Origin of the sequence: Paenibacillus artemisiicola (assembly GCF_017652985.1) — a bacterium.
Taxonomy (GTDB): domain Bacteria; phylum Bacillota; class Bacilli; order Paenibacillales; family Paenibacillaceae; genus Paenibacillus_Z; species Paenibacillus_Z artemisiicola.
In genome coordinates, this window is the sequence record NZ_JAGGDJ010000007.1 from 1 (window position 1) to 57,671 (window position 57,671).

Annotated in this window: 38 protein-coding genes and 3 pseudogenes (1 of these 41 running past the window's edge); 13 read left to right on the forward strand and 28 right to left on the reverse strand. The window is 62.4% G+C overall.

The features are described from left to right. A pseudogene (locus I8J29_RS33785) lies at nucleotides 1-431 on the forward strand (hypothetical protein); the annotation flags it as partial. A gap of 209 nt (nucleotides 432-640) precedes the next feature. On the opposite strand, the pseudogene I8J29_RS34625 reads toward I8J29_RS33785, so the two are convergent. After that, nucleotides 641-1,162: pseudogene (locus tag I8J29_RS34625) on the reverse strand (response regulator); the annotation flags it as partial. Between I8J29_RS34625 and I8J29_RS12500 the strand changes: the two are divergent. The 4 genes from I8J29_RS12500 to I8J29_RS12515 all read left to right on the forward strand — a co-directional run bounded on the left by I8J29_RS12500 (nucleotide 1,161) and on the right by I8J29_RS12515 (nucleotide 5,742). Then, the gene (locus I8J29_RS12500; RefSeq protein ID WP_208847934.1) at nucleotides 1,161-2,129 is read left to right on the forward strand and encodes an ABC transporter permease; all 969 of its coding nucleotides are present in this window, start codon (nucleotides 1,161-1,163) and stop codon (nucleotides 2,127-2,129) included. The pseudogene I8J29_RS34625 and the gene I8J29_RS12500 sit on opposite strands and share 2 nt — an antisense overlap. Before the next feature lie 14 nt (nucleotides 2,130-2,143). Then, entirely contained in the window at nucleotides 2,144-3,037 is an 894-nt protein-coding gene (locus I8J29_RS12505) for a carbohydrate ABC transporter permease (protein ID WP_090648490.1), read from the forward strand. Nucleotides 3,038-3,867: 830 nt separating this feature from the next. Beyond that, nucleotides 3,868-4,671 carry an SDR family oxidoreductase gene (locus tag I8J29_RS12510; RefSeq protein ID WP_208847935.1) on the forward strand — a complete coding sequence of 268 codons (804 nt, stop codon included), beginning with the start codon at nucleotides 3,868-3,870 and terminating at the stop codon, nucleotides 4,669-4,671. A 447-nt stretch (nucleotides 4,672-5,118) separates the two neighbouring features. Further along, the gene (locus I8J29_RS12515; protein ID WP_208847936.1) at nucleotides 5,119-5,742 is read left to right on the forward strand and encodes a TetR/AcrR family transcriptional regulator; all 624 of its coding nucleotides are present in this window, start codon (nucleotides 5,119-5,121) and stop codon (nucleotides 5,740-5,742) included. A gap of 142 nt (nucleotides 5,743-5,884) precedes the next feature. On the opposite strand, the gene I8J29_RS34630 is transcribed toward I8J29_RS12515, so the two are convergent. The 5 genes and pseudogenes from I8J29_RS34630 to I8J29_RS12535 form a co-directional block, all read right to left on the reverse strand. Further along, nucleotides 5,885-7,207 (reverse strand): ATP-binding protein, encoded by a 1,323-nt coding sequence (locus I8J29_RS34630; RefSeq protein WP_420831120.1) that lies wholly within the window; start codon nucleotides 7,205-7,207, stop codon nucleotides 5,885-5,887. A 3-nt stretch (nucleotides 7,208-7,210) separates the two neighbouring features. Then, nucleotides 7,211-8,104 (reverse strand): annotated as a pseudogene (locus tag I8J29_RS34635) (response regulator); the annotation flags it as partial. 116 nt (nucleotides 8,105-8,220) lie between these two features. Next, nucleotides 8,221-9,069, reverse strand: a complete 849-nt coding sequence (locus tag I8J29_RS12525) for a CheR family methyltransferase (protein ID WP_208847937.1) — start codon at nucleotides 9,067-9,069, stop codon at nucleotides 8,221-8,223. Between the two features lie 22 nt (nucleotides 9,070-9,091). Continuing rightward, complete coding sequence (locus tag I8J29_RS12530) at nucleotides 9,092-12,811, reverse strand: response regulator (protein ID WP_208847938.1); 3,720 nt, start codon at nucleotides 12,809-12,811, stop codon at nucleotides 9,092-9,094. A gap of 159 nt (nucleotides 12,812-12,970) precedes the next feature. After that, nucleotides 12,971-13,306 (reverse strand): YflT domain-containing protein, encoded by a 336-nt coding sequence (locus I8J29_RS12535; RefSeq protein ID WP_240546135.1) that lies wholly within the window; start codon nucleotides 13,304-13,306, stop codon nucleotides 12,971-12,973. Between the two features lie 287 nt (nucleotides 13,307-13,593). On the opposite strand from I8J29_RS12535, the gene I8J29_RS12540 reads away from it, so the two are divergent. Next, nucleotides 13,594-15,339 carry an alpha-glycosidase gene (locus tag I8J29_RS12540; RefSeq protein WP_208847939.1) on the forward strand — a complete coding sequence of 582 codons (1,746 nt, stop codon included), beginning with the start codon at nucleotides 13,594-13,596 and terminating at the stop codon, nucleotides 15,337-15,339. A gap of 363 nt (nucleotides 15,340-15,702) precedes the next feature. Here I8J29_RS12540 and I8J29_RS12545 read toward each other — a convergent pair whose 3' ends face one another. Beyond that, on the reverse strand, nucleotides 15,703-16,443 hold the full coding sequence (locus I8J29_RS12545; protein ID WP_208847940.1) for an SDR family NAD(P)-dependent oxidoreductase: 741 nt from the start codon (nucleotides 16,441-16,443) through the stop codon (nucleotides 15,703-15,705). Between the two features lie 117 nt (nucleotides 16,444-16,560). Here I8J29_RS12545 and I8J29_RS12550 point away from each other — a divergent pair, with 117 nt between their 5' ends. Next, a complete protein-coding gene (locus tag I8J29_RS12550) occupies nucleotides 16,561-17,112 on the forward strand; it encodes a TetR/AcrR family transcriptional regulator (protein WP_208847941.1) in 552 nt (183 codons plus the stop codon). A 684-nt stretch (nucleotides 17,113-17,796) separates the two neighbouring features. Here the strand turns inward: I8J29_RS12550 and I8J29_RS12555 are convergent. Further along, nucleotides 17,797-22,470: a X2-like carbohydrate binding domain-containing protein gene (locus I8J29_RS12555; RefSeq protein ID WP_240546136.1), complete on the reverse strand. Its 4,674-nt coding sequence runs from the start codon at nucleotides 22,468-22,470 to the stop codon at nucleotides 17,797-17,799. A gap of 1,977 nt (nucleotides 22,471-24,447) precedes the next feature. On the opposite strand from I8J29_RS12555, the gene I8J29_RS12560 reads away from it, so the two are divergent. Then, nucleotides 24,448-25,647 carry a sugar phosphate nucleotidyltransferase gene (locus I8J29_RS12560; protein ID WP_276316281.1) on the forward strand — a complete coding sequence of 400 codons (1,200 nt, stop codon included), beginning with the start codon at nucleotides 24,448-24,450 and terminating at the stop codon, nucleotides 25,645-25,647. Between the two features lie 402 nt (nucleotides 25,648-26,049). Here the strand turns inward: I8J29_RS12560 and I8J29_RS12565 are convergent, their stop codons facing one another. The 3 genes from I8J29_RS12565 to I8J29_RS12575 all read right to left on the reverse strand — a co-directional run bounded on the left by I8J29_RS12565 (nucleotide 26,050) and on the right by I8J29_RS12575 (nucleotide 30,151). After that, on the reverse strand, nucleotides 26,050-27,087 hold the full coding sequence (locus I8J29_RS12565) for a Gfo/Idh/MocA family protein (RefSeq protein ID WP_208847944.1): 1,038 nt from the start codon (nucleotides 27,085-27,087) through the stop codon (nucleotides 26,050-26,052). A 206-nt stretch (nucleotides 27,088-27,293) separates the two neighbouring features. Further along, nucleotides 27,294-27,596 carry a hypothetical protein gene (locus tag I8J29_RS12570; RefSeq protein WP_208847945.1) on the reverse strand — a complete coding sequence of 101 codons (303 nt, stop codon included), beginning with the start codon at nucleotides 27,594-27,596 and terminating at the stop codon, nucleotides 27,294-27,296. 146 nt (nucleotides 27,597-27,742) lie between these two features. Next, nucleotides 27,743-30,151, reverse strand: a complete 2,409-nt coding sequence (locus I8J29_RS12575; RefSeq protein WP_208847946.1) for an EAL domain-containing protein — start codon at nucleotides 30,149-30,151, stop codon at nucleotides 27,743-27,745. 354 nt (nucleotides 30,152-30,505) lie between these two features. Here I8J29_RS12575 and I8J29_RS12580 point away from each other — a divergent pair, with 354 nt between their 5' ends. Beyond that, nucleotides 30,506-31,042 carry a hypothetical protein gene (locus I8J29_RS12580; RefSeq protein ID WP_208847947.1) on the forward strand — a complete coding sequence of 179 codons (537 nt, stop codon included), beginning with the start codon at nucleotides 30,506-30,508 and terminating at the stop codon, nucleotides 31,040-31,042. A 183-nt stretch (nucleotides 31,043-31,225) separates the two neighbouring features. Here I8J29_RS12580 and I8J29_RS12585 read toward each other — a convergent pair whose 3' ends face one another. From I8J29_RS12585 to I8J29_RS12595, 3 genes are all read right to left on the reverse strand, one after another. Continuing rightward, nucleotides 31,226-32,041 carry an AAC(3) family N-acetyltransferase gene (locus tag I8J29_RS12585; protein WP_208847948.1) on the reverse strand — a complete coding sequence of 272 codons (816 nt, stop codon included), beginning with the start codon at nucleotides 32,039-32,041 and terminating at the stop codon, nucleotides 31,226-31,228. A 174-nt stretch (nucleotides 32,042-32,215) separates the two neighbouring features. Further along, nucleotides 32,216-32,965, reverse strand: coding sequence for an alpha/beta hydrolase (locus tag I8J29_RS12590; RefSeq protein ID WP_208847949.1), 750 nt, complete (start codon nucleotides 32,963-32,965; stop codon nucleotides 32,216-32,218). A gap of 945 nt (nucleotides 32,966-33,910) precedes the next feature. Next, a complete protein-coding gene (locus tag I8J29_RS12595) occupies nucleotides 33,911-35,521 on the reverse strand; it encodes a gamma-glutamyltransferase family protein (protein ID WP_208847950.1) in 1,611 nt (536 codons plus the stop codon). A 379-nt stretch (nucleotides 35,522-35,900) separates the two neighbouring features. Here I8J29_RS12595 and I8J29_RS12600 point away from each other — a divergent pair, with 379 nt between their 5' ends. Then, nucleotides 35,901-36,590 (forward strand): formylglycine-generating enzyme family protein, encoded by a 690-nt coding sequence (locus I8J29_RS12600; RefSeq protein WP_240546137.1) that lies wholly within the window; start codon nucleotides 35,901-35,903, stop codon nucleotides 36,588-36,590. Nucleotides 36,591-36,654: 64 nt separating this feature from the next. Here the strand turns inward: I8J29_RS12600 and I8J29_RS12605 are convergent, their stop codons facing one another. After that, nucleotides 36,655-37,113, reverse strand: coding sequence for a cupin domain-containing protein (locus I8J29_RS12605; RefSeq protein WP_208847951.1), 459 nt, complete (start codon nucleotides 37,111-37,113; stop codon nucleotides 36,655-36,657). A gap of 173 nt (nucleotides 37,114-37,286) precedes the next feature. Here I8J29_RS12605 and I8J29_RS12610 point away from each other — a divergent pair, with 173 nt between their 5' ends. Beyond that, complete coding sequence (locus tag I8J29_RS12610) at nucleotides 37,287-38,156, forward strand: LysR family transcriptional regulator (protein ID WP_208847952.1); 870 nt, start codon at nucleotides 37,287-37,289, stop codon at nucleotides 38,154-38,156. Between the two features lie 225 nt (nucleotides 38,157-38,381). On the opposite strand, the gene I8J29_RS12615 is transcribed toward I8J29_RS12610, so the two are convergent. The 4 genes from I8J29_RS12615 to I8J29_RS12630 are packed head-to-tail and all read right to left on the reverse strand — an operon-like array spanning nucleotide 38,382 to nucleotide 41,805. Then, nucleotides 38,382-38,708 (reverse strand): lipid-A-disaccharide synthase N-terminal domain-containing protein, encoded by a 327-nt coding sequence (locus I8J29_RS12615; protein WP_208847953.1) that lies wholly within the window; start codon nucleotides 38,706-38,708, stop codon nucleotides 38,382-38,384. A 1-nt stretch (nucleotide 38,709) separates the two neighbouring features. Continuing rightward, nucleotides 38,710-39,417 carry a glycosyltransferase family 2 protein gene (locus tag I8J29_RS12620; RefSeq protein ID WP_208847954.1) on the reverse strand — a complete coding sequence of 236 codons (708 nt, stop codon included), beginning with the start codon at nucleotides 39,415-39,417 and terminating at the stop codon, nucleotides 38,710-38,712. After that, nucleotides 39,383-40,444: a GDP-mannose 4,6-dehydratase gene (locus I8J29_RS12625; protein ID WP_208847955.1), complete on the reverse strand. Its 1,062-nt coding sequence runs from the start codon at nucleotides 40,442-40,444 to the stop codon at nucleotides 39,383-39,385. Before I8J29_RS12625 ends, I8J29_RS12620 begins: the two co-directional genes overlap by 35 nt. Continuing rightward, nucleotides 40,441-41,805, reverse strand: a complete 1,365-nt coding sequence (locus I8J29_RS12630) for a UDP-glucose dehydrogenase family protein (RefSeq protein WP_208847956.1) — start codon at nucleotides 41,803-41,805, stop codon at nucleotides 40,441-40,443. The genes I8J29_RS12625 and I8J29_RS12630 overlap by 4 nt, the downstream gene beginning before the upstream one ends. A gap of 220 nt (nucleotides 41,806-42,025) precedes the next feature. Between I8J29_RS12630 and I8J29_RS12635 the strand changes: the two genes are divergently transcribed. After that, nucleotides 42,026-42,481 carry a MarR family winged helix-turn-helix transcriptional regulator gene (locus I8J29_RS12635; protein ID WP_208847957.1) on the forward strand — a complete coding sequence of 152 codons (456 nt, stop codon included), beginning with the start codon at nucleotides 42,026-42,028 and terminating at the stop codon, nucleotides 42,479-42,481. A 191-nt stretch (nucleotides 42,482-42,672) separates the two neighbouring features. On the opposite strand, the gene I8J29_RS12640 is transcribed toward I8J29_RS12635, so the two are convergent. The 4 genes from I8J29_RS12640 to I8J29_RS12655 all read right to left on the reverse strand — a co-directional run bounded on the left by I8J29_RS12640 (nucleotide 42,673) and on the right by I8J29_RS12655 (nucleotide 49,211). Beyond that, nucleotides 42,673-43,857: a HupE/UreJ family protein gene (locus I8J29_RS12640; protein ID WP_208847958.1), complete on the reverse strand. Its 1,185-nt coding sequence runs from the start codon at nucleotides 43,855-43,857 to the stop codon at nucleotides 42,673-42,675. Nucleotides 43,858-43,868: 11 nt separating this feature from the next. Further along, nucleotides 43,869-44,963, reverse strand: coding sequence for a HupE/UreJ family protein (locus tag I8J29_RS12645; RefSeq protein ID WP_208847959.1), 1,095 nt, complete (start codon nucleotides 44,961-44,963; stop codon nucleotides 43,869-43,871). Nucleotides 44,964-45,120: 157 nt separating this feature from the next. After that, a complete protein-coding gene (locus tag I8J29_RS12650; RefSeq protein WP_208847960.1) occupies nucleotides 45,121-46,791 on the reverse strand; it encodes an S-layer homology domain-containing protein in 1,671 nt (556 codons plus the stop codon). A 74-nt stretch (nucleotides 46,792-46,865) separates the two neighbouring features. Beyond that, complete coding sequence (locus I8J29_RS12655) at nucleotides 46,866-49,211, reverse strand: metallophosphoesterase (protein ID WP_208847961.1); 2,346 nt, start codon at nucleotides 49,209-49,211, stop codon at nucleotides 46,866-46,868. Nucleotides 49,212-49,543: 332 nt separating this feature from the next. On the opposite strand from I8J29_RS12655, the gene I8J29_RS12660 reads away from it, so the two are divergent. Continuing rightward, nucleotides 49,544-50,743, forward strand: a complete 1,200-nt coding sequence (locus I8J29_RS12660) for a YibE/F family protein (RefSeq protein WP_208847962.1) — start codon at nucleotides 49,544-49,546, stop codon at nucleotides 50,741-50,743. Between the two features lie 223 nt (nucleotides 50,744-50,966). Here the strand turns inward: I8J29_RS12660 and I8J29_RS12665 are convergent, their stop codons facing one another. From I8J29_RS12665 to I8J29_RS12685, 5 genes are all read right to left on the reverse strand, one after another. Continuing rightward, nucleotides 50,967-51,902, reverse strand: coding sequence for a cupredoxin domain-containing protein (locus tag I8J29_RS12665; RefSeq protein WP_208847963.1), 936 nt, complete (start codon nucleotides 51,900-51,902; stop codon nucleotides 50,967-50,969). A 126-nt stretch (nucleotides 51,903-52,028) separates the two neighbouring features. Continuing rightward, a complete protein-coding gene (locus I8J29_RS12670; RefSeq protein ID WP_208847964.1) occupies nucleotides 52,029-52,967 on the reverse strand; it encodes a TIGR03943 family putative permease subunit in 939 nt (312 codons plus the stop codon). Between the two features lie 14 nt (nucleotides 52,968-52,981). After that, nucleotides 52,982-54,097: a permease gene (locus I8J29_RS12675; protein ID WP_208847965.1), complete on the reverse strand. Its 1,116-nt coding sequence runs from the start codon at nucleotides 54,095-54,097 to the stop codon at nucleotides 52,982-52,984. Between the two features lie 14 nt (nucleotides 54,098-54,111). After that, entirely contained in the window at nucleotides 54,112-55,344 is a 1,233-nt protein-coding gene (locus I8J29_RS12680; RefSeq protein WP_208847966.1) for a HupE/UreJ family protein, read from the reverse strand. Between the two features lie 109 nt (nucleotides 55,345-55,453). Further along, on the reverse strand, nucleotides 55,454-57,671 hold the end of the coding sequence (locus I8J29_RS12685; RefSeq protein WP_208847967.1) for an Ig-like domain-containing protein. The gene runs 5,036 nt beyond the window's last position; 2,218 of the gene's 7,254 nt are visible here — the last part of the coding sequence; the start codon falls outside the window, past its right edge; the stop codon is at nucleotides 55,454-55,456.

Here is a 57,671-nt window from a genome sequence, read left to right on the forward strand (position 1 = left end):
CCCCCCCCCCCCCCCCCCCCCCCCCCCCCCCCCCCCCCCCCCCCCCCCCCCCCCCCCCCCCCCCCCCCCCCCCCCCTTCTCCGGCAGGAGGCGGGTCCCCGACCTGTCCCGGCGCCGGGCCTCGGGCCCCCCCCCCCCCCGCCCGGGCCCGCCCCCGCCCGGCCTCGGCCGGCGCCCCCCCCCGCCGCCCCCCCCCCCGCCGGACCCCGGACCGGACCGACTCCGCCGCCTCCGCCCAGAAGCCGCCGGCCTCCGCGTCCGCCACCGCGCCCGCGCCGCCTTCGGCGGGCAGCGCGACCAGCCACTCGTGCCCGCTTAAGCGGATCGCGCTTCCGTCCGGCCGGCGGGCGTCCAGCAGCTCGCGGAGCAGGCTCCCCGTCCGGGGCACCTCCCGGGCCCGTTCGGGGTCCGCCGCCAGCAGCGCCTCGTAGCCGTCGACGGCGATTAAAGCGGTTACATACGTCCGCTCCGCAAAGCCCGGATCCAGCGCGATCAGCTCGCGCCAGGCATGCTCCCGCGCGGGACCGTCCCGATCCGCGAACAGCCGCGCCATGTGGCTCTCGGCCAGGACGTCCCGCGAGCGCCGGAGCAGCTTCGCCTTCTCGGCCTCGGCCTTCGCCTTGGCCATGACCGCGGCCAGCTCGGTCCGGTCGATCGGCTTCAGCAGGTAGCCGACCGCGCCCGATTCCAGCGCGGACTTCACGTACGCGAACTCGTCGTGCCCGCTCAGGAACACGACCTTGATCCACTCGCAATGTTCCTGGATCAGCGCGGCCAGCTGCAGACCGTCCATGAACGGCATGCGCACGTCGGTCAGCACGACGTCCGGCCGCAGCGCCCGGATCTGCTCCCACGCCTTCCGGCCGTTCCTCGCCCCGCCCAGGACCTTGATGCCCATGGCCGTCCAATCGATATGGTTCATCATCAGATTCAGCTCGATGGCTTCGTCTTCCACCAGAAATACCGTCAGCATGCGCGAACCCCCGTTTCCTCGAAGTGCAGCCCTAATTATACTACTTGGCCCGATCCGCGAAGAAGGCCAAAAAGACCGATTGCGGCATGTAAGACGTTTTCCCGCACGATTCTTCACATTGTTGTATTGCTGGCCGAAATCGCGGGCCCGTATAATTTGGCCAATATGACCGAAAGAGGTGCGCTCCATGGAAACGGCGGCTACGACGATTCGCGCCAACGAAAAACGGGCCAAACGGCCCTTCCGGCAGCGGCTGCTGGAGCAGCGCTACCTGCTGCTGATGCTGCTCCCCGCGTTCATCTGGGCGGTGCTGTTCGCCTATTTGCCGATGGCCGGGCTGTACATGGCCTTCATCAACTATCAGCCGATGCTCGGCAGCTTCTGGACCAACCTGTTCCACGGCGAGTTCGTCGGCTTCAAGTGGTTCGATTATTTCTTCAGCAACGGCGACTTCCTGATCATCATGCGCAACACGCTGGCTTCGACGCTGCTCTCCCTGGTCGTGTCCTTCCCCGTGCCGATCCTGATCGCGATCGCGGTGAACGAGATCAAGGGCGCCGTTTTCAAGAAAACGGTGCAGACCGTCTCGTACCTGCCGCACTTCATCTCCTGGGTCATCGCGGCGAACATCATCGTCACCGTGCTGTCGTCGGACGGCATCGTGAACAACGTGCTGAAGTGGCTGCACCTGACGCAGGACAGCATCCTGTTCCTGCAGGAGGGCAAGTACTTCTGGTGGATCGTCGCGATCGGCAACACGTGGAAGGAGATGGGCTATAACTCGATTATTTATTTGGCCGCGATCTCCTCGATCAACCTCGACCTGTACGAGGCTGCCAAGGTCGACGGCGCCGGACGGTTCAAGCAGATCGTGTACGTCACGCTTCCGCATCTGAAGCCGACGATCGTCATCCTGCTCATCTTCTCGCTCGGCGGCGTGCTGAACGCGGGCTTCGACCAGCATTTCCTGCTCGGCAACGGGCTGAACCAGGATTATTCCGACGTGCTTTCGACCTATTCGTTCCGGTACGGCTTGCAAAATTCCATGTTCTCCTACGCGAGCGCCGTCGGGCTGTTCAACTCCGTCGTCGCGTTCATCATCATCGTCATCGTCAATTCCGCGTCCAAGAAGATCAACAACCAATCGCTGTTCTAAGGAGGGAGCGCACCATGCCCGGAAAAAGCACGCTGGCGGATAAATCGTTCGACGTTCTGATGTACGCGTTCCTGTGCCTCGTCTTCGTCGTCACCTTCTATCCGTTCTGGAACATTCTCGTCGTCTCGCTGAACGACGCCACCGACGCCGTGCGCGGCGGACTCTACCTCTGGCCGCGGGAGTTCACGCTCGAGAGCTACCGGTCGATCCTGCGCAACTCGGAGCTGATCGGCTCGGTGAAGGTCACCGTCCTGCGGACCGTCGTCGGCACGCCGCTGTCCGTGCTCGCCATCGCCCTGATGGCGTACGCGCTCAGTAAGCGCGAGCTGATCGCGTGGCGGTTCTTCACGCTCTTCTTCATCTTCACGATGTACTTCGGCGGCGGCCTCATCCCGACGTACATGATCATCAAGTCGCTGCAGCTGATCGATTCGTTCTGGGTGTTCGTCTTCCCGGGGCTGATCGGCGTCTTCCTGATGATTCTCGTGCGGACGTATATCGAACAGCTGCCGCCGGAGCTGGAGGAATCGGCCAAAATCGACGGGGCGAACGACCTGCAGATCTTCGCGAGCGTCGTCCTGCCGCTCTGCGTGCCGGTGCTCGCGACCATCGCGCTGTTCATCGGCATCGGGCACTGGAACTCGTGGTACGATTCGTACATCTACACGTACAAGCCGGAGCTGAAGACGCTGCAGGCCGTGCTGGTCAAGATCCTGAACCAGTATCAAACGGGCGCCATGGTGTCCGAGGCGGAAGCGCTGGCCAAGTCGTCGAAGCGCATCCCGGTGTCCGGCGAGAGCATCCGCATGGCCGTCACGATGGTGTCGACGGTGCCGATCATGCTCGTGTATCCGTTCATCCAGCGCTTCTTCGTGAAGGGGATCATGATGGGCGCGATCAAGAGCTGAGGCGGTCGGCGGGCGAGGCGGTTGGCGGGCGAGGCGGTCGGCGGGCGAGGCGTTGGGGCGCTACGAGGCGCGCTGGGTCGGCGGCGCTCAACACCTGCCGTCACGGCCGACTTTCACGCCAATTGCGGCTCCTGCGGCCGCGAAAAGCCGACCAGAAGAGCCTCCGAGACCGCAGCCGCGGAGCCGGGGGCTTTTCCGTGCAGCGGCAGGCGCCATCGCCAACCCGCTATCCCCATCGGACTCACGTTCCGTTATTTCGCCTTTTTCAAGCGTTTCTCTAATTTCGCGGCCACACGATCCGCTATTAGGCGGGAAACCTGCCGTCATGGCCGTCATTCACGCCAATAGCGGCTCCTGTGGCCGCGAAAAGCCGAAACCGCTTGAAATCCGCGAAATAGCGGATTTCCTGGCCGCTTAACTCGTCCCCGCGCAGTCCGCGCGAAGACGGGGCCGTCGCCGAGCGGCACGCACCCGGCCCCGAAATCCGACCATAAAGCCTCCGAAACCGCAGCCGCGGAGCCGGGCTTTTCCGCCTAGCGGCATGCACCCGCCATCGCCAATAGACAAACGATGATGCCTTCGATTCCGTGACTGCGCGTGCGGAGATGTCGGCATCTTTTTTATGGAGCGCTCGAGGCGCTGCTTCTCCCGCCCCTGCAGGCCGGCCGATCTAATCAGGCGCTTCACCCGGCCAAGCCCGCAGGGCAACGGCCGATGCTTCGCGCAATACGCGTATATTTGGTTGCTTTTAGGCAAAAACGGGTATGAGAGGATGCGGACGATCACCATCGGACCACCATCCACCGAATCGAAAGGGAGGACTCCCCGATATGACCACAACAAGCGGCAAAGGACGCATGGACGGCAAAGTAGCCGTCATTACGGGCGCGGGCTCCGGCATCGGCCGGGCGGCGGCGCTTCGGCTGGCGGAGGAAGGCGCGCGGATCGCGCTCGTGGACGTAAAGGAAGAACGCGTCGCGGACGTCAAGCGGCGGATCGAGGAAGCGGGCGGCGAGGCGATCGCCATCGAGGCGGACATCTCGCAGGCCGAGGACATCGAAAGCGCGATCCGGGAAGCGGCGAACCGCTGGGACCGCCTCGACGCCGTGTTCGCCAATGCGGGCATCAACGGCACGCTGGCGCCGATCGAGACGTTGACGCCGGAGGACTGGAGTACGACGCTCGACATCAACCTCAAGGGCACCTTCCTGACGGTCAAATACGCCGTGCCGTTCCTGAAGCAAAACGGCGGCAGCATCGTCATCACGAGCTCCATCAACGGCAACCGGGTGTTCTCCAACTTCGGCATGAGCGCCTACAGCACGTCGAAGGCGGGACAAGTGGCGTTCATGCAAATGGCCGCGCTGGAGCTGGCCCAGTTCGGCATCCGGGTCAACGCGATCTGCCCCGGCGCCATCAAGACGCACATCGGCCAAAACACGCATCCGACGCCGGAGGTGGAGGAGATCAAAATCCCGGTCGAGTTTCCCGAAGGCGACCAGCCGCTCGAAAACGCGCCCGGGCGGGCGTCCCAGGTCGGAGACCTCGTCCTGTTCCTCGCCTCCGACGCGTCGAGCCATATTACGGGCACGCCGATCTACATCGACGGCGCGGAGTCGCTGCTTCGCGGCTAGTCGCGCGCTCGGGCGTGCGCTCGCCGGTGCCGCGCGCGAATCGCGCCCCGAGCGCAAGAGCGGGTGCAAGATCCCCGGGGGCCGCTGCTCCGCAGAAGCCGACTCGCGGCTCGCGAACGAAACCGGCCGCCCCCATTGCTCGCGGCAAGGGGGGCGGCCGGTTTCGCCTGTTCACGGCAGCCGTTCGCTTGCGGCTGCCGTGCGTTTGCGGCTGCCGTTGACATGCTGCAGCGTGCGTTGGCAACAGCCGTTCGCTTGTAGCTGCCATACGCTGGCAGCAGCCGTGCATTGGCAGCCGCGAACGCGATGCGCTCATCCGGTATTCCGCCGCTGCCAGCAAGCACGCTCCGTTCGCTTCGCCCACCCCGGTTGCGGCGCAAGCCGCCCATGCCTCGCTTTGACTTCCCGAAAACGGATGCCGTATAGTGGGTTCAGGGGGGACGAACGATGAAGACCACGGAAACGAAACGGCTGCAAAAGGGAAAGGCGACCAAGAAGCGGATCTTCGCCGTCGCGAAGGAGCTCATCTTGGCCAAGGGCTACAACCACGTGACGGTCGACGAAATTTGCGAGCGGTGCGGCCTCTCCAAGGGCGCCTTCTATATTCACTACAAGTCGAAAGAGGACATCGTCCGCAAGCTGTACCGCGACGATATGTCCGAATACATGGACGAGCACTTCGCGGCTTACGCGCAAGCGCATCCGGACGCTTCGCCGATCGACAAGCTGAGGACGTACCTCGCCCTCGCGTTCGGTTTTCCGGCCGTCGTCGGGGAAGAGCTCACGAAGCTGACCTTCGTCGTCTATCTCGCCGCCAAATCGCCGGAGGTGCCTTCGTTCTTCGCGAATTGCCTGGAGCCCGAGCTGCTGCACGGCATCGTGGACGACGGCATCGCCCGCTCCCTGTTCCGGGAGGAGCTGTCGCGGGACGACATCGTGAACAACCTGTATATCTTCATCACGGGCGCGACGATGACGTGGTGCCTGTCGGATGCCGCTTACGACCTGGCCGCCGCGAGCGTGAAATCGGCGGACGTGCTGCTGCGCGGCCTGCAGCGGAATCCCGGCTGAACGGCAAAACCAAACAACCTCCGGCAGGCCGCGATCGGCCAGCCGGAGGTTATTTGATTTCGGAACGCTATGTATCCGCGAAGCGCGAACCGTGCGCCTTCGCCGCAAGCCACGCGAATGACGCGCAAGGCGGGAGCTGCGCCTAGAGCGACGTCTGCTTCCGTTCCGGCTCGATGCCGTACCGCTTCAGCACCCGCTTCACGGCGTCGAACTGGATCGGCTTCGCCAGGAAATCCGCCATGCCCGCCTCCAGGCAGCGCTCCCGGTCGCTCGGCAGCACGTTCGCCGTCATCGCCACCACGACCGGCGCCTGCCCGGCCGGCGCGGAAGCGAGCACGCGCCGCGTCGCTTCGAGCCCATCCATGACGGGCATGCGCATATCCATCAGAATGAGGTCGTACGCCCGCCGGCCGGCCCGTTCGACGGCCTCGCTCCCGTTGCTCGCGACATCGGCGGCGATGCCGAGCTTATGCAGGAGCGTAAGCGTCAGCTTCTGGTTGATCTCGTTGTCGTCGGCAACGAGCACGGCAGCGGCGGCGCCGCCGCGCAGGTCCGCCCGCGCGTCCGCGAGGCCGGCTTCCGCGAAGCCGGAAAGGCTCGCCGCGGCGGCATCCTCCTCCGCCGCCGCGGCGAAGCTGCCGGGCGGAGGCGACGCCGGCCGGTCCCCGTCCGTCGAATCGGCCGCGGCTTCCCCGTGCGGCGTCAGCCACGTCGTCATCGGCACGGTGAACCGGAACGTCGTGCCCTCGCCCACGACGGACGAGACGCCGATGGTGCCGCCCATCAGTTCGACGAGGTTCTTGCAGATGGCGAGGCCGAGGCCCGTGCCCTCGTACTGCCGCGCGAGCGACGTGTCGACCTGGGAGAACGGCTGGAACAGCAGCGGCAGCTTATCCGCCGGAATGCCGACGCCGGTATCCGTCACGACGAATTCGATCCGCACCGTCTGCCCGGCCATGCCGAGCAGACGCGAGGATACGGAGATGGTTCCTTCGGTCGTGAACTTGAAGGCGTTGCCGATCAGGTTGATGAGCACCTGGCGCAGCTTGATCTCGTCGCCCACCAGCAGCTCCGGCAGCGCCGGGTCCGCCTCGTAGGACAGCGACAGACGGCTCTGCATCGATTTGGCCGTGAAGATGTCGAACGTCTCGGCGATGAGCAGCGGCAGCTTGAACGGCAGCTGCTCCACCTCGAGCTTGCCGGACTCGATCTTGGCGTAATCGAGAATGTCGTTGATAACCGACAAGAGCGCTTCGCCGCTCTTCCGGATGATCTCGCCGTATTCCCGCTGCGATTCGTCGAGCTCCGTGTCGAGCAGCAGCCCGGTCATGCCGAGCACCCCGTTCATCGGCGTGCGGATCTCGTGGCTCACCGTCGCGAGGAAATTCGTCTTCGCGCGGGCCGCCACCTCCGCCGTCTCCTTGGCGGCCATCAGCTCGCGCTCGAACCGTCTTCGTTCGGTCATGTCGCTGACCGTGCAGGCATAGATCCGCTCCTCGTCGATGGTCGCGATGCCGATCTGAATCTCCGCCGGGAACCGGCTGCCGTCCTTGCGCACCGGATGCAGCTGCATCCGCTCGCCCGCCGGCGCGCCGAAGCCCGCCGCATCCGATTCGTCCGATGCGCCGCCGGCCGTGCAGCCCGCCTCTCCGGCTGCGCCCGCAGCCGGCACTTCCATGCCGCCGAGCCGGTACGCGCCGCCTTCGAAGCTGGGGATGAGCATCGTGACGGGATGGCCGAGCACCTCGTCCTCGCGGTAACCGAACATCGCGGCGACCGCCGGGTTGACCGTCAGGATGACGCCGTTCTCGTCGAAGGTCATCATCGTGTCCGTGCTCGTCTCCTGAATGGCGCGGGTCAGCGCCTGCGTCTTGGTCAGCTGGTACGTCGTCTGCATCAGCTCGAGGTTGCCCCGCTCCAGCTCGGCCGTCTGCCGCTGGAGCAGCTCCGCCTGCAGCTGCAGCGTCTTGCTGCCGACGTAGAGCCGCACGAAGCCTTCGATCTTGGCGCGCAGAATCTGCGGCACGAACGGCTTCAGCATGTAGTCGATCGCGCCGGCCTCGTAACCGGTGAAGAAGTGCTCCGCTTCCTTGCTCGTCGCCGAGATGAAGATGATCGGCGTCTCCTGCGTCTTTTTCCGCGACTTGATCAGCCGCGCCGTCTCGAAGCCGTCCATTTCCGGCATCTGCACGTCGAGCAGAATGACCGCGAATTCGTCCTTGAGCAGACAGCGCAAGGCTTCCGCGCCGGAGAGGCATTTGACCAGGTTGCAGTTCAGGTCCCCCAGCACCGCCTCCAGCGCCAGCAGATTATCCGGGTGGTCGTCCACCAGCAGGATGTTGACCGGTCCGTCGTAAGCGATCATCATTGCGTCTTCACCTTCCCCTTGCCATGGTACGGCAACGGCTTCGGCGGGTCTCCCAAGCCCTCGCTTCCGCGGCATCCGCGGAAAGCCCGAAGCGTCGTCGGCCGTCCCTCCTACGATTTGATTTTGCGGTACAGCCGGCTGTGCGCGTCCAGCTCCTCGTACGCGTCGGCATGCCGCGTGAAGTTGATCGATTCCTTGGTGCCCAGCGCCAGGATGCCGAAGGTGCTCAGGCTCTCGAAGAGCAGGCCGTGCACGTGGTTCTGGAGCTCCTTGTTGAAGTAGATCATGACGTTGCGGCAAAAGATCACGTTGAACTCGTTGAACGAGCGGTCCGTTACCAGATTATGCTGGGCGAAGACGATATTGCTCTTCAGCTCGCTCTTGAACAGCACGGAATCGTACTTCGCCGTATAGTAGTTGCTGAACGATTCCTTGCCGCCCGCCTCGATGTAATTGCGCGTGAACGTCTGCATCCGCTCCAACGGGAACACGCCCTCGCGCGCCGTCTCGAGCACGCGCTCGTTCATGTCCGTCGCGTAGATCCGCGTCTTGTCGTACAGCCCCTCTTCCTTCAGCAGGATAGCCATGGAGTAGACTTCCTCGCCCGTGGAACAGCCCGCGTGCCAGATTCGGATGAACGGATACGTGCGCAGCAGCGGCACGACCGATTGCCGGAACGCCCGGAACGCCTCCGGGTCGCGGAACATCTCGGTCACGTGGATCGTCAGGTCGGTCAGCAGCCGGTTCATGACCGCCCGGTCGTGCAGCACCCGCTCCGTCAGCGCCGTGATCGTCGGCAGCCGCTCCGCGTTCACCCGGTGCCAAATGCGCCGGCGGATGGAGGAGAACGCGTAATTGCGGAAATCGTAGCCGTAGAGCTGGAACAGGCCTTCCAGCAGCAGGGCGATTTCGATCTGCTCCCGCTCGCCGGCTTTGTTAGGGTCTTCTTCTCGCAGCATGTCGTCTTCTCTCACCGTTTCGTTATTGATATAACCACACCCTCATCAAGGACAGCAGCTGGTCGATATTGACCGGCTTCGCGATGTAATCGGACGCGCCGGCCTCGATGCACTTGTCCCGGTCTTCCTTCATGGCTTTCGCCGTGATCGCGATGATCGGCAGCCGCTCGAACGCCGCCGTCCCCCGGATATGCCGCATCGTCTCGTAGCCGTCCATCTCCGGCATCATCATGTCCATGAGCACCAGCTGCACGTCGGGGTGCTGCTCCAGCAGCTCCAGCGCTTCGCGGCCGTTCTCGGCGAAATGAATGTCCATCTTGTAGCCTTCCAGCGCGCTCGAAAGCGCGAACACGTTGCGGATGTCGTCGTCGACGATCAGGATCGACTTCCCTTCGAAAATCGTCTCCACGCTGTGCAGCTTCCGCAGCACGCTGCGCTTCGCCTCCGGCAGGTCCGCCACGACGCGGTGCAGGAACAAGGTCGTCTCGTCCAGCAGCCGCTCCGGCGACTTGACGTCCTTGATGATGATCGTCTCGGCGTATTTCTTCAGCTGGATCTCTTCCTTCTTATCCAAATCCCGGCCGGTATAGATGATGATCGGCAGCTCGCGCAGCTTCTCGCTGCCGCGGATGCGGTCGAGCAGCTCGAAGCCGGAGATATCCGGCAGGCCGAGGTCGAGCACCATGCAGTCGTAATGCCGTTCCTCGAGCTCGCGCATCGCCTCGCGGCCCGACGACACCGCCTTCACGACGACGTCCTCGTCGCCGACCAGCTCGATGATGCCCGTGCGCTGGGCGGCGTCGTCCTCCACGACGAGCACGTACTTCAGGTCGCGGTCGAGGAACGATTCGATTTGCTGGAACAGCCTGTCGAGCCGCTCCTTGTCCGCCGGCTTGCGCAGGTAGGCGATCGCGCCCATGGACAATCCCTGCCGCACTTCCTCCATGACGGAGACGACGTGCACCGGAATATGGCGCGTATCCGCATCGTGCTTCAGATGATGCAGGACGGACCAGCCGTCCATGACCGGCAGCATGATGTCGAGCAGGATCGCGTCCGGCTTGAACGTCCGCGCGTCGTCAAGGCCGACGTCGCCCTGCATGGCGACGATGCCCTTGAACCCGCGTGACCGCGCGATGTCGAGCAGCACGCGGGCGAACGGCCCGTCGTCCTCGATGATAAGCACGGTGCGGTCCTCCGGGCCGATGGCGCCGCGGTCGTCCTCGATCGGCGACGGGGAAGGCGCGCGCGCGGCATCCGCGCGGTTCGGCGGCGGCGCGAAGCCCGGGGCCGCCTCCGCGAGGACGGCGCCGATGGCATGCCGCCCCGGCTCGGCCAGCATCGCCGCTTCCACGGCCTGCTCGCCGAGCTTGGCGTCTTCGCCGGCTTCCGGCGCGCTCGCGGCCACGTAATACTCCGGCAGGTACAGCGTGAACGTGCTGCCGCGTCCCTCTTCGCTGGCCAGCTCGATGGTGCCGCCGAGCAGCCCCGCCAAGTCGCGGCTGATGGCCAGGCCGAGGCCGGTGCCGCCGTAGATGCGGCTGGTCGTGCCATCGACCTGCTGGAACGCTTCGAACACGAGCTGCTGCTTCTCCGCGGGAATGCCGATGCCGGTGTCGCGCACCTCGAAGGCGAGCATCCGGCCGTTCTCGGCGCGGACCTTCGCTTCGTCCGGCTCCGCGCAGCGGATCGTCAGAACGACCTCGCCCCGATGCGTGAACTTGAAGGCGTTTGACAGCAGGTTCTTCAGTACCTGCTTGACGCGGTGACCGTCGGAATACAAGCCTTCCGGCACGTCCGGCGCCACCTGGACGCCGAAGGCGAGCCCTTTCTGCTGGCTCATCGGGCCGAAGCTCCGGCGCATCGTCTGCTCCAGCTCGGCGATCGTCACGTGCTCGGTGACGAGGCTCATTTTGCCCGCGCCGATCTTGGACAGATCCAGAATCTCGTCGATCAGCTTGAGCAGGTCGCTGCCGGATGAATGGATCGTCGTCGCGAACTCGATCTGCTTGCCGGTCAGATTCCCTTCCTTATTATCCGTCAGCATCTGGGAAAGAATCAGCAGGCTGTTCAGCGGCGTCCGCAGCTCATGCGACATGTTCGCGAGGAACTCGGACTTGTACTTGGACGACAGCGCCAGCTGCACCGTCTGCCGCTCGAGCGCCGTCTTCGTCCGTTCGATCTGCTCGTTCTTCCGCTCCGTCTCGCGCATCTCGGCTTCCAGCAGATGCGTCTTCTGCAGCAGCTCCTCGTTCGTCTGCTCCAGCTCCTCCTGCTGGCTCTGCAGCAGCTCTTCGGACTGCTTCAGCGAGCGCGTCTGCTCCTCCAGCTGGTCGTTGGAGCGGCGCAGCTCCTCCTGCTGCGATACAAGCTCCTCCGACTGCACCTGCAGCTCCTCGCTCAGCGCCTGCGATTCCCGCAGCAGCTCCTCGATCCGCAGCCGGCCGAACAGCGTATTCAGCACGCTGCCCAGCCCTTCCGTCAGCTCCGCCAGCAGCTCGCGGCGCCGGCCGTCGATCGGCTGCAGCGACGCCAGCTCGATGACGGCGAGCTGCCGGCCTTGGTAGTCGACCGGCAGGAGCAGCAGCGCGCGCGGCTGCGTCTCGCCCGAGCCGGAGCGAATCCGGACGTAGTCGGCCGGCAGCTCGGTCAGCTCGAGCGGCTGCCCGCCGCGGGCGCACTGCCCGACGAGCCCTTCGCCCATCCGGAACTGCCGCTCGAAGGCGGCCTCGTCCTGCGGCGCGTAGGCGCCCTGCAGGCGGAACCGGCTGTCCTCGCCGTAGCCGTCGCGGACGTACAGTCCGCCGTACGCCGCGCCGACGAGCGGCACGAGCCGGTTCATGAACGCCGTCCCCAGCTGGCGGAGCTCCACGGCGCCCTGCAGGTCCACGGTCGCCGCGGCGAGATTGGACTTGACCCACGCCTCGTCCTCCATCTTCTTGTTATACCGCTGCTCGGCTTCGGTCTTGCGCTCCAAGTCGTCCGCGAGCGCGAAGAACGCCTTGGCCACGGCCCCGAATTCGTCCCCGGTCTCCGCGCGGCGGCGCAGAGCGGGATCGCTGATCCCCCGGGCATACGCGCCGATCATGGCCGTCAGCCGGTTCAGGCTGCGCGACACGCCGGCGATGTTCCAGAGCATCGTGCCGATACCGATCAGCATGCCGGCCACCATGGTCGCCACCATGACCATGCGCGTATTCTCGTTCGCGGTCCGGGCCGAAGCGACGGCCTCGTCGGTGGCCCGGCGGTGAAACGCGGTCAAGTCGTCGATCAGGTTGACCGTGTTCTCCTGGCCGGCGGCGCCTTCCTTCTCCCGCAGGGCGACCGCGTCGGCGCCGTGCCCTTCGGCGATGAGCCGCTTCACCTGCTCCGCATATTGAAGATAAACGGTCAGGCCGCGCTCCAGCGCGTTCAGCGAGGACTGCTCCGCATCGGAATCGGAACGCGCCTTCAGCTGCCCGAAGTAGCCCAAGGCGTTCTTCGGTTCTTCGGTCAGCAGGGCGTCGTTCTTGGCCAGATTGTCCGCCGTCGGCACGGTCAGGACGTTCGTGATGCCCCGCGCCACCTTGTTGATCGAGCCCCTGAGGTCATATGCCAGCATCAGCTTCTGGTACCGGTTGGCGTACACCTCGTCCAGCTTGCCGCTTAGCATCGACACATTGTTCAAGCAGACGATCGATATAAACATCAGTACCATCATCATGACGATAAAGCTAAGCATTAATTTTGTCTTTGCCTTCATTCCTGATAACCCACCCGAATTTCCCCTTTGTCGTCATGTCGGCTCCGGCTCGTGCCGGCAGCCCGCTATCTCCACGCGCGAACAGGCCGCGCGTCCCGGAGGACGGCGACCTCGCCGCAACGATTCGGATCGTTGGTCGATTGCCTTGCGATTCGATGCTTAATGGATGTTCGTAATGACGAGTACACGACCGCGATCAAGCTCCTCTTCGTAACGTTCCGCTTCCATGTCGGACAAGCCGATCGACGTCAGCTTCGAGCGAATTTCGTCGCCCCTCGATTTGAACACATTCGCCATCGCGGTGAACATGCCCTCTTCCTTCATGCCGATTTCGTTCGCGTCCGCGGCGTCGGACAACGATTTCGTTTGACTGCTGTCGTGCGCCAGCACGTAAATGTTCTCCTGCCTGTATCCACGCCGGTTCAGCTCTTGTACGGTATGCAGCGCATCCATGGCCGTCGGTACGATTTGAACGCTCGGTTTCATCGGTTGCATGTGAATCCCTCCGCTTTTCAAATGGATTTGCCAGGTGAGGCTAGTCTGGATTTACCCCCGGGCGGCCGCCTTGAAACAAGCGCCGGGACGAATTCGCCCGGCCTCGGGACGTTCGGCCTACCGTCCGGGACGTTGCGCGGGAGCAGGCGATTCAGCCGGTTTCCCGCCCGTGTATACGTGTATAGGAACGCGGAAAGGCGCCCATGACGGCGAAGCCGGTTCCGCCGGTGTCACCTCTTACTTCCCCTCTATTTCGAATATTCGACAAGCAAAAGGAGCTGGCGCATATGTTTCAGGAATGTTTCCACCACTCGCCGCGGAGCAATTGGGCATACGCCTACGACATGGACACGATCCATCTGCGGGTGCAGACGAAGCGCGACGACGTGGACGAGGTGACGGTCATCGCGGGCGACAAATACGACTGGGCGAGCATCAACGAAGAGCTGCCGATGCTGAAAATCGCGTCCGACCGCTTTTACGATTATTGGGAGGCGGCGGTCAAGCCGAAGTACAAGCGGTTCTCGTATATTTTCCGAATGCGGCAGGGCGAGGAAACGGTCTATCTGTCGGAGGACGGCACCTGCGGCGAGCAGCCGTTCCCGGTGAACGGGTATTACGAGTTTCCGTATATTCACGAAATCGACCTGTTCACGGCGCCGGAGTGGGCGAAGTCGGCGGTGTTCTATCAGATCATGCCCGACCGGTTCGCCGACGGCGACCCGGCGATCGACCCGGAGGGGAAAGCGGAATGGGGCGGCCAGCCGACCGCCGATGCGCATTTCGGCGGCGACCTCCAGGGGATTCTGGACCATCTCGACCACTTGACCGACCTCGGCGTGACGGCCGTCTACCTGACCCCGATCTTCCAGTCTCCCTCCAACCATAAATACGATACCGTCGATTACATGAAGATCGACGAGCATTTCGGCGACAAGGCGGTGCTGAAGCAGCTCGTCCATGCGTGCCACGAACGCGGCATCCGGGTCGTGCTGGACGCCGTCTTCAACCATACGAGCGAGCAATTCCCGCCCTTCCAGGACGTGCTGAAGCACGGCGAGCAGTCGAAGTACGCGGACTGGTTCCACGTGCGGAGCTTCCCCGCGGAGGTGAAGGACGGCATCGCCACGTACGATACGTTCGGCTTCTTCGGCCAGATGCCGAAGCTGAACACGGCGAACCCGAAGACGAAGAAATACCTGCTCGACGTCGCCGAATACTGGATCCGCGAGACGGACATCGACGGCTGGCGGCTCGACGTGGCCAACGAGGTCGACCACCATTTCTGGCGCGCCTTCCGGCAGGTCGTCAAGGCGGCGAAGCCGGACGCGTACATCGTGGGCGAGGTGTGGAACGACTCGCGTCCATGGCTGCAAGGCGACCAGTTCGATTCCGTCATGAACTATCCGTTCGCGGACCGGGTGCTCGGCTTCTTCACCGGCGAAGGCGTCGACGGCCGGACGTTCGCGGAAGGCATGAACACCCTGCTCATGCGTTATCCGCAGGGGACGAACGAGGTGATCTTCAACCTGCTTTCGAGCCACGACACGCCGCGGGTGCTGACGCGCGCGGGCGGGAACAAGCTGAAGCTGAAGCTCTCGGTCGTGTTTCTGCTCACGTACATCGGCACGCCTTGCATCTTCTACGGCGACGAGATCGGGCTGCAGGGCGGCAACGATCCCGACTGCCGGGCGTGCATGATCTGGGACGAAGAACGGCAGGACCGGGAGCTGTACGACTTCTACAAGCTGCTCATCGGGCTGCGCAAGTCCCATCCGGCGCTGCGGAGCGGCCGTTTCCGCTTTCTGAAGGCGGACGAGGGGGACGCGCGCATCGTCTACGAACGGCTGGGCGAGGGCGAGCATTTCACGGTCTGGATGAATCCGACCGGCGAGCGGACCGTGCTGGAGCACGCGATGGAGACGAACGACTGGCACGACGCGCTCACCGGGGACCATGCGCCGGTTAAGGACGGCATGCAGCGGGTGGAGCTGGATCCGTTCGGGTACCGGATCTTGGCGCGGAAGCTGTAGCGGGTCGGGGCGACGGGGCGGCGGTTGCGTGAGCGGCGGTTGCATGAGCGGAGTTAGCCTTCCTGCGTGCGGATTCGGCCGCATGTGCTGTACTGGGTACCGTTCTTGCTGTCCCATGAAAATTAAGGATTAGACTAGAGTCGTTGATTTGACGCGGCTATTAGGGGTAGAGGATCGGCTGCTTTTATGAAATAAGGAGTAGACTACACTCCACAATAACGAAAGGCAGTCTTAAGACTTGGAAAATAAAGTCGTAGACTGCCTCTTGTTATTGGAGCTATCGAGCTGCGAATGAATTTGTTGGTCAGATTCGAAAGCAAAATTTATTCTGCAAATATTTAAGATATTCCCGTATTTGATTCGTTATCCGTGTATTTGCGCTTCGTAATCCGTAACGATTTTCCCGTCATGTTGAATCATCTGACCGTTATGGTTTTCCGTGTCAAGCGCGAGTTGCGCGATGAACTCGCCTGCTTCTTCGGCTGATTTGATGTAGCCATCCATTGCGCCAGCGGTGTGTCCATTCAGATCCGTCGCCACACCACCAGGCATGACGCCAAAAATCTGTTTGCTGCTGCCCGTATTTTTGAACTCAAGCGCGTAATTCATCGCCATCACATTTTGCGCGGCCTTACTGGTCTGATAAGCGAGCGGATGCCAGTGATTAGTCGGCTGGATCGGTATCGTGATGTTCACGATTTTTCCGTTTGCGGCGAGCTTCGGCAGGAAACTTCTAATCATCTCGTGCGTCCCGAGGAAATTGACTTCCAGTGTCTCGCGGAGGTCGTCGGTCGTGTAATCAAACGCTGTTTTCTTCGTGTCGAGGTCGGGGCGGTCAGCCTTGTGACTGTCAGGAATTCCAGCATTGTTGATAAGCAGATCAAGCTGATCGATTTCTTCTGCGGCGTTGTGAATCGTGTCGAAATCGTTCAAATCAATTTTGACAAAACTTGCAGGAATACCTTGTGCCGACAGCTTTTTAACTGCTTCTTGGCCATGACTTTCGCTGCGTGCGCCAACCAAAATTCCAACGCCTGATTTTCCGAGAGCTTCTGCAATCGCAAAGCCGATGCCTTTATTTGCGCCTGTGATGAGTGCTTTCATAATTTTATTTCTCCTTATAAAGTTATATTTAATTAATTTTATAACTGCTTGATGAATCATATCATAACTTTCGCAGTTATATTTGTCAACAATTATAACTTGTGATAAAATCAAAGCATGACTACCAAGGAGAAGATTTTAGAAAAAGCGCAGGAACTGCTGTTGGAAAAAGGCTACGGAAACGTGAGTTTGACGGATATCGCAGCAGCCGTGAATATCTCTCAGCCCGCACTGTACAAGCATTTCAAGAATAAAGCAGATCTTTGGGAATTACTCGCTTTTAACTGGCTTGATGCCATGCTGGCTGACCTTTTCCCGTACAACGTCGACCCGAAAAAGTCGCAATCCGAGACGATTCACGACTGGTTTTGGACGCTCGCGAGCGCTAAACACGCCGCTTACAAGGCTGAACCCGTCATGTTCAAGCTCTATACAGAGTATCTAAGTACTAAGCCCGAGCTCGTTGAAAGACACATGAACGACCTGATTGACAGCCTCGGGGCCGTTTCCGGTATGACTGACCGCCAAGACAAACGGTGTTTGATTGGCTTGTTTTCGCGTTTTCATCACCCCATGTTCGCCGACTTTTGGGATGAGAACACGCAAGACGATTTTGAACGAACCTGGAAATTTGTTGAACCTTATTTTAAGGCAAAAACCATCTTATAATTTCGTAAGATGGTTTTTAATTTCCGTGAGCGCTTTATCTTTCATGTTAAGATAGCGTTCCCCATTTCGGGGGCTTTTTAGAACCATAAACCGTATAATACCGACATCTAAAAAGTGGCAGTCATGGACTAAAAGTCCTCCAACCTGCACCTCGCGCGGCGCGTGCATTTAGACTAACGTCTTCAATGGGGGCTAGTTCTTCAACCGCTAGTTCAAAAAGACGCACCGATTAGCGGTGCGTCTTTTTGCGTTAACCTCGATCGTCTAGTGCCGTCGGCGGGTGTCTAATCCTTTATTCTCTCAGTTTACTTATTTTCCCAGTCTAGTACTTTATTTTCGCTGATCCCTTGCAGCGAAAATCACGAGCTCAGCCGCATGTACTGTACCGGATACCGTTCTTGCACCGAAAATCGAGGTTTCGGTAGCATGTGCCGTACTGGGTACCGTTCTTGCAGCGTAAATCGCGGTTTCGGCCGCATGTACCGTACTGGGTACCGTTCTTGGCCGCTAAATCGCGGATTCGGTCGCATGTACCGTACTGGGTACCGTTCTTGGCCGCGGGACGCCCCTTACTCGCCTCGACCCAGTCTCAACAACGGGCGGAAAAGCCGCCCGCGCGCAACAAAGCCGGGACGCATGATCGCGTCCCGGCTTTTCTGTTGCTATGGCTTGCTGCTTCGGCGCTTACGCGTCCTGCGCACCGCCGCCGCTGCCCGCAGATGCCGCCTCGATGTCGCCGAGCGCCCAGAAGCCGCTCGGCACGTCGCTCCACGAGGACCGCGCCGCGTTCAGCGGTTGAATGCCCAGCGTGCGGTTGAGCACGACGACCGCTTCGGCGCGCGTCAGCGTGCGGTCCGGCCGGAAGCTGCCGTCCTCGTAGCCCTGCAGGAAGCCCGCGCCTTGGGCCGTGCGGATCGCTTGCTCCGCCCAGCTGCCGGCCGTGTCCGTGAAGCCCGGGCCCGGCTTGGCCGCGCTGCCCGACAGACGGACGGCGATTGCCGCCATTTCCGCCCGGCTGACCGGCTGCTCCGGCTTAAAGCTGCCGTCGCCGTAGCCGCTCATCAGGCCGGCCGCCGTCGCTTTCGCGATGGCCGCGGCCGCCCAATGACCCGGCTTCACGTCTTTGTACGCCTTGCCGGCCGTGCCGCCGGCGCTTGGCGCGACGCGCGACAGAATCGTCGCCAGCTCGGCGCGCGTGAGCGTGTTGCCCGGCTTGAACAGATGCCCGTCGAAGCCTTGAATATACGGCTGCTTGGCGCCAGCCGCGCCTGTCAATTTCAGCGGCGCGAACGTGCTGAACTTCGTCGTCGCGAACCGGACGCCCGGTTTGCCGCCGAAGGATGCCGCTTCGCCCGGCTTGAACTCCTTCGTGCCGTCGCTGTGCTCGATGTAGACGCCGAGCGTGCCCGGCGCGCCGTTCGCGTCCGCGGCCTGCAGCGGCAGCACGAGCGTCACCTCGCCTTGCGGCAGGTTGGTCGCGATGTCGACCGGACGGCCGGCGAGCTCCGCCGCGCCGCCGTTCGCCCCGACCGCGGCGACCGCGGATGCTTTGGCGCGGCCTTCGATTTGCGCGCCCTGCTCCGTCGATTTGACCGGGGTCAAGTCAAGATACAGACTGCCGTCCGCTTGCTTCAGCAGCGCGTTCGGAATATGCAGCTTGACGTTCGCCGCATCGATATCGAGATCGAGGCCGCTTTCGGCCAGCTGCTTGACCGCGTCCGCCGCCAGCTTGACGCTGGCCAGCGCGGCGGCATCCGTCGCGTCCGGAATGGACAGCGTGACCGCGCTTTGACCGGCCGCCTTCTGCTTGTCGATCAGCGCGCGGGCGTTATCGCCCGTCAGCGCCAGCTCATCCTTCACGGTACCGTCCGGCTGCGTGGTGCGCACGACCTGCGGCGCGGACGGATCCGTGACCACGATGCCGCCGCCCGAGCCAACCGGCGGCGTAACGGTGCCCGCGGAGACGTTGAATTTCAGCGCGTCCGCCAGCATCAGCTCGCCCGACTTCTTGACGACGCGGATCGTATGCGCGCCGTCCGCCAAAGCGTCGGAACGGAAGAGACTCGTCTGCGCGGTCCGGTCCGCCGAGTGGGCGCTTACCGTCGCCTTCAGCTCGCCGTCGATAGAGATCTCCATGTCGCCTTGCTTCGGACTGGTCGGAGCCAGCAGCTCGACGCCGGTTCCTTGGAACGCGTACGCGTAGGCGCTGCCGTCCTCGGTCGCGGCATGGATATCGTCCGCGTAATCGCCTTTCAGGCGGAACGTCAGCTTTGTCGTGCCCGCCGGCTGCGCGTCCAGGTACGCTTTCGCGATCGTGACCTTCCGGTCGTCGATCGTGTAATCCGATCCTTCCGCCAGCTCCGCGGCACCGTTCCAGATGCCGCTCAGGCTATCCGCGCTGAACATGAGGTTGACGCTGACGTCTTCCGAAGCGCCTTTCTCGTAGTCGGTCGACGAAACGTCGATCAGGTCGGGCAGTTGGACCCGCAGCGCGTCGAGCAGCATGAATTTACCCGTCTTCTTGACGGCCTTCAGCGTGTGGAAGCCGTTGGTCAGCCCCGTCGCGGAGAAAACCGTGACTTGAGGCTTGTTATGCGCATCCGTGCCGTAGGTGCTGACCGTGCCTTGGCTCACGCCGTCGATGAAGATCTCGACGTCGCCTTGGCCCTGATCCACTTCCGTGATGTAGTCGATGCCCGTGCCCTGGAACGTATACGTGAAGAAGGCGCCTTCGCCCTCGGTCCACTGCACGTCGTCCTTGTAATCGCCCAGGTTGCGGCCGCCGCTGCCGCTCCAGCCCCCGGTGTAGCGGATCGACGGGTCGTTGTTGTTGATCATCGCGTAGCGGCCCGGGGAAGCCGAGTTGCTGACGGAGACGACGAGCGTGCGCGGCGTGCTCTGCGCGAACTCGAACGTCAAGCTCGTATCGCCGACCGGCTGCGAGGCCAGGTACGCTTTCAGGATGCGCACGGTCGAGCCGTCGACCGCGTAATCCTCACCCGCGGTCAGCGTGTCCGCGCCGTTCTTGACGGCGGTCAGGCTGTTGCCGTCCGGAAGCGCGAGGGTCACGTCGATGTCGCGCTGCGCCGTCGGCCGTTTATCGAACTGCGCCGCCGTCGGGCTGATCGACGTGCCGCTCACCGCGATGGACAGGCTCTGCGCGTCGCCGCCGGCGAACGAGAACGTCAGCTGCGCCGGCTGGCCGGAAGGCTGCTGCGCGAGATACGCCGCTTTGATCGTCGCCGTATTGCCGCTTGCCGTATAATCGGTTCCCGCTTGCAGCGCCGTCCCGCCTTGCTTGATGCCGCTCAGGGAGCCTGCGCCGAACGGCAGCGGAACGGTGATGTCCGCGGGCGCGTCCTTATTGAAGCCGGCCGACGACGGCGCGCCGAGCAGCGTGTCCGCCGTCACCTTGAGCGCGTCGAACAGGAAGTAATGCTCGCCGCCGTCGTTGCGGACGACGCGCAGCGTATGCGGTCCTTGTGCCAGACCGGACACGGTGTACGCCACCGCCTGTCCCGCCTGAACAGCGTCCTGGGTATCGACGGTTTCTTTCAGCTCGCCGTCGACGTAAACGTCCAGCTTGCCGCTGCTGGAGCTTTTCTCGGCCCAGACTTCGATGCCCGTGCCGTTGAATTCGTACGACATCTCCGGCTGCGTGCCGCCATTCGGCTCGCCGTAATGAACGTCGCCCTGGTAGTCGTTGAACGACCGGTTATTGCTGTAGCCCCACTGGTTCTGGTACTGAATGGCCGGATCGTTGTCGTTGATCATGACCGTATGGGAAGCCGCGGCTTCCGTCGCCGCAGGCGCGCCGCCGTCCGGGCTGCCGTTCGCGCCGTCGCCCGTTCCGGCCGGTCCTTCAGAAGCGGTTACGACGGGATCCGTCACGATGACGGACAAGTCCTGCGCGTCCCGCACCAGCTCGTTGCCGCCGTTGCGCGTCCACGCGCCTTCGTATTTCATGCCGGTGTCGTCGTCATTCACGATCGAGGAACCGCCTTGCGCCGTCACCTTGAACAGCCGGGAAGCGTGCGGCTCGAGGTAGACCGACTGGATGCCCGCGTCGGAGCTGCCCAGCTCCTGATGGCTCCACAGATCGCGGATCGACGCCGAACCGCTCAGGCCGATGTCGCTCCAGTTCACGCCGACCTTGGCGCCTTTGCTGCCGAGGTTGAACAGCGCGACCGTGTACGTGCCGTCGCCGTTGTTGGCATACCATGCCTGCTGGTCCGAAGCCGTGGAGACCGGATGAATGGGATGGCCGGCCTGGTTGACGGCGATGACATCGTCGTTGGTCAGGAGCGAGAGTCCGTAATCGTCCAGGTTCGCGATGTCGTCGCCTATGTACAGCTGCGCCGACGAGGCGGCCCACAGCGTCATGGCCGTTTGCCGTTCGTCCTTCGTCAGGCCGGACGTGGCGCCGTTGCCGATATCGAGCGAGTCGAAATCGTTCCAGCCGCCCGGGCCCGCATCTCGCCACCACAGCTCCGCGTCGGGGAAGAGGCGGGCGACGTTGCTCCACTGCGTCATGCCGACGGCCGGATTATAGGATTCCACGTCCCAATCGACGCGCCAGCCGTTCGCGTATTTCTTCCAGAAGTCCACGTAGTTATGGTCGAGCGCCCACGAAATCTCGAACCAAATATGATGTCTGCTCAGCGCCTCGGACCACGCTTTGACGTCGTCGCGCGCGTCGATCGACGTGTCGTTATGGCCGGAGCCCGGCGTCACGCTGTCGAACTTGACGAAATCCACGCCCCACGACGCGATTTCGTCCGCGACGGAATCGACGTACTTCTGCGCGCACGGATTGCTGAAATCGATCTTGTAGCCGAGGTTCCAGTAATCCGCGGTCGTGTACGGTTTGACGGCGATATCGCCGATCGTGCAGCCGGGCGCGTCATAGATCGGCAAATTCTCTTCCACGGCCGTCGGCGATATGCCCGGAATCAGGTAGATCCCGATCTTCTGCCCGTTATTGTGCACGTAGTTGGCAAGGTTCTCAAAGCCGCCCGGATAAAGCGTCGTGCTCGGCACGGGACGTCCGTATTCGTCCATGCTGCCGTTCCAGCCGGCGTCGATATTGATATAGTTGTAGCCGTGCGACTGCAGCTTCTCGTGCATCGCGTCGGACATTTGCTTGATTTTCGCTTCGGACGTCCAATTGCCGGACGGTCCGTCGTAGACCTGCAAGCTGTAGCTGCTCCAGCCCATGTACGGCTTTTGCGCGAGGCCGTTGTCGGCGGCTTCCGCCACGTTCGCCCGCGGCCCGGTCCACCCGAACTGCGCGACGATGACGGCCGCCAGCAGAAAACCGATCCACGGTTTTCGCAGACGCATTGCATAAAGATTCAATGTACGCATCCCCTTATGAATAAGATCGTGCAAACGCTGGTACGACTGGATGAAGGGTCTCCGCAGGGACGGTAACGGCCGTCCGCGGCTCCGCGTCGGTCAATGCCTCCTTTCCGTATGCGGTTGCCCGCCGCCGCGGCCGAACGCGCGGCTCCGCGTCCGGTTGAGAGCGCTTTAATTTCGGCGCTCGCCTCTTCCCGCCGGAGGCGGCGCGTATCGGGCGGCGATGCGACCCACAAGGATGACAGCGCTTACGTAAAGCCGATTGTAGACGAACATCGCTGCCAAAAGTAGGTACATTTCGGTCGTTTACCGTACGATTCCCCCCGAATGCGGCAGGTACACTTCGCGTTCGGGCGTCCAATTCTCCCGAATTGCCGCGCACGCCCCATGGCTCCCCGCAGCCGCCGGCCGAACCAAGCGCCCGGCAGCGACGCCGCGGGCCTGCCGCCCGCCGGGGGCGCTGCCCTGCATCGCCGGCTCACCGCGCTGCATAATTATCCATCGGCACCATGCCCTCAGCCATGACTGGCGCGCTCCTTCTTTTCCGCTGGTCCCGCGCCTGTCCGTCCCAGCCCCGACCGCACGGCCGACGAATGAGCGTGGCTCTTGCGGCTACAACCCACCAGCGGCATGCGACCCATAGGGCGACGCGGCCGTAGTCGGAAACCAGGCGGTAACGGGTTGACGCGCCAACATGCCGCTCGTGCGGTTGGTCTTGTTAGCCGCGTATTTAAGCGGCCACCACAGCGGTTATTTCGGACTTTCCGGGCTTTTTACGCGTTTGGCGGCCACACGATCCGTTATTTGCCTCTTCGAGCATGGATTGGCACCCATTTGAGGCGATTAGCGGCTCCTGTGGCCGCTTAAATGCCAAAAACATCCCTAAATCGCAAAATAGCGGATCTCCTGGCCGCGTAGATGGCAGTCCGCCAACGAAACCGCAATTCGACCCGAATAATGGCGTTATGGCGGTCGCCACCTGCACCGCATCGTAATTTAAACTGCCTAACGTACCGCACCCGTAGCACCGTACCGCGACTTGAGCCGCGCAGACGACAGACAGTACGTCATGGGCATCGCTTGCAGCTTACCCCGCACGGAGGACGGTCCACCGCCGGCACTCCCTCGTAACTTCTGCCATGTGCATGGCAGCCCGCCACGGCACCGCGGCTTGTTCTGCATATCCGGGGCACCGCGGCTTGTCCAGCATATCCGGGGCACCGCGGCTTGTCCAGCATATCCGGGGCACCGCCCCGCAACTCGGCCCGCACGCACGGCGGGAGACGTGCCGTGGTTGCCGCAAAGGCGCGATAAGGGTCGGAGATTCGGGCATATCGGCGGCAGGGCGATAAAGTTGCGCTGCGGTGCCCGCAGTGGCGCGGCGCGCGACCAAAAGGCGGATCGTCGTAAAGACGAAGCACCGGCTAATCGTTCAACGTCGTCCCGTCCCACTTCCCCGGAAACTGACCCGGAGTCCAAATTACTGATACACCGCCTCCCGCTGTATCGGTAGCCAGGCCAGCCGCGAAGGCTTGGACAGGGCCAGTCCGCGGGATGCCGGGCATTGTCGAAACCTTTTTCGCCTCTGAAGCAGGCCAAAGGGATTATAATACAGGGGTTTGCTCATATACTCTAACTGGGTGCAGGACTAACGCCGCAACGCAGCGTCACGGCGCGAACGCGCGAGGGAACGGCCGCCCGCCGCCGCCTCGCGCCGATACGGACGCCTCCTTGAAACCGCGGAATAGGAGGCGCCCCGGCTCTCGTCTGCGCGCCTTCCCCCACCGACGTTCCCGGACATGCGTCAACCGCGAACGCGCGGGTATATACCCGCCGTTTTACCGCTTGAAGCGCCGATTTTTCCCTGTGCGCAGGAAAAGTTTTTGGGCGTTTCATCCTATTTTGCCGCGTGTATAAAACTAGTACAACGGACTTCGGGGAGGAAACGAAATGAATTCGAATGGTTGTGTCGCTATGCTGCTGGCAGGAGGAGAGGGGCGGCGCTTGGCTCCGTTGACGGAGTCCATGGCGAAACCGGCCGTGCCTTTCGGCGGCAGCTGCCGCATCATCGACTACACGCTGAGCAACTGCATCAACTCGGGCATCGGCACGATCGGGGTATTGACGCAGTATATGGCGGATTCGCTTCATGCGCATATCGGGGACGGGACCTCCTGGCATGCGAACGGCCGCGCGGCGGACATCGAGCTGCTGCCTTCCGATCGCGCCGGCGAGCACGGATATGCGGGAACGGCCGACGCGATTTACCAAAATCTCGACTTCCTCGACCGGAAAGCGCCGGAGCATGTGCTGATCCTGTCGGGCGACCATATTTACCGCATGGATTACCGGCGCATGCTTGAAGACCATATCGAGAGCGGCGCGGCGGCCACGATCGCGGTCAAGCGCGTGCCGTGGCGGGACGCGAGCCGGTTCGGCATCATGATCGCGGACGAGCAACGCCGCATCGCGGAGTTCGCCGAGAAGCCCGCGAAGCCGAAGAGCAATCTGGCCTCCATGGGCATTTACATTTTCAAATGGAAGGCGCTGCGGGAAGCGCTGCTGGCGGACCGGGCCGACCCGGCTTCGAGCCGCGACTTCGGCAAGGACATCATTCCGCGGCTGCTGAAGAACGGCACGCCTCTGCTGGCGCATGCGTTCGACGGCTACTGGCGCGACGTCGGCACGGTCGAAAGCCTGTGGGAGGCGCACATGGACCTCATCGACGGCGAGCTCGACCGCGCTGCCGGCGCGAAGCCGTGGCCGATCCTGTCCAGCGTACGGAGCCGGCCCGAGCGGTCCTACTTGTGCCCGAACGCGGACGTGCAAAGCTCGTACGTGCATCCCGGCAGCGCGATCAAGGGGGATCTGGACCGCTGCGTCGTGTTCGGCGATGTCATCGTCGAGGAAGACGCGGACATCCGCGAAAGCGTCCTGATGCCCGGCGCCCGCATCGGCCCCGGCGCGCGTCTGTCCCGCGTCATCGTCGGCGAAGGCGCCGTTATCGAGGAAGGCGCGGTCATCGGCAGCCTGAACGGCGACGTCACGGTCATCGCGCCGGGCGAGTGCGTCGCGGCGCATCCGCGCTTCGTCGTGACGCCGGACCGCCTGCCGCAGTCGCTGTACGACCGCGATGCGGCCGCTTCGGCCGGCATCGTCTACGACAAAGCCTGATTCGGCCGACGCCGAACGGAATCATACTTATTTCGAGTTTCGAACGAACCTCCATATGCGAATCGAAAGGAATCCCTAACGAAACGCCCGAACGCGGGAAGCGCGGCTTCCTTCCGTTCGGGCGTTTCTTGTGCCGGCCGTTTTGCCGGCTGCGAAACCCGCAGGACGGACAAACGCAGGCCAACTCCGAGCGCGATACGGGCGATACGTCGCCGGATGCGCAGAGACGCCGGCGCTCGAACATGCGCTTCGCCGCGCGGAGCGGCGAAGCCAAGGTTCCCCGCCTGCCGATCGGGCTGGCCCGCGGCGAGGCCTACCTTCGGCGGCAGCAGCAGCGGATCCCTCATCCGCGCCCGCAAACGCCCCAAAAGGCCCGCATCCCTACGCGGGCCTTTCCTCCTGCTATTTCACGCGCACGGAGCGCCGTTCCTCGGCCGCCTTCAAAGCGGCCTGGATCAGCTTCAGCGAGACAAGCCCGTCCCGCGCGCTGACCGGCGGCTTCTTTCCTTTCCGGATCGCCTCGATGAACGCGTCGATGACGCCGCTCTCCGTCTGGTTGTCGTTCGTCTGCATGCCGTCGATTTCGTATTCCTTGGACGTGCCGTCGCTCCGCTTCAGCTGGACGGGGTACGTTTCGTTGGCGAAAATCTTCAAAATCCCCTTCTCGCCGTACAGCACCGTGCTGTTGTCTTCCTCGCCGTAATACGTCCAACTCAGGGCCACGGTGCCGAGCACGCCGCCTTCCGTCTGCACGATGCACACCATGTTGTCGTTCACCGCGATCGGCTCGCCTTCCGTATCGGTCTTATGCAGCGCCCCGCTGAACGCCGCGATGTCGGCGATCTCGTCGTCCAGCAAGTAGCGGATCAGGTCCAGCTTATGAATGCCGAGGTCGCCCGCGGCGCCGAGCCCGGACCGCTCCTTGCTGAAAAACCACGTGTCCATGCTCTTCACGAACGCCCAATGCTCCGGTCCGCTGTGGCCGAAGGTCGTCTGGAACGTCAGCACCCGTCCGATCTCGCCCGAATCGATCAGCCGCTTCGCGATCCTGTGCGCCTTGGAGAATCGCTGGTTATGGCCGATCATCAGGATGCCGTCCGATTTCTCTTCCGCCTTCATCATCGCCCGCGCGGCGGCGACCGAGATCGCGATCGGCTTCTCGCACAGCACGTGCTTGCCGGCGCGCAGCGCCTTGACCGTCACTTCCTCGTGCGTCTCGTTCGACGTGCACACGCTGACCGCGTCGATCGTCTCGTCCGCGATGACGTCGTCGATGCTCGGCGCGACCCGGCCGCCGAACTGATCGGCCAGCCGCTGCGCCCGTTCCGGGTTATGGTCGAAGAAGGCGGCGATCTCCGCATGCCCGTTCGCCGCGTACTCCGGCGCGTGCCGAAGCTCCGCGATCGAGCCGCAGCCGATGATCGCTACTCGGATTGTCATGCGTCATCACCTCATCGATTGAAGTCGGCCCGCGCCTGCGGCGCAACGCCTCTGCTTCTTTATTAACCCATTCCGAACGAGAAGGAAGCAACCGGGGGGCGGGCGCCGGCCAACCTAAAAAAGGCGCCGCTTCCGCCCGATGGGGCGAAAACGACGCCTGTCCGCAAAGCTTGCCCGGCTGCGGCTGCCTGCCGGCGCGGCTGCGATCACACCAGCTTGAACCGCTCCAGCTGCTCCCGCAGCCCTTCCCGCTTCAAAATCTCCACCTGCTTCTCGCCGATCAGGTCGAAGTGCGGAAACGGTTCGCGGCGGTGAATGTAGGCGGGATCCAACCCGTTGCGCCGGCACCAGGCGGCCAGCTTCTCGAGGTCGCCGCAGCCGACCTTGGTGACGGTCTTGGCGTCCTTGAAGCGCGGCTCGAGCCAGTAGTGGGTCAAATAGGCGATCTCGCCGCGCGACACCGCCGCCTTCCAGCGCGCCAGCTCCTCGCGCGTGACTCCGAATGCCATGGGGCGCCTCCTTCTCCTGCCGTCCTGCGCAGGATGCCGCGATGCCTTCTATTGTGCCCGAAACGGCGGCCGGGAGCAACTCGGGGGCGCGGCCGGTGTCAGCCCGGTCCGTCCAGCCGTCAGCTTCCGACGTCCGGCAGCTGCCGTCAGCCGCGCAGAGCCGCGCCTCGCATCGGCGCGAAGAACGTCTGCTCCACCTCGGCCGGGGGCAGCGGGCGGCTGTAATAGTACCCCTGGATTTTCTCGCAGTCGTTGTCCGTCAAAATATCCAGCTGCTCCTTCGTCTCGATGCCCTCCGCGATGACGTCCATGTTCAAATGCTGGGCCATCGAGATGATCGTCGCCACGATCGCCTTGTCGTTGCGGTTCACCGTAATGTCGCGGATGAAGGAGCGGTCGATCTTCAGCTTGTGGATCGGCAGCAGCTTCAGATAGCTCAGAGAGCTGTAGCCCGTGCCGAAGTCGTCGAGGCTGATCCGGATGCCGTAATCGGTCAGCTCGTTCAGGATGCCGATCGAGACCGAGGCGTCCATCATCATGCTTTCCGTAATCTCCAGCTCCAGGTACTGCGGCGCCAGACCGGTTTCTTCCAGAATGTTCTTGATGTATTGCGTCAAATTCGGCTGGTGGAACTGCTGCGACGACAGATTCACCGACACCGTGATAAGCGGGCCGCCCGCGTCGTGCCAGGTTTTCATCTGGCGGCACGCCTCCCGCAGCACCCAGGTGCCGAGCTCGTAGATCATGCCCGTCTCTTCCGCGATCGGAATGAATACGCCCGGCGACACGACGCCTCTGGACGGATGGCGCCAGCGGACGAGCGCCTCGACGCCGATCATCCGGCCGTCTCCCGTCCGGATCTGCGGCTGGTAATCCAGGTACAGCTGATCCCGCCCGATCGCCTGCCGCAGCTCGACCTCCAGCTCGATTTTGTGCTGCAGCTGCGCGTTCAGCTCCCCGGTATAGAATTGGTAGCCGTTCTTCCCGTTCTTCTTGACCTCGTACATCGCCGTATCGGCGTTCTTGAGCAACTGCACCGCGTCCTCCCCGTCCTGCGGGTAGAAGGCGATGCCGATGCTGGCCGTCACGTAGAAGTCGTTCTCCTTCAGGCGAAACGGCACCCCGACGGCCGCGATGATGCGCTTCGCGAACCGCTCCGCCTCGTCCTTCCCGTACCGGCCGTCGCAGAGCAGCGTGAATTCGTCGCCGCCCATCCGGGCCAGCGTCACCTGCTCGTCTTCGAGGCAGGCCACGATCCGCTTGCCCACTTCCTGCAAGAATTGATCCCCGTACGTGTGGCCGAGCGAATCGTTGATCAGCTTGAAGCGATCCATGTCCATGACCATGACGGAGAACCGATCGGGCCGGCCCTCGATCAGCTCCGCGAGCGATCGGTTCAGCATCCGGCGGTTCGGAAGGCCCGTCAGCTCGTCGTGGAAGGCCAAGTACTGGATCTTCTCCTTCGCCGCCTTCTCCTCCGTCACGTCCTTGGCGATCATATAGCTGCCGACGATGCCTTCGTCCTGCACGACCGGCACGTTGACGACGCTCAGCTCGATGCGTCTCCCGTCGCGATGGACGAACGCCGTCTGATAGCTCTGCGCCTCGCCGCCCAGCGACCTCCGGAAATGCTCGCGCGTTCGCTCCCGCTCTTCCTCGGCGATATGCGGAAGCAGGTCGTCGATGCCGCGGCTGCGCAGCCAATCGCCGGACAACCCCGTCACCTCGGTCGCCGCCGCGTTGAAGCCCGTGATGCGGTGCGAAGTGTCGATCGAGATGATCGCGTCCTGGTTATTGTCGAACAGCGACTTGTACCAATTCTCGCTTTGCTGAAGCTCGGAATCCTGGCGGGACAGCCGGTTGGAAATGTAGATGCCGAACAGGGACAGGCCCAGCGTGAACAGCGTGCCGCCCGCGATGACGTAAGGCAGGAACGTATGGTTCAGCACCATCCCGCGGACGGCGTGCGGCGCGGCGTCCGTCTCGAACCGCGCGGCGCGCATGCCCGTGTAATGCATCCCGGCGACGGCGGCCCCCATGATCAGGCTGGCGCCGAGCTTCTTCCAGACGCCGCCCCGCTCGTCGCCCCGCCGCAGGTAGAACGCCAGCCACAGCGCCGCGAGCGAGGCCGCGACGGCGATCAGAATCGAGCAGGCGAACAGCAGCGGATCGTAGGCAATGCCGATCTGCATGGCCGCCATGCCCGTATAATGCATGGCCGAAATCCCGGTCGCGAGCAGCAGCCCGCCCGCGATCAGCCGCCGCGCCGACGGCCGGCTGCGGCCGACCGCGAACAGCCCGGCGAAGGACGCGGCGATCGCCGCCGCCACGGACAGCACGACCTTGTCCAGGTCGTAGGCGACCGAGACGCTGAGCGAGAAGGCCAGCATGCCGACGAAATGCATCGACCAGATGCCGAGCCCCATCGCCGCCGCGCCGAACAGCAGCCAGCCCCAGCGGGAAGCGCCCTTCGCCGTGCTGATCCGCCCGACCAGATCCAAGACGGTGTAAGAGGCCACGACCGCCACCACATAAGAAAACCACACCAGCAACATATCGTAAGTCCCGTGCGCGTGATGCAAACCCGTCCCTCATTTCTAATCTGATTCATTCATGTTAACGGAATCGGAGGAGCGGCGGAAGTCCCAATTTACGATTTTTGGACCGAATTTTTGCCATTTATAAGAAAACTTGCGACAGGAACCGGCAAGCTTTGACGCAGCGCTGCTCGATCCGGATTTCGCCCGGCTTCGGCGGATCGCGGACGGGCCGATGCGGCAAATCGAACGGAGCCGGAAAAACGGAAAGGCTCCAATAAGCCTCCCATTATTTGGGGATGAGGGGTCCGAAACTTTCCCCGCGCCGCGGCGTCTATTGGGGGCTGAAATCGAGACGGAGGTTTTCGTACGATGAACAAATCTAATCGCCTGCTGCTTGCGCTTCTGGCCGCAGCCGTCGGAATCGCGGCCTGGCAAAGCTGCCGGCTTCATCTGGAACGGGAGGCGAGAGAAGCGCAGCTCGCCCATGCCGTATCGTTCGCGGCTTTTTATTTAGACTCGGCTTCGCAGGCCATCGCGAACCTGAACGCGGACGGCAAATGGAACGATCCGGCGGAGCGGAGCGCCTTCCTCGAATTGCTCGCCGCAACGCAGCAGGTCCTGACGGACGCCAACGCAAACATGCAGGACTATCAGCGGCTTCGCGCGTCGGAAACCGCAGCGCGGCTGAACGACGTATACTTCCGGTTTATGGATTGGAAGCGGCCTCTGGCGGATGCGCTCCGCGATACGGCGCCTCTGACCGAGCACGACAGGGCTCAGCTGACGCGCCTTAACCGCATCGTCTCGCAAGTCCAGCCGCTCTATAGCGGTTATCCGGCCGATCCGAGCTTGGTTTTCGCCAAGATCGACGGCTTGTACGAAGCGTGGAAGAAGGATAACCCCTGATCGTAATCCCTGATCGCCTCAAATGCGCAAAGAGCCCGCCGAATATCGGCGGGCTCTTGCTTCAACAAACGGACAATGCCGCAAGCTTACCCTTCACGCGCTCGCAAGCGCGGCTGCTTCCGGCAACGAGGCAAGCGTCGGGCTCGCGAAGCCGGATTCGCTTCTTCGATTCTTCGATGATCCCTACAGCCCGGTCCGATTCTCCCGCAGCCACGCTTCGGCCGCGTCCACGCCGGCCTGCAGCCCGAACAGCCGGCAGTCCGCGCTGCCGACCGCCCCGCGCGCCGGCATGCCGCGCGCGTCCAGCTCCGCGCCGACGAGCGTAAAATCAGCGGAATCGTAGGCGAAGTCGTCGAACCACTTCCATGTCCTCGCGCCCGCTTCGGTCATCGCCGTCCCCATCCGCTTCGCCGGCATGCGGTCCAGCCGCGTTTCCGCCAAATGAAAGGCGGTGCAAGCATTGTAGCCGGCGCCGAGCAGCAGCACCTTCGCTTCCGGCAGCCGGTAGAGCTTGCCGAGCGGGGAATCCGCGCCGAACTGCGGCGTCAGCGGATGATCCGCGACGATCGCCCCGGCCAGCTTGCCGTTCGCGGAGAACGACACCTGCGGATGCGCCGACCGGACCGTTCCGGGGAACGTCCGGAACAGCTCCGCGATCCGGCCCATGCCCCGCGTCGGCGTCGTCAGCGGATCGAACGCCGGCATCTCGCGGTAAATCGTCTCGAGCCACGCCCGCGGCACGGGCGGGTTGCTCCACTCGGCCGGGTCGCTCCAGTCGCCGCTCTGGGCCGGCATGACGATCGTGCCTTCCGGGCCGACCGCCTGCAGCAGCGCCTGCACGATGGCCTGCGGCCCGCCGCACACCCAGCCCATGCCGGACAGCGACGCATGCACGAGCAGAACGTCGCCTTGCCGCACGCCGAGCGCCTCAAGGTCGCGCGCGATGCGGGCGACGGTGACGGGCTCGCGGGTCGCCGCGACCGTTTCGAATTCTCCCATGATGGTCCTCGTCTCCTTCGACGCGTAGATGATTGCAGGTAGATAAAATAAATAGAAACTAATAAATAGAAACTAGTAAATAGAGGAAGGTCGACTAACGAAAGCGCTTGCTCCGCGCCTGCCAGCCAAGCCTCCCTGCTTGTTCTTACCCATCTTAGCGGCTGACCGCGCGCATTACAACTCCGCTTCCGCCAACTCGGCCCGAAACGAATTCAAAATCGCGCGCAGCCCCTCCGGGTCGCTCAGCATCGGCAGATGGCCGGCTTCCATCGCGGCGACGCGGCCCGGCGCCAGATTGGCGATCATGCGGTCCTGCAGCCGCGGATCGAATTCCTTGTCCCGCGTCAGCTTGATATAGACCGACGGGACAAGCGGCACCGCCGCGCGGCACGGCTCGGTGTAGAGGCGCCGCGACTCCGGCACGAACCTGTCCACGACGGCTTCCGTCTGCGCTTCGCTCAAGCCGCCGCACAGCCCGGCGCGGATCGCCGCCGCCGGCGGCTTCGTGCCGAAGAGCCGCATCAAGGCGGCCGCGGCCGCCCGCTTCGGCATGGGCAGCGCCGACAGCCACGAACCGCCTTCCCGCGGAATCGCCGCGCCGACCGCCGCGAAGCCGGCCAGCCGTCCGCGTTCGGCCAGCGCCGCCGCGGCCGGCAGCGCCGCGACGCCGCCGATCGAATGCGCGACGACGACCATCCGCCGGACGCGCCACGCTTCCGCCTGCTTGCGCACATGCGCCGCATAGTCGGCCAGTCCGAGCCGCAGCCGCTCCGCGGCGGGACCGTCGCGCAGCGGATAGTCCGCCGCAAGCGCCGGCGCCTCCAGCCCGTCCGTCACCTCCGTCCAAATGCTCCCGCGCAATCCCGCGCCGCTCACGAACAAAAAGCCGATTTCTTCGTTTCGACGCATCTCCTGACTCGTCATGCCGAACCCTCCTCCGCGGATTTCCCTGCTCTGTCTCCATTGTAGCGGCGGGTGGTGACAGCCCTTGTCAGTCAACGGCGCGAGGCGGCTGTTCGGAAGAACGTACCTGCGGCCAAACACGCCGCAAGCCGGCCGGCTAGGCGACTCAGGCGGGGCGGCCGCGGGGCGTCGGCTACGCAACTCGGGCGGCGCGGCCGCGGGAGGCCGCGGGGAGAACCGGCCGGGCGATGCGGCGCGGCGCGGCGCGGTTCTGAAGCGCGGGCATAGCAAAAAGCCGAATAAAAATCCCTTTCGGTCCGCCGGGCGTCGCCTGAGGGGCGGGCGCTGCGGGTAATCGAAAGGGATTCAACGGCATATGTGTGGTGTAAAACTCGCTTGCCGGAGCATACGGATGGCCTTAGGCTTATAGGTTCGCCGCGGCCGACTGCCCTAGGCATGGATGCATGGTCCCGCCCCATCGGAGCCTCGGTCTGCCGGCCTCGCGTCTGAAGGACGCCGCAGCCGGCAGCCTCGAATCAAAATTGGCGCCCTAGCGCCTCCGAACCGTCCGCTCTCCGATTTTCGCGGCCACCAGATCCGCTATTTCCGCCGATTGTTCGAAATTCGGATTTCTCCGGCCACAGGGGCGCTTATTGCAACGTATACGTGCCTAAACCAACGCTTTCGGAGCCAATAACGGCTCCTGTGTCCGCCAAAACGCCGAAATCGGCGATTTCGCGAGAATAGCGGCGCTCCTGTCCGCTAAACGGCGCATGACGCATGCAACGGGTGCGATCGACCATGCACCGCACACGCCGATCCTGCTTGCCCTCGCTCGGCATTGCTCTTCACTTACCTTACCTTCACTTACCTGCATCTGCCCCTGCCGGCATTTGCTCATCACTTACCTGTATTTGCCCTGCCCTTGCCCCACACTTGCCCCGTGCCCCGCCTCAGACCCCGCCGCTACCAAGCCGCCACGCAGCCGTCCGTCCGCGGCTCCGTGCCGCCGATCAGCGCGCCGCTCGGGTCGCGCCAGATGACCTGGCCGCAGCCGAACGCCTTGCGGTCGAGCACGAGCTGGATCTGGTGGCCGCGCCGCTCCAGCTGCCGGGCCAGATGCTCGGGGAAGCCGGTCTCGATGGCGACCTTGCGGCCTTCGAGCCATTGCCAGCGCGGCGCGTCCAGCGCAGCTTGCGGGTGTAAGCCGAAGTCGATCAGGTTCGAGACGACCTGCAGATGCCCCTGCGGCTGCATGAAGCCGCCCATGACGCCGAACGGGCCGACCGGCGCGCCGTCCTTCGTGAGAAAACCCGGAATGATCGTATGAAACGGCCGTTTGCCGGGCGCCGCGACGTTCGCGTGGCCGGGATCCAGGGAGAACGACGTTCCCCGGTTTTGCAGCGCGATGCCCGTCCCCGGCACGACCAGCCCCGAGCCGAAGCCCCGGTAGTTGCTCTGGATGAACGATACCATGTTCCCTTCGCCGTCGGCCGCCGCCAAGTAGACGGTCCCGCCGCTCGGCAGCCGGCCCGGCGCGGGCATCAGCGCCTGTTCGCCGATCAGCTGCCGCCGCTGCGCCGCGTACGCCGGCGAGAGGAGTTCCTCCACGCTCGCCTTCATCATCGCCGGATCCGTAATATGCCGCAGCCCGTCGACGAAAGCCAGCTTCAACGCTTCGACCTGGGCGTGAACCGTCTCGAGCGAATCCTTGTGCGCCAGCGGAATGCCGTCCAGGACGTTCAGCGCCATGAGCGCGACGAGCCCCTGGCCGTTCGGCGGCATCTCCCATACGTCGTAGCCGCGGTACCGGACGGAGATCGGATCCGTCCATTCCGGGCGATGCGCCGCCAAATCCGCCGAGCGGAGCAGGCCGCCGGTCTCGCGCGCGAACCGGTCGATCGCTTCCGCCAGCTCGCCCCGGTAGAACGCTTCGCCCTTCGACGCGGCGATCGCTTCCAGCGTGCGCGCGTGGCCCGGCGACCGCCAGGTTTCGCCCGGCCGCGGCGCCCGGCCCTCCGGCGCGAACACGCGGAACCACTCCGCGAACAGCGGATCGCCGGCCTTCGCCTCCCACGCCCGGAACGCCCGGGCCCACGTCGCGCCGAGCTCCGGCGTGACCGCGTAGCCTTCGCGGGCGTACTCCGCAGCCGGCTCGAGCAGCGTCGCGAACGGCAGCCGGCCGAACCGCTCCGACAGCGCGGCCCAGGCGGACGGCGCGCCCGGCACGGTCACCGGGAGCCAGCCGTCGGCCGGCATGCCGTCGCGGGCGCCGCGCTCCCGCGCGGCTTCCGGCGTCAGCGCCATCGGCGAGCGGCCGCTCGCGTTCAAGCCGTGCAGGCGTCCCTCCTGCCAGACGATGGCGAAAGCGTCTCCGCCGATGCCGTTGGCCGTCGGCTCGACGACCGTCAGGCAGGCCGCCGCCGCGATCGCCGCGTCGACGGCGTTGCCGCCCTGCTGCAGCATGCGCAGCCCCGCCTGCGCGGCCAGCGGCTGCGAAGCCGCGACCATCCCTTTTCGCGCCACGACCGCCGTTCGCCGCGACGGATACGGATCATGCATCAAATCGAACGTCATCTGTTCCATTCCCCTTTCGGATCTTGATTCCGGATCGGATTCGATAGTCCCTGATTAAGTTTCTTTGATAGGTTTTCTTTGACAGGTCTTCTTTGATAGGTCTTCTTTGATAGGTCTTCTTTGACAGGTCTTCTTTAATAGGTCTTCTTAGATAGATTTCTTCTGCGTTGATTCTGAATAAGTTCTTCTCCGGAGGGACGCCCGATTCCTGTCCCGGAAGCGCCCGCCGGCCGAAAACGGGCACATCCGCCTAGTTCCCGCGGCTTCCCAGCATGCGGGCGATAGCCGCCGTCGCGCAACGCGGGTATCGCGGCTATTGAAGCGTCCATCCCCGCTATGGTAAAGTATGTAAAATCCAATCCCGGCAGGAGGAACGCTCATGTCTCAAGCACGCGGCCCGCTCCCCGACTATCCGATGGCCGCCATTCCGGGCGGCGACGTCCATCTGCGCGACGACCGCGTCAACCGCCGCTGGACCGTGGCCTTGCAGCCGTTTGCGCTCGGCCGGCATCCCGTCACCGCGGAGCTGTACGCCGCGGTCGCGAACCTGCCGGAGCCGGCGGCCGGCGAGCGGCGCAAGCCGGCCGTGAACGCGTCGTGGCTCGACGCCGTCTCCTTTTGCAACGCGCTCTCGGAACGAACCGGGTACGCGCCCGCGTACGCGATCGGGGAAGACGGCGAGACGGTGATCTGCGATTGGGACGCCGACGGTTACCGGCTGCCGACCGAGGCGGAATGGCAGCACGCGTGCAAGGCGGGCACGACGGGCTACCGCTACGGCGCGCTGGACGACATCGCCTGGCATGCGGGCAATGCGGGCGGCGCGATCCGCGACGTCGGCGGGAAGGCGCCGAACGCCTGGGGGCTGTACGATATGCTGGGAAACGCGTGGGAGTGGTGCTGGGACGTCTACGACCCGAAGATTTACGGGAGCTATCGGATTTTTCGCGGCGGCAGCTGGGCCGAGGAAGCCCGAGGCTGCGGGGCGACCTGCCGCCGGCGCAGCCACCCGGCGTTCCGCATCGACGACCTGGGCTTCCGCCTGGCCCGGTCCGTGCCCGTTCTATAAAGAAAGAGCCGGTTCAGCGCGCGCTGAACCGGCTCTATTTCGTTGCTGCAGGAACGGGATTCGCTTAGCCCATCATCAGGCCGATCGCGGCGTTCTCCTCGGGCGTGCCGAGCCAGTAGCCGTACGAAATCGCCGTTTGGACGAAGTTCCCCACCGCGGCCGGCTCGGGCGGACCCGGCGGCACGGAAGCGGCCGGACGGCCGATTTCTTTGAAGAATTTCCCCATCTTCATCGTCGAGGCGATCAGCAGCGTCACCGGCTCGCCCGAGGCGTTCCGCCACGCGTGCTTCCGGTTCGGCGCGATATCCAGCGTATCGCCGGCACGGTAGACCGACCACGCGCCGTCCAGCCAAGCTTCGATTTCCCCGGAAATCACGACGAACGTTTCGCGGTCCTCATGGCTATGCACGGGCACGAATACGCCGGGAAAGAGTTCCCCTTTCATCAGGCAGTAATCTTGGTTATCGGAAAGCGCGGTCAGATGCTGCAGGCGCGGGCCGAGTACATCCAATACTTCAGACATCGAACATTCTCCTTTGTCGCGGATATTTTTGACAAGATTGCCAACCCTTCCAGCTTCTCCGTTCGGATGCGGCTGTGTTAGGATGGATGCACTTGATGATAACGCGATCTGGACCGTTACGGAACTTCCGCTCTGTTGGGAGGGTATAACCGTTCATTATAGGAGGACTACGGATGCAGGTGGAATGGTTTCGAAGCTTTACCGAGGCGGCGAAATGGAAGAGCTTGTCCAAGGCCGCGGACAGGCTTAGCCTGACCCAGCCGGCGATCAGCAAGCAAATCCGGCAGCTCGAAGCGACCTACGGCATCGAGCTGTTCCGGCGCAGCGCGGCGGGGGTCGATTTGACGGAGGCCGGCCGGCATTTCTTGGAGCGGATCATGCCCGTCGTGGCCTCGCTGGACACCATCGAAGCGGTCATGCGCCGGTTCAAGGCCGAGCCGGGGTATACGCTGGGCTGCCTGCCGAGCGTCGTGGCGCGGCTCCATTCCGGACGGCTGCGCGATTACCGCGACGCCGGCCATCCCGTCACGATCAAGGTGCGGCAAACGTCTGCCGCGCTGCGGGACGAGCTTCAGGAGGGCGCGTTCGACGCCGCCCTGCTGGATGCGGCTTTCGCGGGCGACCGGATGTGGAGCAAGACGCTGTTTACCGAAGGCTATGTTGCCGTGCTGCCGGAAGACCATCCGCTCCGTGAACGGACGTCGCTGCGGCTGGAGGAGCTGAGGAAAGAGCGATTCGTCTTCGCGAGCCCGCAATGCGAGATCCATGACCGGGTCAAAACGCTGACGGAAAGCTACGGGTACAGCCCCGACGTCCAGCTGGAGGTCGACGGGAACAAAGAATTTCTGTTCAACGTCGCCGTCGGCGCCGGCATCACGGTGCTGCCCGAGATGCTCGCGGCGGAGGCGAAGCAAATGAACCTGCAGGCCGTGCCCCTGGCGGAACCCGGCCTGCGCCGCACCGTCGCGCTCGCCGCGCGGACGGCGGACGTCGGCGCGAAGCTGTTCCGGCTGCTGGACGCCGAGCCCGTGCCGTCCGCGTGAGCGGGAATCGAACAGGGACCGAAACGATAAGAAGCCTCCTTCTCATGAAGGGGGCTTCTTGCGTAAGAGTTAGGATGCCGCGTTTGTCGGCATCGTCATGCTTCCGATGCGGGCGAATGCTGCGTGTCCCGACCTCCGTCGCGACACGCAAACCAATCGCCTAGGCTTATGCTTCCGATGCGGGCGAATGCCTTTGTCCCGACGCATCGGGACAGGGGCATTCGCCTAGGAATCCATCGTTTTCACTTCCGCCGCGCTCGCCAGATTATTTCTCCGCTCCAAAATGATGTTCCGGCAATAAATGAAGACGCTCGGCAGCTGGCCGAGGATGAAGACGGGGTCCCTGCGGTAGATCGCGTAGATCGACAGGACGATGCTGCCGAGAATGCTGTAGATCCAGAAGGACAGCGGCACGACGGTCCGCTTCGCCTTCTCGCTGGCCAGCCATTGGGTGATGAAGCGCATCGTGAACATGATCTGCCCGACGAAGCCGAAGACGATCCAGGCCACGCCGCCGGCCGACATGCCGCCTAACAAGGAATGCCACCACATGCTACTGTCCCCGAATCTGGTAGCGGATGACCCGTTTGCGCAGCCAGCCGATGACGATGGCGTCCATCAGCCCGACGAACGCCCGGTTGAGCACGCCGTACTTGGATACGCCGTGCTGCCGCTCCTGGTGGGACACCGCGATCTCGATGACCTGGAAGCCGTTGATCTTCGCCAGCGTCGGCAGGAACCGGTGCATCCCTTCGTACAAATAATAGCTCTCGGCCACCTCGCGCTTCATGAGCTTCATCGGGCAGCCCGTGTCGTAGATGGTATCGCCGGTCAGCCAGTTGCGGACCCCGTTGCCGATCCGCGACGAGACCTTCTTCACGAGCGTATCCTTCCGCCGGACGCGCTTGCCGTTCACGAAATCCATCTTCGGGATGTACGGCATCAGCTTGAAAATATCCCGCGGGTCCGTCTGCAAATCCGCGTCGATGAGCGCGATCAGCTCGCCGGAGGCGCCCTTCATCCCGGCATAGATCGCGGCCGTCTGCCCGCAATTCTTGACGAAATGGATGACCTTCACCGCCGGATCCCGCTCCGCGAGCTCGTTCAGAATGCTCGCGCTCCGATCCTTGCTGCCGTCGTTGACGAGCACGATCTCGTAGCTCTCTATTTTGTGCCGGACCGCGTTCGTGATCGCCTCGTGCAGCAGCAAAATATTTTCTTCTTCATTATAGATCGGCGCGACGATCGAGAGCTTGACCATAATTATTCCCCCTATACCATGTGACGAACCTGCGCAACCCTTCGTGAAACTCGGTCCGCGGCGCGTAGCCGAACAGCCGGCCCGCCTTGGACACGTCCGCGTACGTCTGCTTGACGTCGCCCGGCTGATTCGGCAGCCAGCGGATGCGGGCCTTCTTGCCGAGCGCCCGTTCCACGCCCCGGACCAGCTCGAGCAGCGAGACCGTCCGGTTCGTGCCCAAATTCACGATTTCGTAGACGGCGTCCCGCGCTTCGACGTATCGCAGGCTGCCCATGATCCCGTCGACGATGTCCCCGATGTACGTGTAGTCGCGTCTGGACGACCCGTCGCCGTAGACCGTCAGCGGTTCGCCGCGGTCGAGCATGGCCACGAATTTATGAATCGCCAGATCCGGACGCTGCCGCTCGCCGTACACGGTGAAGAACCGGAGCATAACCGCATCGATGCCATGCAAATAATAGTACGTATGGCCGAGCACCTCGCAGGCTTTCTTCGTCGCCGCGTACGGCGAGATGCTCCGGTCGACGGCGTCGTCCTCCCCGAACGGCGTCTTCTCGTTGTTGCCGTAGACCGAGGAGGACGAGGCGCACAGCCATTTGCGCACGCCGTGCCGGCGCATCGCCTCCAGCAGCTGGAGCGTGCCGCGGACGTTCACGTCCTCGTACAGCAGCGGGTCCGCGATGGACGGCCGCACGCCGGCCATGGCCGCGAGGTGGATGACCGCGTCGATCCGCTCGCCCGCGAACGCGGCGTCCAACTCGTCCGCATGGCGAATATCCGCGACGACGAGCTTGTAGCTGTCCCCGGCGACAGCCCGCTGCAGACGAAGCAGATCGGTTTCTTTGTGAATAAATTGAAAATCCGATTCCATTCCGATACTATTCAGGATATTCTTAATCTTGGTTTTGTAATCGTACGCTTCGTTGAAATTGTCGACGCAGACGACGCGATGGCCCGCCTTCAGCAGCCGTTCGCACAAATGGGAGCCGATGAAACCCGCTCCGCCGGTTACGCAATAGGTACTCATTGCGCCTCCTCCAGGGTGTACGCCGGTTCGTTCGAACCGACCGGATAGTAACGGAACAGCCGCCGGATCCGCGGATCGTCCGCGAACTGGTTGCGCAGGTCGAAGAAATGGCCGCCGCGCATGCTTCTGGCGATCCGATCCCAGCCGAGGTCGCGGAATTGCGGCCATTCCGTCATCAGGACGAGGGCGTCCGCGTGCTGCGCGCATTCCGCCTCGCTCTCGCAGTAGGCGACGATGCCGTCCCATTCGGTCCACTGCCGCTTCGCCTGCTTCATGCCCTGCGGGCAATACGCCTTCACGGCCGCGCCCCGGCTTAACAAGCCGTTAATGATATCATAGCTGGGCGCGTACCGGATATCATCGGTCTCGGGTTTGAAAGACAAGCCCAGCACGGCGACGGTTTTGCCCTTGAGCGAGCCGCCGAACGCGAGCGCCTCGGCGATTTTGTCCGCCATTCGGCGCTTCTGCTTCTCGTTGGCCGCCGCGGCCGCGCTCACGACGAACAGCTCTTCGCCGTTCCGGCGGCCGACGTCGAGCAGCGCCTGCGTGTCCTTGGGGAAGCAGCTGCCGCCGTAACCGGGACCTGCCTGCAGGAAGTGCGGGGAGATCCGTTCGTCGAGGCCCATGCCCGCGGCGATGTCCCCGATGTTCGCGCCGACCTTCTCGGCCAGCAGCGCCAGCTCGTTCACGAACGAGATTTTGACGGCGAGGAACGAATTGGACGCGTACTTGACCATTTCGGCCGTCTCCCAGTTCGTGAACAGGAACGGCACCTCCTGCCGCAGATGGGCGGCGTAGACGGTCTGCAGCATCCGCTTCGCGTCCTCGCTCTCGGTGCCGACGACGACCCGCGACGGAGCGAGAGAGTCGCTTACCGCCTTGCCCTGGCGAAGAAATTCCGGATTCGACGCGACGTCGATGCGGTACGGGGCGTTCCGGGCCTTCAGCGCGCCGTCGAGATAGCGCGCGATCGAACGCGCCGTGCCGACGGGCATCGTCGACTTGCAGACGACCGTCTTCGGGCCGTTCGCGTAACGGCCGATCGCTTGCACGACATCCTGAACGTGGTCAAGATTGGCGCTGCCGTCCTCCTTGGCCGGCGTGCCGACCGCGATGAAGAGCACGTCGCTCCCGCGGATGACGTCCTTGGCGCTCGCCGTGAACGACAGCGTGCCCGCGCGAAGGCCGGCGGCGAGCAATTCGTCGAGCCCCGGCTCGTAGATCGGCGATTGCCCCCGCGACAACCGGCCGATCTTGCCGGCATCGACGTCCATGCACGTCACCGGGAAGCCGTGCCCGGCGAGCACGGCGCCGTGTACGAGCCCGACGTAGCCCGTGCCCATGACTCCAATCTTGACCATCGGATCCACCTCATATCCTGCCAATATACGAATCTTAAAAATAATTAGTTTACCAACTTAACTTTTATAATAATGACCCATGTCGTAGATTTCAAGTCCAACATTTCCCTTCCGGCAGCCTCTCGCGGGCCGGCGAAGCCGCCTCCCGCGGGCTTCGTCATCGTCCCGCGGGAAGCCGCCCGGCACGCACAAAACCGATTTCGATAGGAGCATGCACGCCATGAACGACAACCGACAAGACATCATACAGCGGCTGCGGGACGCCTTCATCCTGTTCGCCAAAGCCGAGTGGCGGGAGAAGCCGGTCAACGGCCTGACGCGCAGCGACATCCGCATCCTCTTCTGCATCATGGAGTACGAGAACAACGGCAATCCCAAGCCGCGCATCTCCGATCTCAGCAAACGGCTGCTCGTGACGACGCCGACGGTCACGCAGCTCATCAAGAAGCTGATCGAGGAGAATCTGATCGAGCGCACCGTCGATCCGGACGACCGGCGTTCCGTCGGCATCGGGCTGACGGGCAAAGGCAAGGAGGTCGCCAAATCGGCCGAGCTGTACATCCGGGACTCGCTCGGCGGCCTGATCGACGATCTGGGCCAGGACGAAAGCCGGCAGCTGGCGGAGCTGCTTACGAAAGCTTATCATTATTTTAATAATCGAGAAGGAGAAAAATGACAACAACCGTATAAGCTCCCGGCTTGGCCCGAAGGCTAGTACCACTATACTACGAAAGCTCCTCTGCGAACGAATGCATAGATTTTACAGAAGCCATAGACCATGTCTATGATGGAACCTATCGCTAACCTAAAGAGACGCTCGGGCTCGCCCCGGCGTCTCTTCGTTCGTATCGGCAAAAGCATGCGTGCTTATAGGACGACGATGCGGTCGATTAACCAATAGGCGCCTAGGATCAGGGCGATCGCGGAGCCCGCCGTCACGGCCCGCCTCGAGAATTTCCAGCGATGCAGCAGGACGAGCGGGAACAGCACCAGCGCGACCAAGCCGATTTGAATCGTTTCGATCCCGAGATTGAAACTGATTAGGTCTATCGCCAGCTCGCCTTTCGGAATCTCCATTTCTTTCAAAATGTCGGCAAAGCCCATCCCGTGAATGAGTCCGAACAAGAAGGTTAAGACCCACCGGTAGCTGACCTTTTTCCGCACGATATTTTCAACCGCCACGTAGCAAATGCTGAGCGCGATCGCGGGCTCTACGAACCATGCGGGCACGTTGATGAGGCCGAGCACCGTCAACGTCAGCGTGATGCTGTGCGCGATCGTGAAGGCCGTGATCATTTTCGCGTACTGCTTGAACGTCTGCCTGGCGATCAGCAGCGAGAACAGGAATAAGAGATGATCGTACCCGCCTAATATGTGACCCATGCCCAAGGTAAAGAACGAAAACCAGCCGGAAGCATGCGCCGCTCCGTCCGGGCTTTCCGTACCGCCGGATGCCGAGCTATTGCCATCCGCCTGCGAGCGCGGATCTTGCCGGAGCGCCGCATAATCGCTTTCCGAGAGCTTCATCGACCATACGCGGTACTTGCCGGACAAGGCGGACGTGCTTTCGCGTTTGCCGTAATTGATCTTGACCAGATTCACGTAATTGGCCGTCACTTTATCGCTTAAGTAGAGATGATCCGTTAACGCGATCGACCGGGAAGCCGATACGGGCGGGAACTCGATCGTCAGGAACAGCTTCGTCGCATCGCCTTCGCGTTTCAACGCATAGCTTTCGATCTGGGACCACTCCTGCGGCACGTTGTCGATCGTCAATTGAATATCCTGCTGCAGGAGCGCCAAAAACGAATCCTTCACCCCGTCGAACTCTTCCGGCTCCAGCGTTCCGTTCTGGTTCGCGTCGCCCGCCGTCAGCTCGATGACCGAAAGCTCGTCCAGCGCGTACGTCATCTCGACGTTCGCTTTCGTCAGCGTTAACGTCGTATAGCCGGCGCTGTAGGCATGCGCGTCCGCATGTCCGAGAGGAAGCAGCAGGAAGGCTAGCATAGACAGCACGATGGAAATTCGCGTTGCGGTTCGGATACGAAACATGATGGATCTCCTTAGTAGACGAATAGTTTGACAACCAACCAAACGATGGCGAACGGCAAGATAACCTTTGACATCCGGGGAACGAAGCTCTTCGCCTTCCATGCGTATTGAAGCAACAGGTAGAGGAGCGCGGCAATGACGGCTAACGCGACGCCGATTCCCGCCATATAGGCCAGCACGGGCACGATGTTCGTTCCTCCGTCCGCCTTCAACCCCGCCAGACCTTCCGCGTAACCCGCGCCGTAGAACAGGCCGAACCCTCCCGCCAGCCATGGATAGAGCGTTTTTTGCTTGCCGCGCAGGGTATACAGCGCGACGATAACGACGCTGAACGCGAGCATGAACGGAAGGAAAGCGCCGGACAAGTCCAGCGGCCGCAAGCCGGCCAAGACGAACGTCAGGGTATACGCGCCCCAAAATACGGCTAGCGCGATCGCTAGCTGCTTGAAGGATCGGCGGCCGATGATCAATAACGCGATGAATAGAATCGCTTCAAACAAGCTCAACGCTTGCTTAAGCCCAAGCAAGGAAAAGTGCTCCAGCGTATAGGGCGCGCTCATGTCTCCGATTCGCATCTCGTGCGACTCGGCGACGAACACGGCATTGGCTTTCAACTCTCCGAGCGCCGCGTTGACATAGTTGACATGATAGGGATCGCGCTGGAAGACCATATCGTAATCCATTTCGAATTTATGCGGCGTATTCGCGACCGGGAACTCCAGCACCGCTTCCGCAAAGGGCTGGTTCTGATCCTTGATCTCCACTTGGCTCAGCCGCGTTAATTTTCCCTTGAGCGGTAAATCATCGGCGTATAGCTGCAGATTGGCCAATAAGTACTTCTCCACGGGAGCCTGCAGCTCGTTCACGAACCGGGCGTACGCTTCCGGCGTCAGGTCCCCTACATCCGGCTCCTCCGGAGTCGCCTCTACCCGGATGTCGTACATATCCATTTGCAAGATCACTTGAATGGCATGCCCTTTCATCGAAATATCCGTGAACGCGATGCTTACGTTATCATGCGCGGATGTAACCCTGGGAAACAAGCCCAATAAAAACAATAGAAAAAGAGCTGTCAATCCGATAAGCCTGCCTCGTCTGCTTCGCATGTCCGCCTCCTGATGAACTGAAATCGACTTCGGCATCTCCCTGCGCAGGTTCCGGCAAGGAGCTCGCGGCGAATCATTCAAAAAAGGAACAAGTCGACGCTATGACTTGTTCCTTCTCGATCGTCTAGATGGAACTTGCCCGTCCTCTATTCGCCTCTTAAGCGTGCAACCGCGTAAAGATGGCATACAGGACTTTGGCCGCTTCGTCGCGCTTCAAGTTATCCAGCGGTCTGAGCTTGCCGTTGCTGCCGCTGACGATCCCTGCCGCGACGAGCTTCGCCGCGCTGTCCGCCGCGTACGCCGCCACCTGCTTCGCGTCGCTGAACGCGGCGAGCGAGGCTTTCTCCGAAAGCGCCTTGCCCGCGATCGTCAACGCGCGATCCATCAGGGCGATCATTTCCTGCCGGGTAATCTGCGATTTCGGGTTGAACTTGTTGTCGCCGGATCCGCTGACAAGGCCGACCGCTTTCGCCGTCATGACCGCTTCATAGTAATACGCCGTCGACGGGACGTCGCTGAATCCCGCGCCTTGATTCTGCGCGTTCACGCCCAGCACGCCCACGAGCAGCTTGGTGAAGTCCGCTCTCGTCATGTTCGCCGCTGGCGCGAACGTCGTTGCCGTCATGCCGGTAATGATGTCGCGAACGGCAAGCGCTTCGATCTCGTTCTTCGCCCAAGAGGTTTGAATGTCCGTGAAGCTCTTCCGGGCAAACGCGATGCCGTAGCGGCTGAAATGGCTGGTCGCGAATTGGATGCTGCCGGTTTGCGCGTTATACGTGCTGTTGGCGACCGCATGCAGTTGGTCCTGGCCGTCGATATAATACACGACCAACTTGTTGCCGTCCTTCGCCTCGTCCGCCGTCGGCGCGTAAGGAATCGATACGGCCACGGAGACCGCGTCGTTCTTCCACTCGATCGCTTGTCCGTTAACCAAGAAATGAAGCTCGAACACCGGATGGTTGCCGACCTGCGTCCGTACCTCGTTCGACAAGAGGGAGACATCCTGCTTCTGCACGACGAGCGTCAGCGTATTGGCATTCGCCGCTTGTTCCTTCGTCAGGACGTTGGACGGCAGCTTGAACGTTCCGAACGGCGTCACGATCGCCACCGTCCGCTTCTCCGACGCATCGAGCAGGAAGTAAGGCAGTTCAACCGACATTTGACCCTTGTCGTCCGGCTTCACTTTGGAGGCGTCGAGGGTAACGACCTTGACGTTATTCTTGTCCGGCTTGGCTTGGTCCAGCGCGACGAGCGCGTCTTGGCTGTTCAGCACGAACAGGCTGTCGTTAACCGGAGGAGGCGTCGTACCCGTTGAACCGCCCGGGTTCGACGTGCCGCCTTCATTGCGCGTGACGTGCAGCGCTTTATTCGGCTGCGCGGTTTCGGAGCTGACATAGCCGTCCGTCGTCAGCGCCGTTACTTTCGTTTCCGCAAGGGTGACGGTCGCCGGGGCGCTGCCCGTATATTCGAACGTGATCGTGGCGGCGTTTATTTTCCCGTTGTATTTATTGGCCAGATCATAGAAACCGAAGTACGTCACGCCGTTGCTTTCTTTCGGGCCTACTTTGGAGCTGGCGGCCGTCGCGCTGCCGAGGGTGACGGATTGAATCTTGACGCCGTCCAAACGGAGACCGAATTCGGCGGTGCTGAACGGGGCGTTATTGTCCAAGAGAATATCGACGGAAAAAGCGTTGGCGTTGCTAGCGACCGCAATGCTCGATTGCGAGAAGTCCACGGATTGAATATGTTGATCGGCTGACGCATAGGCAGATGCCTGGAAGCTGAGGCAGCAGATGACCAAGAGTGCGGCTAACCATTTTATTTTCATGAGTTTAGACTCCCCGGTTAGTAAGGAGCAGAAGAAGACGCAAGGTCTTCTCCCGCCCGTTTACTTCCTTAGTATTAGTGTAGGATGTGGTTCATGATCAAGGTTAAGTCTGCGGTGTCGATCACGCTGTCTTCGACGACGTCGGCCCGCTTTGCTCCCGGCCAATTCGTATCGGCGGAAGTCAGTCTGTAGTACTCGGTCGCGAAGGAAAGGTCCCCGACGTCCGCTTTGGTGTCTTCGTTCACGTCCACAAGGTCTTTATACGTGCGCATGAGGATCGAGGCCGTCTTATCCTCCGCGTTGTTCAGGACTTCCGTGTTGATTCCCTTCGAAGCCGTGGATACTTTGTCCAGCTCGATGTCGGCTTGCAGGAAGCGGTTGAATACGCTGAGCGGTTCCAGCGTCAGCTTCACGACGTCCGTGTAGCCCTCCGACGTAATCGGCTTCGTGAAGCCCGCGAGGAACCGTACGGTCCCGTTCGTATCGTCGAAGGCTTGGATGTCGTCGTCCTGGCCGATCAGCTCGGGCGTCAGCAATTTAAACTTCGTGCTGTCATAGCGGAACGTCACGTCCAGCGCGTTCACGTCGTCCGTGTTGCTCAGGGCCAGATAGAATTCCGCCTTGTTCGCCAGCTCCGCGATGATCGTGCTCTTCTTCGCGTACACTTTGACGTTCGGCTGATTCGTCACCGTAATCGGAGCGGTATTCGCTTCGACCGTGGAAACCTTCGCCTTGTGTTTATTCAAGGTGGTGAGGTTGGATTTCGTCAGCTCGACGTTCGTGACGGCGGACTTTTGACCGGTCGGCGCTTCGAAGGTCAGCTTGATGACGTCCGCGTAATCCACCGTGTGAATCGGATTCGCGAGCGTCGCCTTGATGTTGACTTCTCCCGCCGTGCCGCTGTCGACGACGAAGCTGCCCGCGTCCGGCGTCGTCAAGGCGGCTTCCTTGAACTTCGCTTTCGCGCTGTCGAACTTGAACGTCACGTCCAGGTCTTTCACGGCGTTCGCGTTCTTGATCGCGTAGTACACGCTGGATTTATCTTCCGCTTTGGCGTACACCTTCGCGTCTTCCGGTTTTTTCAGCACGTTGTAGGAGTCGATCTTCGTGAGGCTGTCGTCCGTCTCGATTTCGTATGTATCGTAGGTGAAGGTCGTCGGGGTTACGGTAACCGTGGAGAACGATGTCTTGCGGTGCTGGATCCGCGCTTCGGAGTAATATTCCGCTACCGGCGCCAGATCGTAGTATTTACTGCCGCTCGCGGAGTTTGCCGTGAAGTAGGACGTGCCCGTCGGGTTGATGTCGTTGCCTTCTCCGTCCTTGAATTGCGTCTGAACGTTGTTGTTGTACAGCGGGTACGATCTCGCGTACGAGTGGTCATGACCGGTGAACACCAGATCGATGTCAAGCTCGTCGATGACCGGCTGCAGATAGAGTCTTCTATCCAGCGAATCGGATTGCGAGTGAGCCGAGCCGGCGCCGTAGATGTCATGATGCAGCGTCACGAATCGCCATTTGGTATCCGGATGGTCGGCTACGGCTTGTCTCATGAACACGGCATGGTCCGCGGTGCTGGAGCTGTTGGAGTTCAGTACCATGTACAGCGCGTCGCCGTACGTATACGAGTAATCGCCGTTCACGATGTCGTTGCCTACTTTTTGACCGCCCAGGGTCGTCAGGTTAGGCACGTTGTAGTGATACTGGTAATTGATGTTCGTATCGTGATTGCCGACGGTGGTCGCGACCGGAATATTCTTGAGCTGATCGGGACTCAAATACAGATCGTATTGCGCCTCGGACGTTCCCGTGTCGACCTGGTCGCCGCCGGACATGACGAAGTCGATGTTCGGGAAGTTTTGTTTCGCGATTCGCATGGTTCGTTGCCAGCCGATGCCGTCCGTGGCCGCGTTGCCGCTCGCGCCGATTTGCGGGTCGCCGACGTACATGAACGTGTAGCTGTCCGGATTCGGCGTCTTGTAATTGGAAGCCGCGCTCCAGTTCGCGTCCGTGCCGTCTCCGAAACGATACGCGTATTGCGTGTTCGGCTCAAGCCCCGTTGCCGTTACTTTGTTGGAATTGAATCCCGTCACCGCCGCGGAAGTCGTGCCGCTGAAGGTCAGAATCTTGTCGGCAGCCGGAAAATCGGTCCCGTTGACCAAATCCGACGCTTTCGCCATCTGAACGACGGCGGCGGCCGGATCGACGGAAGAGTACCAAGCGAAGTTCACTTGCGACACGTCCGAACCCGGGGAAAGCGAAATGGCCTTGGCCGTGTAAGCGGCCTGCGCTTCGACGGCCGCTTGCGCGCCGTCCGTTCCTTCGCCAAGCGCGCTAGCCGGCAAAATCGATACGGCCAGCATCGAGGATAGGAGCAGCGAACCTATCTTCGTGACTTGCTTTTTCTTGCCTTTGCTGAACATTGAGATACCAACACTCCCCTTACCCTATTTTGCGGACTCGATGAGCCCGACGATTAAAGTGTAAGGTCGAACTGTTAAATCGCTTTCTGCATGAAGTGTAACTTATGTAAATTATTGTATATTTCTGCGATAATAAGGCAGTAGTTCGGGCGTAAAGGCTTTGCCCCGCGGGTTCGGTTTTTCGTCTCTCGCTAGGCCAGACTAGGCTTGGAATTCAGGCTGCCGGCTTACGAAAATAACATATTTGAGCTCCTTGTGCATTTTCAGCCAATACGATAGATTGGGTAGTGTATTTGAGCCGTTCGCGCATTCTATTCATTCGGAGGTAGCCTATGAAATTATCGAAGACGACGACCAGAACGGCGCTCTCCCTGCTGGCCCTGCTGATCATCTGCGTTTCCATTTATGCGTTCCACCGGGCACCCGAGGTGAAATATCTCCAGTCGGGCGTCGCGGATTCCAAATACGAAACGGCAAAAGTATTGAAGATCGTCGACGAGCAATTGGAACAAAGCCCCGATCAGCTCAATCTTCGAACCGGCACGCAGCAGCTGGAGGTGAAGATTCTGTCCGGCGAGCATAAGGGCGAAGTGCGTTCGGTCACGAATTATGTCAGCTTGTACAACCACAATATATTCAAAGCCGGCTCGACGGCCGTCGTCAACGTGGATACGGCTTCGACGAAGGAATACGAGGTTTTCGTCTACAGCAACTATAAAGCTCCCGTCATCCTCGGGTTGGTCCTGCTGTTCTTTGCGGCGCTTTGGGCGGTCGGAGGCAAAAAAGGACTGCTCTCCGTCCTCGGCATCATCTTCACGTTCGCATGCATCGTCTATTTGTTCATCCCCATGATTTATCGCGGGTATTCTCCGATTCTGGCGGCCGTGCTGATCGTCATTCTCGCTACGTTCGTCACGCTCGTGCTCTTAAACGGGTGGAGCTCGAAGACCTGGTCCGCGATCGTCGGCACGATGATCGGCGTGACGGTGGCCGGCCTCATCGCCTATATTGCCGGAAACATGGCGCATATTACGGGGTATAACATCGATAGCGGAGAGTCGCTCGTGACTATCTCGCACAACACCGGGTTGCAGTTGAAGGATCTGCTGTTCGCGGGCATTCTGCTCGCTTCGTTGGGCGCGATGATGGACGTCAGCATCTCGATCGCGGCAGCCGTTCACGAGGTGTATCTCGCCAGCCCGAATATCGGCAAGAAAGCCTTATATCTCGCCGGCCTTAATGTCGGACGCGACATGATGGGCACGATGGCATCCACCCTTATCCTGGCGTTCACGGGCAGCGCGCTCAGTTCGCTCATTATCATCTACGCGCTGCGAACGTCCATTGCCCAAATGCTGAACATGAATCTGATCGGCATTGAAGTCATCCTGGGCATGAGCGGGTGCATCGGCATCGTGCTCCTCGTGCCTGCCGTCGCGTTCGTGTCCTCCCGCATTATTCCAAAGTACGAGAAGCTCCCGGCCGCGGTTACGCCCGGCGCCGAGAAGCTTCAAGTGAGCGGGCAGCTTTAAACGGACCGGGCAGCATGCATAACCGGACACCATATCAATGGAGCAACTTTATTCAACCGGCTAACCGGCCAACTTCAAACCATGCAAAAAAGGAACACGTCGACTTCATGACTTGTTCCTTTTTCATGCGGTTATTGGCGGTGCCGATTCCAAGCGAGCAGTCCCTGCAAGGCGCCAGCCGAATCGCTCGGGCCGCGGGATGCCCGTCAGGCATGGGCCTCTCTTACAGCTTGACGGCCGGCTTGACCGTGAACGTGCCGGCCTTGCCTTTGCCGTCGACTTCGATCGCATACTCGCCGGGCTGCGGATTGTTGAGCAGGAAGATGTTTGGGCCCGGCTTCACGTCGGCGCTGAAGTTCAGATCCTTGGACACGATCTTGAGCCCGCTGCCGGCGCTCGCCTTGACGTTGAACACGACCTTGATCATGGCGTTCGCCTGAAATTCGGTCACCTTCGGCGCGAAGCCGGCACCGGTGACGTCGATCGTGGCGACCTGCATGTCGTTCGCGTCGTCCATCGCGGCGACCTGCGTCTGCGGCTGGCCGATGCCGCCGAGCTGCAGGCGGTCCTGCAGCAGCAGGGCGCCGGCGAACAGCGCCACGGCGCAGGCGCCGAGGACGATGCTGCCGCGGTAGGACGGCTTGGCGGCCGCTGCGGTGACAGCGCCGGTCTTCGCGCGGCGGCCGGCCTGGTTGGCAGCGGCGCGGCGGCGGGCCTTGCCGGCCGCCGCGGTGCCGCGCTCGGCGGGCGCCTGATCCGCCGCGCGCTGAATGAGGAAGGCGCAGCCGGCGAACAGCAGCGCCGTCACGAGGACGACCGTGCCGGAGCCGAAGAACAGGCTTCCGAGCACCGTGCCGGCTAGGCCGGCAAGCACGCCGGCGAGCCCGCCGGTCACGGCCGAAGGCGCGCCGTACGCCGCGCCGCCCGTGGCGCCGGCAACCGCGCCGAACAGCGCCGCGAGTCCCAGAAGCGCGGCGAGCCGCAGGTCGAAGGACTGCGCCAGGATGGCGCCGAAGGCGAGTCCCGCCGCGACAGCGGACAGAACCGCCTCGCGCAGTCCGGCGCGCCGCGGCCTTACGGTTCGTTTTTGATAGCCGAGGAAGTTGAAGTACAGTTCGATCAGCCCGACCACCAGCAGGCTCCCCGCGTTAAACAGCATGGCATTCATCTCTCCGTCCCGTTTCGAAATTCTCGCCGGAACGGCCGATTTCCGTGTCCCGTTTCCATTCCGTTTTCACTTCGGTTATTTGGTTCCGATGCAAGGGTTCGCATGACTTGCAAGCACTCACTTCAATTTCTTGCCGAAGTCCCAGTCCGGGTACACGTACGGGATTTCCGGCGCCGACGCCGGCTCCGCGCTTTCGATCATCAGCTTGACGACCTTCTGCTCGTGGTAGGTCGCGGTCGCCAGCGTGCCGGTCAGCGTCACCCACGAGTCGTTGGCGTAGCCCCCCGCGTTGTCCGCTTCGGCGATAATGCCGTACGGCGAAATATCCGCGATGCAGTGCGTCATGGCCATACGGCCGATAATGAGCTGATTGGCCGCCAGCCCGTCCTCCCGGTAGACGAACCCGCGGATTTGCAGCTTCTTCCCCTGGAAATTGTCGGCGAACGTATTCATCGCCTGCAGTTTCTCGATGAACCATTCGTCGCTCATCGCGATCGTATCCTGCTTGTACAGCAGCATGCCGAGCTTGGCGTAATCCCGGTTATACGTATCCGAGCGGAAGAGCTGCTTCAGGTCGGGATCCTCGGTCCCGTCCAGCCGCGCCAGATCCGCCGGCATGCCGCTCCCGGTGAAGACGCCGAGGTTCATCCCCTTGTTGTGCGCGAGCGACCCGGCGAACGCTTCGTTCGGCAGCAGCAGTCCGAGCAGCAGCGGCAGAACGAACAGACCGTATACCAGCACGTTCTTCACGGGACCGCCTGCGGGCTCGTGGCTGTGCCCATGGTCGTCGTGGCTGTGCCCATGGTCGTCGTGGCCGTGGCCGCAGTCCCAGGCTGCCGCGGGCGCCCGGAAGGAGCGGATCAGCAGGTACAGCTGGCCGAGCATGAAGAGCGCCATGCAGCCGGCGGCGAGATCGACGTATTTGACGAGCTGCGGCGCGATGAAGAGCAGAATTTGCCCGGTGGCCGACAGATAGGCGACGTAGGCGGTCAGCCCGAGCAGAATCGCCAGTCGGACGACATGATGCAGCAGCGGCGCGATTCGGCTCGCGTTCATGGCACGACTTCCTCTCATGGCAATACGAATTGGCCGAGCGCCCACGTGCCGGCATAGACGAATCCGGCGGCGAGCGCGGCGTAGAGCAGCACGAAGCGGGTTTTGAACACCGCGGTCATCATCAGCAGCCCTTTCAGGTTCAGCATCGGGCCGAGCACCATGAACGCGACGAGCGCGCCGGACGCGAAGGTCGTCGTGAACGACTGCGCGACGAACGCGTCCGACGTCGAGCAGAGCGACAGCAGGAAGCCCAGCCCCATCATGATGAGGTTCGAGCCAGCCGGGCCGTGTCCGAGCGCTTCCAGGCTGCTCCGCGTCACGAAGGCCTGCAGCACGCCCACGAGCAGCGCGCCGATTATGAGGTATTTGCCCATCGAGAAAAACTCGCCGATCGCGTGGCTCATGGCGTCCGTCAGCTTGTTCAGGCTCCGGGCGGCCAGGCTGCGGGGAGGGGCCGCTTCATGCGCATGGTTGTGATGATGGTCGTGCGCGTGAGGATGGTCGTGGTCGTGGTGATGGTCGTGCGCGCGGTCATGGTCGTGTCCGTGATCGCGCTTGCCGCCCGGCACCGGCTTCAACTGATCGGTCTTCACGAACCGGTGCACGATCAGGCCGATGACGACCGCCGTCAGGAACGCGAGTCCCATCCGCGACCAGACGATCTCCGGCTTGCCCCGGAACGCCGTGAGCGTGGACCAGAAGACGATCGGATTCAAGATCGGGCCCACGACCAGAAACGTCGTCGCGGCGTACAAGGGCATGCCCTTCGCGATCAGCCTGCGAATCGCCGGCACCATGCCGCATTCGCAGATCGGGAAAATAATGCCGATGAAGCTGGCCGCGACGATGCCGAGCAGCGGATTCCGCGGAATGAGCCGGCGGATCGTCCGCTCGGGCACGAATACCTCGAGCAGCGCCGAGACGATGACGCCGACGAGAATGAACGGCAGCGCCTCGATGATGACGCTGATGAACATCATCTTGATGATTTGCAGCTTTTGGTTCTGGAACACGGCGCCGGGCGACAGCTTCGAGAGCAAATACAGCGCGACGATGATCGCGACGGAGGCGGCGATGACGGCATTGCCGCTCCCCCGCCGCGGCTTGGCGGCCGTTACGGTCGTTTGCATGACGATTCTTCCTCCTAGACGAATACGCGTTCCGCGAGCCAGACGGCGCCGAGCACGAGCGCGGCCGCGGAACCGGCCATGACGGCACGCCGGGCGTACTGCCATTTATGCAGCAGGTACAGCAGCGGGAGCAGCAGGGCGACGAGCGACAGCTGCACGGCCTCAATGCCGAGGTTGAAGCTGATCAGGTCGACCGCGAGCTCGCTCTTCGGCAAGGACATCTCCTTCAGCAAGTCCGCGAAGCCCATGCCGTGGATCAGGCCGAACAGGAACGTCAGCACCCAGCGGTAGCTGACCTGGCCGCGGACCATGTTGTCGACGGCCACGTAACAGATGCTGAGCGCGATCGCCGGTTCGACGATCCGCGGCGACACGTCGATGATGCCGAGCACCGTCAGCGTGAGCGTGATGCTGTGCGCGACCGTGAACGCGGTGATCATCGAAGCGTACTGCTTGAACGATTGTCTCGCGATGAGCAGCGAGAAGAGGAACAAGAGGTGATCGTAACCGCCCAATATATGATGGATGCCGAGATTGAAGAAGGACAGCCAGCCCGAGGTCGGCGATTCCGCCGCCGCGTCCGTTCCGGAAGCCTCGCCCGGCTGAGCTGCGGCGTTCGCTTGGCCGTTCGCGTCCGGCTTGGCCGGCTGATCGTTCCCCGCCGTCAGCGCGCTTGCGTCCTGCGGCAGATCCCCGTACTCGGTTTCCGTCATCTGCATCGCCCATAAGCGGTTGTCGCCCGACAGCGCGGCGGTGCTCTTCTGCTTGCCGTAATTGATGGTCAACAAGTCCACGTACGTGGACGAGGTTTTGGTTTGCTCGTACAGCCGGTCCGTCATGGCGATCGGCTGACCCGAGCCGACGGGCGGGTACGAAGCCTTCAGAATCGCTTTCGTGGCGTCGCCCTGCCGGTCAAGCACGCAGCTGACGACCTTCGTCCACGGCGTCGAGACGCCGCCGATCTTGATCGCGATGCTTGTTTGCAGCAGCGCGATGAGCGAATGTTTGACGGCGTCGAACTCCTCCTGTTCCAGCATGCCGTTCTTGTTGACGTCCCCGCCGACCAGCTCGATGACCGACAGCTCGTCGAGCGAATAGGTCATTTCCGTGCTCGCGCGGGTGAGGTCGAGCGTCGTGTAGCCGGCGCTGTATGCGTGAGCCTCCGCCTTCCAGGGGACCGTCAAGAACGCGAGCGCCGCCGCGGTCAAGATCACGGCCAGCATACGCATCGTGCGCAATACGTGCATTCCGTCATTCTCCTCCTTATTAAAGACAACAGGGATGCCGCTCGCGAGCGGCATCCTCCTGTTGCGTGTTGCTTGGATCTAAGCTGTCGATGCGATTGTCGTTCGTGCCTTAGCGATGAAGCAGGTTGTACACGATTTGAGCCGCTTCGGCGCGGGTCGTCATGCCCTTCGGATCGAAGCTGCCCGCGCCGTGTCCTTGCACGAGGTGCAGCGAAGCCGCCGCGTTCACGTACGATACCGCCCAAGGCGCGATCTTCGCTTGGTCCTTGAACGCCATGCCATCGGAGCCGGCCGGCGTGCTGCCGCCCGCATGCGCGTAAGCGCGCATCAGCATGACGGCCATTTCCTCGCGCGCGATCGACGCGTTCGGATCGAACGCCGTGCTGCTCTTGCCTTGTACGATGCCGGCTTGAACCGCGATGGACACGTCGTCCGCGAACCAGTCGGACGCGTTCACGTCCGCGAAGGAGGCTTGTCCCTTCTCCGTCAGGTGCAGCGCGCGAACGAGCTGCGCGACGAATTCCGCGCGGGTGACGCTGCGCTTCGGTTCGAACGCGCTCGCGCTCGTGCCATTGACGATGTGCTGCGCCGTCAGCTCGCGGATGACGTCCGCGGCCCAGTACGTCGCCGGAACGTCGCTGAACGATTTGTCGTATTCGAGTACCGCGTATTGACTGAAGTGGCTGATTTGCGCCGTCATGTAGCCGTCCTTGTACGTGCCGCCGATGAATTCCAGCTTGCCGTCATCGGCGATGTAATACACGCCTGCAAGGGCCGGATCGACGCCTGCGCCGACTTTCAGCTTAATCGTGATCGGCTGGCCGAAGGTCGAGAGTTCCGTCGTCTTGCCGTCCGCCGTCGTAACGGTCAGACGGAACGCGTAGATGTCTCCCGCCGGCTTCAGGTCCGCCCCGGAGGACGTTTCGCCCTTCGCGATCGCCTGCGCCGCTTCTTCGCTTGTCAGCGGCATGAGCTGCAGCGAAATCGTGCTGCTTCCTTGCGCGTCCGCCGGCACTTTGCCGATCAGCGCTTGGAGCAGATCGCCCGGAACGGTCAGCGCGAGGTCGCCCGCGTTCAGCGCGAGGCTGCCGCCTTTGAGCGTATTCGCGAGATCCGCGCCCAGCTTGACTTCCTGCGTGCCTGCCGGAAGCGTAACCGACTTGGCGCCGCTGCCGTTATCCGTCAGACTTCCGGCCGTGACCGTGTAGGTCGTCGTTGCCGGAGGCGTCGTGACCGGCGGGATGTAGCCGCCGCCCGTGTCGCTGCCGCCAGCCGGGGTCACCGACAGCTCTCGGCTGTCCCGTACGCGAATTCGGTTGCCCAGCGAGTATTTGCCGCTCAAGCCGATAGCCTTCAGCGTGTCGCCGACCTGCATAGCCGGTACTTGCACGCCGCTTTGATTAACGATGTAGCCGTCCACGAAGACGGTGACGTCGCCGGAGCCGTCGTCGATGATATACGTGCTGCTATCCTTGATCTCTTTGACCGTGCCCGACACTTGGACCAGTTGACCCTGGTAGGCGTCGGACACCGAGTCCGCCGTCGAAACGTTCTTCGGCTCCACCGGGGTGCCCGACTTCAGCACCACGATGCTGTTCGCGAACCTATCGAATACCAGCTCCTTGTCGTTCTCGAAGGTGCTGATCTTGCCGTAGACGCGAACCGTATCGCCGAGCTTCAGCGAGTCTGCCGGCACTTCGCCGAACGCGACGACGCCGCCGGACGCATCCTGAATGTAAGCCGAATCATAGAACGCCGTCGTCGTCACTTGCCCTTCGATCACGACGCTCGTGCCTTCCGGCTGCTGGCGTACTTCGTTGATCGGCATGACTTTTGGTTCGCGATTCGTAAGCCAGTTGACGACGTTGACGGAGAACGGAATATTGTTCGTCGGACCGTCGTTCTGCGTCATCTGCTTGTCGTTGAAAATGTTCATGCCCGACAGCACGATGCGGCCTTTGCCGATCTGTTCGGAAGCCACGAGCGGAATGACCGAGCCGCCCTTGACGTCCGTCAGCGCCGGACCGTTCTTGCCGTTCGAAGTATAGACGTTGTACGGATACGTATCCGACTTCACCTGTGGACTATCCTGGAATGTGGTCTCGTTGCCGCGCGCCAGAATCGTCACGGTATCGCTGTCGGTCAGCGCCTTCTTGCCGCCGCTGCCGTCATTGGCGGCCAAGCTCGAACCGCTGTAGAAGTCGAGCAGCGGAATGAAGTCCGTCACCCCGCTAGCGACCGGCGAATTGTGCAGGCGCAGCGAGAAGTTCGAGGTAAGCGGCGTCGACCAGAAGTTGCCCTCCTTCGTCTCGTCGAAGACGCCGTCG

Excerpts from the sequence above, each read along its gene's own strand:
- I8J29_RS12500 (WP_208847934.1), top strand. The coding sequence starts at position 1,161 with ATGGAAACGGCGGCTACGACGATTCGCGCCAACGAAAAACGGGCCAAA.
- I8J29_RS12505 (WP_090648490.1), top strand. The coding sequence starts at position 2,144 with ATGCCCGGAAAAAGCACGCTGGCGGATAAATCGTTCGACGTTCTGATG.
- I8J29_RS12510 (WP_208847935.1), top strand. The coding sequence starts at position 3,868 with ATGACCACAACAAGCGGCAAAGGACGCATGGACGGCAAAGTAGCCGTC.
- I8J29_RS12515 (WP_208847936.1), top strand. The coding sequence starts at position 5,119 with ATGAAGACCACGGAAACGAAACGGCTGCAAAAGGGAAAGGCGACCAAG.
- I8J29_RS34630 (WP_420831120.1), bottom strand. The coding sequence starts at position 7,207 with ATGACCGAACGAAGACGGTTCGAGCGCGAGCTGATGGCCGCCAAGGAG.
- I8J29_RS12525 (WP_208847937.1), bottom strand. The coding sequence starts at position 9,069 with ATGCTGCGAGAAGAAGACCCTAACAAAGCCGGCGAGCGGGAGCAGATC.
- I8J29_RS12530 (WP_208847938.1), bottom strand. The coding sequence starts at position 12,811 with ATGAAGGCAAAGACAAAATTAATGCTTAGCTTTATCGTCATGATGATG.
- I8J29_RS12535 (WP_240546135.1), bottom strand. The coding sequence starts at position 13,306 with ATGCAACCGATGAAACCGAGCGTTCAAATCGTACCGACGGCCATGGAT.
- I8J29_RS12540 (WP_208847939.1), top strand. The coding sequence starts at position 13,594 with ATGTTTCAGGAATGTTTCCACCACTCGCCGCGGAGCAATTGGGCATAC.
- I8J29_RS12545 (WP_208847940.1), bottom strand. The coding sequence starts at position 16,443 with ATGAAAGCACTCATCACAGGCGCAAATAAAGGCATCGGCTTTGCGATT.
- I8J29_RS12550 (WP_208847941.1), top strand. The coding sequence starts at position 16,561 with ATGACTACCAAGGAGAAGATTTTAGAAAAAGCGCAGGAACTGCTGTTG.
- I8J29_RS12560 (WP_276316281.1), top strand. The coding sequence starts at position 24,448 with ATGCTGCTGGCAGGAGGAGAGGGGCGGCGCTTGGCTCCGTTGACGGAG.
- I8J29_RS12565 (WP_208847944.1), bottom strand. The coding sequence starts at position 27,087 with ATGACAATCCGAGTAGCGATCATCGGCTGCGGCTCGATCGCGGAGCTT.
- I8J29_RS12570 (WP_208847945.1), bottom strand. The coding sequence starts at position 27,596 with ATGGCATTCGGAGTCACGCGCGAGGAGCTGGCGCGCTGGAAGGCGGCG.
- I8J29_RS12575 (WP_208847946.1), bottom strand. The coding sequence starts at position 30,151 with ATGTTGCTGGTGTGGTTTTCTTATGTGGTGGCGGTCGTGGCCTCTTAC.
- I8J29_RS12580 (WP_208847947.1), top strand. The coding sequence starts at position 30,506 with ATGAACAAATCTAATCGCCTGCTGCTTGCGCTTCTGGCCGCAGCCGTC.
- I8J29_RS12585 (WP_208847948.1), bottom strand. The coding sequence starts at position 32,041 with ATGGGAGAATTCGAAACGGTCGCGGCGACCCGCGAGCCCGTCACCGTC.
- I8J29_RS12590 (WP_208847949.1), bottom strand. The coding sequence starts at position 32,965 with ATGACGAGTCAGGAGATGCGTCGAAACGAAGAAATCGGCTTTTTGTTC.
- I8J29_RS12595 (WP_208847950.1), bottom strand. The coding sequence starts at position 35,521 with ATGACGTTCGATTTGATGCATGATCCGTATCCGTCGCGGCGAACGGCG.
- I8J29_RS12600 (WP_240546137.1), top strand. The coding sequence starts at position 35,901 with ATGTCTCAAGCACGCGGCCCGCTCCCCGACTATCCGATGGCCGCCATT.
- I8J29_RS12605 (WP_208847951.1), bottom strand. The coding sequence starts at position 37,113 with ATGTCTGAAGTATTGGATGTACTCGGCCCGCGCCTGCAGCATCTGACC.
- I8J29_RS12610 (WP_208847952.1), top strand. The coding sequence starts at position 37,287 with ATGCAGGTGGAATGGTTTCGAAGCTTTACCGAGGCGGCGAAATGGAAG.
- I8J29_RS12615 (WP_208847953.1), bottom strand. The coding sequence starts at position 38,708 with ATGTGGTGGCATTCCTTGTTAGGCGGCATGTCGGCCGGCGGCGTGGCC.
- I8J29_RS12620 (WP_208847954.1), bottom strand. The coding sequence starts at position 39,417 with ATGGTCAAGCTCTCGATCGTCGCGCCGATCTATAATGAAGAAGAAAAT.
- I8J29_RS12625 (WP_208847955.1), bottom strand. The coding sequence starts at position 40,444 with ATGAGTACCTATTGCGTAACCGGCGGAGCGGGTTTCATCGGCTCCCAT.
- I8J29_RS12630 (WP_208847956.1), bottom strand. The coding sequence starts at position 41,805 with ATGGTCAAGATTGGAGTCATGGGCACGGGCTACGTCGGGCTCGTACAC.
- I8J29_RS12635 (WP_208847957.1), top strand. The coding sequence starts at position 42,026 with ATGAACGACAACCGACAAGACATCATACAGCGGCTGCGGGACGCCTTC.
- I8J29_RS12640 (WP_208847958.1), bottom strand. The coding sequence starts at position 43,857 with ATGTTTCGTATCCGAACCGCAACGCGAATTTCCATCGTGCTGTCTATG.
- I8J29_RS12645 (WP_208847959.1), bottom strand. The coding sequence starts at position 44,963 with ATGCGAAGCAGACGAGGCAGGCTTATCGGATTGACAGCTCTTTTTCTA.
- I8J29_RS12650 (WP_208847960.1), bottom strand. The coding sequence starts at position 46,791 with ATGAAAATAAAATGGTTAGCCGCACTCTTGGTCATCTGCTGCCTCAGC.
- I8J29_RS12655 (WP_208847961.1), bottom strand. The coding sequence starts at position 49,211 with ATGTTCAGCAAAGGCAAGAAAAAGCAAGTCACGAAGATAGGTTCGCTG.
- I8J29_RS12660 (WP_208847962.1), top strand. The coding sequence starts at position 49,544 with ATGAAATTATCGAAGACGACGACCAGAACGGCGCTCTCCCTGCTGGCC.
- I8J29_RS12665 (WP_208847963.1), bottom strand. The coding sequence starts at position 51,902 with ATGCTGTTTAACGCGGGGAGCCTGCTGGTGGTCGGGCTGATCGAACTG.
- I8J29_RS12670 (WP_208847964.1), bottom strand. The coding sequence starts at position 52,967 with ATGAACGCGAGCCGAATCGCGCCGCTGCTGCATCATGTCGTCCGACTG.
- I8J29_RS12675 (WP_208847965.1), bottom strand. The coding sequence starts at position 54,097 with ATGCAAACGACCGTAACGGCCGCCAAGCCGCGGCGGGGGAGCGGCAAT.
- I8J29_RS12680 (WP_208847966.1), bottom strand. The coding sequence starts at position 55,344 with ATGCACGTATTGCGCACGATGCGTATGCTGGCCGTGATCTTGACCGCG.